The organism is Enterobacter cloacae complex sp. S2, assembly GCF_015159675.1.
GTDB classification, from domain to species: domain Bacteria; phylum Pseudomonadota; class Gammaproteobacteria; order Enterobacterales; family Enterobacteriaceae; genus Enterobacter; species Enterobacter intestinihominis.
Window position 1 is genome coordinate 57672 of sequence record NZ_JADDTS010000032.1, and the last position, 55705, is coordinate 113376.

The 55705-nt window shown below is 56.2% G+C and carries 58 protein-coding genes and 1 pseudogene (2 of these 59 only partly in view); 36 read left to right on the forward strand and 23 right to left on the reverse strand.

All coding sequences use genetic code 11. The annotated features are described in order from the left end of the window. Both moeB and moeA read right to left on the reverse strand, forming a co-directional pair. Positions 1-167, reverse strand: the 5' end (the start) of a protein-coding gene (gene moeB, locus IPZ49_RS14870) for a molybdopterin-synthase adenylyltransferase MoeB (protein ID WP_038415730.1). Its footprint begins 586 nt before the window's first position; 167 of the gene's 753 nt are visible here — the first part of the coding sequence; its start codon is at positions 165-167; the stop codon falls past the left edge of the window. A gap of 1 nt (position 168) precedes the next feature. Then, positions 169-1401: a molybdopterin molybdotransferase MoeA gene (gene moeA, locus IPZ49_RS14875; protein WP_058646145.1), complete on the reverse strand. Its 1233-nt coding sequence runs from the start codon at positions 1399-1401 to the stop codon at positions 169-171. A gap of 189 nt (positions 1402-1590) precedes the next feature. Between moeA and iaaA the strand changes: the two genes are divergently transcribed. Genes iaaA through gsiD form a run of 5 tightly spaced genes read left to right on the forward strand, consistent with a single transcriptional unit; the run spans position 1591 to position 7813 of the window. Beyond that, the gene (gene iaaA, locus IPZ49_RS14880; RefSeq protein WP_063146183.1) at positions 1591-2529 is read left to right on the forward strand and encodes a beta-aspartyl-peptidase; all 939 of its coding nucleotides are present in this window, start codon (positions 1591-1593) and stop codon (positions 2527-2529) included. A gap of 11 nt (positions 2530-2540) precedes the next feature. Beyond that, complete coding sequence (gene gsiA, locus IPZ49_RS14885; protein ID WP_063146182.1) at positions 2541-4412, forward strand: glutathione ABC transporter ATP-binding protein GsiA; 1872 nt, start codon at positions 2541-2543, stop codon at positions 4410-4412. Between the two features lie 23 nt (positions 4413-4435). Then, positions 4436-5974: a glutathione ABC transporter substrate-binding protein GsiB gene (gene gsiB / locus IPZ49_RS14890; RefSeq protein WP_063146181.1), complete on the forward strand. Its 1539-nt coding sequence runs from the start codon at positions 4436-4438 to the stop codon at positions 5972-5974. Positions 5975-5979: 5 nt separating this feature from the next. Continuing rightward, positions 5980-6900 carry a glutathione ABC transporter permease GsiC gene (gene gsiC / locus IPZ49_RS14895; RefSeq protein ID WP_006809475.1) on the forward strand — a complete coding sequence of 307 codons (921 nt, stop codon included), beginning with the start codon at positions 5980-5982 and terminating at the stop codon, positions 6898-6900. Position 6901: 1 nt separating this feature from the next. After that, positions 6902-7813: a glutathione ABC transporter permease GsiD gene (gsiD, locus tag IPZ49_RS14900; protein ID WP_045308524.1), complete on the forward strand. Its 912-nt coding sequence runs from the start codon at positions 6902-6904 to the stop codon at positions 7811-7813. A gap of 119 nt (positions 7814-7932) precedes the next feature. Here gsiD and rimO read toward each other — a convergent pair whose 3' ends face one another. Beyond that, positions 7933-9258 (reverse strand): 30S ribosomal protein S12 methylthiotransferase RimO, encoded by a 1326-nt coding sequence (gene rimO / locus IPZ49_RS14905; RefSeq protein ID WP_022647549.1) that lies wholly within the window; start codon positions 9256-9258, stop codon positions 7933-7935. 217 nt (positions 9259-9475) lie between these two features. Here rimO and bssR point away from each other — a divergent pair, with 217 nt between their 5' ends. Next, the gene (bssR, locus tag IPZ49_RS14910) at positions 9476-9859 is read left to right on the forward strand and encodes a biofilm formation regulator BssR (RefSeq protein WP_038415734.1); all 384 of its coding nucleotides are present in this window, start codon (positions 9476-9478) and stop codon (positions 9857-9859) included. Positions 9860-9965: 106 nt separating this feature from the next. Next, positions 9966-11084, forward strand: a complete 1119-nt coding sequence (locus IPZ49_RS14915; RefSeq protein ID WP_063146179.1) for a PQQ-dependent sugar dehydrogenase — start codon at positions 9966-9968, stop codon at positions 11082-11084. On the opposite strand, the gene IPZ49_RS14920 is transcribed toward IPZ49_RS14915, so the two are convergent. Continuing rightward, a complete protein-coding gene (locus IPZ49_RS14920; RefSeq protein ID WP_063146178.1) occupies positions 11085-11711 on the reverse strand; it encodes a glutathione S-transferase family protein in 627 nt (208 codons plus the stop codon). It abuts the gene before it with no gap. A gap of 243 nt (positions 11712-11954) precedes the next feature. Here IPZ49_RS14920 and dacC point away from each other — a divergent pair, with 243 nt between their 5' ends. Then, positions 11955-13160, forward strand: coding sequence for a serine-type D-Ala-D-Ala carboxypeptidase (gene dacC / locus IPZ49_RS14925; protein WP_063146215.1), 1206 nt, complete (start codon positions 11955-11957; stop codon positions 13158-13160). An 86-nt stretch (positions 13161-13246) separates the two neighbouring features. Here dacC and deoR read toward each other — a convergent pair whose 3' ends face one another. From deoR to IPZ49_RS14940, 3 genes are all read right to left on the reverse strand, one after another. After that, positions 13247-14005, reverse strand: coding sequence for a DNA-binding transcriptional repressor DeoR (deoR, locus tag IPZ49_RS14930; RefSeq protein WP_022647554.1), 759 nt, complete (start codon positions 14003-14005; stop codon positions 13247-13249). Between the two features lie 67 nt (positions 14006-14072). Further along, entirely contained in the window at positions 14073-14681 is a 609-nt protein-coding gene (gene ybjG, locus IPZ49_RS14935; protein WP_063146177.1) for an undecaprenyl-diphosphate phosphatase, read from the reverse strand. Positions 14682-14688: 7 nt separating this feature from the next. Further along, positions 14689-15417 (reverse strand): phosphatase PAP2 family protein, encoded by a 729-nt coding sequence (locus tag IPZ49_RS14940; protein ID WP_032624581.1) that lies wholly within the window; start codon positions 15415-15417, stop codon positions 14689-14691. Between the two features lie 167 nt (positions 15418-15584). On the opposite strand from IPZ49_RS14940, the gene IPZ49_RS14945 reads away from it, so the two are divergent. After that, the gene (locus tag IPZ49_RS14945) at positions 15585-16817 is read left to right on the forward strand and encodes an MFS transporter (RefSeq protein WP_045621923.1); all 1233 of its coding nucleotides are present in this window, start codon (positions 15585-15587) and stop codon (positions 16815-16817) included. Positions 16818-17341: 524 nt separating this feature from the next. On the opposite strand, the gene IPZ49_RS14950 is transcribed toward IPZ49_RS14945, so the two are convergent. After that, positions 17342-18154 (reverse strand): Cof-type HAD-IIB family hydrolase, encoded by an 813-nt coding sequence (locus tag IPZ49_RS14950; protein ID WP_022647558.1) that lies wholly within the window; start codon positions 18152-18154, stop codon positions 17342-17344. Next, entirely contained in the window at positions 18144-19358 is a 1215-nt protein-coding gene (locus IPZ49_RS14955; RefSeq protein WP_023299676.1) for an MFS transporter, read from the reverse strand. Before IPZ49_RS14955 ends, IPZ49_RS14950 begins: the two co-directional genes overlap by 11 nt. A gap of 82 nt (positions 19359-19440) precedes the next feature. Here IPZ49_RS14955 and IPZ49_RS14960 point away from each other — a divergent pair, with 82 nt between their 5' ends. Then, positions 19441-19992, forward strand: coding sequence for a TetR/AcrR family transcriptional regulator (locus IPZ49_RS14960; protein ID WP_032624580.1), 552 nt, complete (start codon positions 19441-19443; stop codon positions 19990-19992). Between the two features lie 27 nt (positions 19993-20019). On the opposite strand, the gene arsC is transcribed toward IPZ49_RS14960, so the two are convergent. The 4 genes and pseudogenes from arsC to IPZ49_RS14980 all read right to left on the reverse strand — a co-directional run. Further along, on the reverse strand, positions 20020-20445 hold the full coding sequence (gene arsC / locus IPZ49_RS14965) for a glutaredoxin-dependent arsenate reductase (protein ID WP_063146176.1): 426 nt from the start codon (positions 20443-20445) through the stop codon (positions 20020-20022). A 12-nt stretch (positions 20446-20457) separates the two neighbouring features. Further along, complete coding sequence (locus IPZ49_RS14970; protein ID WP_023299679.1) at positions 20458-21747, reverse strand: arsenic transporter; 1290 nt, start codon at positions 21745-21747, stop codon at positions 20458-20460. A gap of 40 nt (positions 21748-21787) precedes the next feature. Beyond that, positions 21788-22108 (reverse strand): metalloregulator ArsR/SmtB family transcription factor, encoded by a 321-nt coding sequence (locus IPZ49_RS14975; RefSeq protein ID WP_022650686.1) that lies wholly within the window; start codon positions 22106-22108, stop codon positions 21788-21790. 406 nt (positions 22109-22514) lie between these two features. Beyond that, positions 22515-22816, reverse strand: a pseudogene (locus IPZ49_RS14980) (tlde1 domain-containing protein); the annotation flags it as partial. 197 nt (positions 22817-23013) lie between these two features. Here IPZ49_RS14980 and IPZ49_RS14985 point away from each other — a divergent pair. Beyond that, the gene (locus IPZ49_RS14985; RefSeq protein WP_046618550.1) at positions 23014-23658 is read left to right on the forward strand and encodes a hypothetical protein; all 645 of its coding nucleotides are present in this window, start codon (positions 23014-23016) and stop codon (positions 23656-23658) included. A gap of 421 nt (positions 23659-24079) precedes the next feature. On the opposite strand, the gene IPZ49_RS14990 is transcribed toward IPZ49_RS14985, so the two are convergent. Then, positions 24080-25765 (reverse strand): aspartate:alanine antiporter, encoded by a 1686-nt coding sequence (locus IPZ49_RS14990; protein WP_001024855.1) that lies wholly within the window; start codon positions 25763-25765, stop codon positions 24080-24082. 274 nt (positions 25766-26039) lie between these two features. Between IPZ49_RS14990 and IPZ49_RS14995 the strand changes: the two genes are divergently transcribed. After that, positions 26040-26414 (forward strand): inner membrane protein YbjM, encoded by a 375-nt coding sequence (locus IPZ49_RS14995; protein ID WP_023299682.1) that lies wholly within the window; start codon positions 26040-26042, stop codon positions 26412-26414. A 30-nt stretch (positions 26415-26444) separates the two neighbouring features. On the opposite strand, the gene IPZ49_RS15000 is transcribed toward IPZ49_RS14995, so the two are convergent. Then, a complete protein-coding gene (locus IPZ49_RS15000) occupies positions 26445-26714 on the reverse strand; it encodes a GrxA family glutaredoxin (RefSeq protein ID WP_014169305.1) in 270 nt (89 codons plus the stop codon). A gap of 185 nt (positions 26715-26899) precedes the next feature. Between IPZ49_RS15000 and nfsA the strand changes: the two genes are divergently transcribed. From nfsA to IPZ49_RS15055, 11 genes are all read left to right on the forward strand, one after another. Further along, positions 26900-27622 carry a nitroreductase NfsA gene (gene nfsA / locus IPZ49_RS15005; protein ID WP_023299683.1) on the forward strand — a complete coding sequence of 241 codons (723 nt, stop codon included), beginning with the start codon at positions 26900-26902 and terminating at the stop codon, positions 27620-27622. Positions 27623-27686: 64 nt separating this feature from the next. Continuing rightward, positions 27687-28589 carry a 30S ribosomal protein S6--L-glutamate ligase gene (gene rimK, locus IPZ49_RS15010; RefSeq protein ID WP_032621711.1) on the forward strand — a complete coding sequence of 301 codons (903 nt, stop codon included), beginning with the start codon at positions 27687-27689 and terminating at the stop codon, positions 28587-28589. A gap of 63 nt (positions 28590-28652) precedes the next feature. Next, a complete protein-coding gene (locus IPZ49_RS15015) occupies positions 28653-29129 on the forward strand; it encodes a YbjN domain-containing protein (RefSeq protein ID WP_022647571.1) in 477 nt (158 codons plus the stop codon). A 350-nt stretch (positions 29130-29479) separates the two neighbouring features. After that, positions 29480-30592, forward strand: a complete 1113-nt coding sequence (gene potF / locus IPZ49_RS15020) for a spermidine/putrescine ABC transporter substrate-binding protein PotF (protein ID WP_063146175.1) — start codon at positions 29480-29482, stop codon at positions 30590-30592. A 143-nt stretch (positions 30593-30735) separates the two neighbouring features. Beyond that, on the forward strand, positions 30736-31869 hold the full coding sequence (gene potG, locus IPZ49_RS15025; protein WP_017693732.1) for a putrescine ABC transporter ATP-binding subunit PotG: 1134 nt from the start codon (positions 30736-30738) through the stop codon (positions 31867-31869). A gap of 9 nt (positions 31870-31878) precedes the next feature. Continuing rightward, complete coding sequence (potH, locus tag IPZ49_RS15030; RefSeq protein WP_022647573.1) at positions 31879-32832, forward strand: putrescine ABC transporter permease PotH; 954 nt, start codon at positions 31879-31881, stop codon at positions 32830-32832. After that, positions 32829-33674, forward strand: a complete 846-nt coding sequence (gene potI / locus IPZ49_RS15035; RefSeq protein ID WP_063146174.1) for a putrescine ABC transporter permease PotI — start codon at positions 32829-32831, stop codon at positions 33672-33674. The genes potH and potI overlap by 4 nt, the downstream gene beginning before the upstream one ends. 42 nt (positions 33675-33716) lie before the next feature. Continuing rightward, positions 33717-34214, forward strand: coding sequence for a YbjO family protein (locus IPZ49_RS15040; protein ID WP_087878582.1), 498 nt, complete (start codon positions 33717-33719; stop codon positions 34212-34214). Between the two features lie 40 nt (positions 34215-34254). Then, positions 34255-35382 carry a 23S rRNA (uracil(747)-C(5))-methyltransferase RlmC gene (gene rlmC, locus IPZ49_RS15045; RefSeq protein ID WP_046618486.1) on the forward strand — a complete coding sequence of 376 codons (1128 nt, stop codon included), beginning with the start codon at positions 34255-34257 and terminating at the stop codon, positions 35380-35382. A 72-nt stretch (positions 35383-35454) separates the two neighbouring features. Further along, on the forward strand, positions 35455-36162 hold the full coding sequence (locus IPZ49_RS15050; protein WP_023299686.1) for a response regulator transcription factor: 708 nt from the start codon (positions 35455-35457) through the stop codon (positions 36160-36162). Continuing rightward, complete coding sequence (locus tag IPZ49_RS15055; protein ID WP_023299687.1) at positions 36146-37615, forward strand: sensor histidine kinase KdpD; 1470 nt, start codon at positions 36146-36148, stop codon at positions 37613-37615. The genes IPZ49_RS15050 and IPZ49_RS15055 overlap by 17 nt, the downstream gene beginning before the upstream one ends. 75 nt (positions 37616-37690) lie before the next feature. Here IPZ49_RS15055 and artJ read toward each other — a convergent pair whose 3' ends face one another. The 6 genes from artJ to IPZ49_RS15085 all read right to left on the reverse strand — a co-directional run bounded on the left by artJ (position 37691) and on the right by IPZ49_RS15085 (position 42210). Continuing rightward, the gene (artJ, locus tag IPZ49_RS15060; protein ID WP_015571008.1) at positions 37691-38422 is read right to left on the reverse strand and encodes an arginine ABC transporter substrate-binding protein ArtJ; all 732 of its coding nucleotides are present in this window, start codon (positions 38420-38422) and stop codon (positions 37691-37693) included. 173 nt (positions 38423-38595) lie between these two features. After that, positions 38596-39264 carry an arginine ABC transporter permease ArtM gene (artM, locus tag IPZ49_RS15065; protein WP_022647579.1) on the reverse strand — a complete coding sequence of 223 codons (669 nt, stop codon included), beginning with the start codon at positions 39262-39264 and terminating at the stop codon, positions 38596-38598. Then, positions 39264-39980: an arginine ABC transporter permease ArtQ gene (gene artQ, locus IPZ49_RS15070; protein WP_003858367.1), complete on the reverse strand. Its 717-nt coding sequence runs from the start codon at positions 39978-39980 to the stop codon at positions 39264-39266. Before artQ ends, artM begins: the two co-directional genes overlap by 1 nt. Positions 39981-39986: 6 nt before the next feature. Beyond that, positions 39987-40718: an arginine ABC transporter substrate-binding protein ArtI gene (artI, locus tag IPZ49_RS15075; protein WP_006174322.1), complete on the reverse strand. Its 732-nt coding sequence runs from the start codon at positions 40716-40718 to the stop codon at positions 39987-39989. Between the two features lie 18 nt (positions 40719-40736). Beyond that, positions 40737-41465: an arginine ABC transporter ATP-binding protein ArtP gene (gene artP / locus IPZ49_RS15080; RefSeq protein WP_006809439.1), complete on the reverse strand. Its 729-nt coding sequence runs from the start codon at positions 41463-41465 to the stop codon at positions 40737-40739. A gap of 226 nt (positions 41466-41691) precedes the next feature. Continuing rightward, on the reverse strand, positions 41692-42210 hold the full coding sequence (locus IPZ49_RS15085; RefSeq protein WP_022647580.1) for a lipoprotein: 519 nt from the start codon (positions 42208-42210) through the stop codon (positions 41692-41694). Between the two features lie 97 nt (positions 42211-42307). Between IPZ49_RS15085 and IPZ49_RS15090 the strand changes: the two genes are divergently transcribed. The 3 genes from IPZ49_RS15090 to IPZ49_RS15100 all read left to right on the forward strand — a co-directional run bounded on the left by IPZ49_RS15090 (position 42308) and on the right by IPZ49_RS15100 (position 44343). Then, positions 42308-42631 (forward strand): heavy metal-binding domain-containing protein, encoded by a 324-nt coding sequence (locus IPZ49_RS15090; protein WP_003858361.1) that lies wholly within the window; start codon positions 42308-42310, stop codon positions 42629-42631. After that, entirely contained in the window at positions 42628-43458 is an 831-nt protein-coding gene (locus IPZ49_RS15095) for an N-acetylmuramoyl-L-alanine amidase (protein ID WP_063146173.1), read from the forward strand. The genes IPZ49_RS15090 and IPZ49_RS15095 overlap by 4 nt, the downstream gene beginning before the upstream one ends. 261 nt (positions 43459-43719) lie before the next feature. Further along, positions 43720-44343: a helix-turn-helix domain-containing protein gene (locus tag IPZ49_RS15100; RefSeq protein ID WP_022647582.1), complete on the forward strand. Its 624-nt coding sequence runs from the start codon at positions 43720-43722 to the stop codon at positions 44341-44343. 3 nt (positions 44344-44346) lie between these two features. On the opposite strand, the gene IPZ49_RS15105 is transcribed toward IPZ49_RS15100, so the two are convergent. Both IPZ49_RS15105 and IPZ49_RS15110 read right to left on the reverse strand, forming a co-directional pair. Then, entirely contained in the window at positions 44347-44979 is a 633-nt protein-coding gene (locus tag IPZ49_RS15105; RefSeq protein WP_045623349.1) for a hypothetical protein, read from the reverse strand. Next, complete coding sequence (locus IPZ49_RS15110; protein ID WP_063146172.1) at positions 44979-46541, reverse strand: ExeA family protein; 1563 nt, start codon at positions 46539-46541, stop codon at positions 44979-44981. The genes IPZ49_RS15105 and IPZ49_RS15110 overlap by 1 nt, the downstream gene beginning before the upstream one ends. A gap of 300 nt (positions 46542-46841) precedes the next feature. Here IPZ49_RS15110 and gspC point away from each other — a divergent pair, with 300 nt between their 5' ends. The 10 genes in view from gspC to gspL are tightly spaced (at most 15 nt apart) and all read left to right on the forward strand, a layout consistent with a single transcriptional unit that may run on beyond the window. Continuing rightward, positions 46842-47573 carry a type II secretion system protein GspC gene (gspC, locus tag IPZ49_RS15115; protein WP_063146171.1) on the forward strand — a complete coding sequence of 244 codons (732 nt, stop codon included), beginning with the start codon at positions 46842-46844 and terminating at the stop codon, positions 47571-47573. Positions 47574-47586: 13 nt separating this feature from the next. Then, complete coding sequence (gspD, locus tag IPZ49_RS15120; protein WP_063146170.1) at positions 47587-49509, forward strand: type II secretion system secretin GspD; 1923 nt, start codon at positions 47587-47589, stop codon at positions 49507-49509. Positions 49510-49523: 14 nt separating this feature from the next. Further along, a complete protein-coding gene (gene gspE, locus IPZ49_RS15125; protein WP_063146169.1) occupies positions 49524-51002 on the forward strand; it encodes a type II secretion system ATPase GspE in 1479 nt (492 codons plus the stop codon). Next, the gene (gene gspF, locus IPZ49_RS15130; RefSeq protein ID WP_032624561.1) at positions 51002-52210 is read left to right on the forward strand and encodes a type II secretion system inner membrane protein GspF; all 1209 of its coding nucleotides are present in this window, start codon (positions 51002-51004) and stop codon (positions 52208-52210) included. The genes gspE and gspF overlap by 1 nt, the downstream gene beginning before the upstream one ends. A gap of 3 nt (positions 52211-52213) precedes the next feature. Further along, a complete protein-coding gene (gene gspG / locus IPZ49_RS15135; RefSeq protein ID WP_023299696.1) occupies positions 52214-52663 on the forward strand; it encodes a type II secretion system major pseudopilin GspG in 450 nt (149 codons plus the stop codon). Continuing rightward, a complete protein-coding gene (gspH, locus tag IPZ49_RS15140; RefSeq protein ID WP_023299697.1) occupies positions 52663-53148 on the forward strand; it encodes a type II secretion system minor pseudopilin GspH in 486 nt (161 codons plus the stop codon). The genes gspG and gspH overlap by 1 nt, the downstream gene beginning before the upstream one ends. Next, positions 53141-53521 carry a type II secretion system minor pseudopilin GspI gene (gene gspI, locus IPZ49_RS15145; RefSeq protein WP_045308510.1) on the forward strand — a complete coding sequence of 127 codons (381 nt, stop codon included), beginning with the start codon at positions 53141-53143 and terminating at the stop codon, positions 53519-53521. The genes gspH and gspI overlap by 8 nt, the downstream gene beginning before the upstream one ends. Next, positions 53518-54171, forward strand: a complete 654-nt coding sequence (gene gspJ, locus IPZ49_RS15150) for a type II secretion system minor pseudopilin GspJ (protein WP_058646189.1) — start codon at positions 53518-53520, stop codon at positions 54169-54171. The genes gspI and gspJ overlap by 4 nt, the downstream gene beginning before the upstream one ends. Further along, positions 54168-55178 (forward strand): type II secretion system minor pseudopilin GspK, encoded by a 1011-nt coding sequence (gene gspK, locus IPZ49_RS15155; protein WP_063146167.1) that lies wholly within the window; start codon positions 54168-54170, stop codon positions 55176-55178. The genes gspJ and gspK overlap by 4 nt, the downstream gene beginning before the upstream one ends. Positions 55179-55193: 15 nt before the next feature. Next, on the forward strand, positions 55194-55705 hold the 5' end (the start) of the coding sequence (gspL, locus tag IPZ49_RS15160) for a type II secretion system protein GspL (RefSeq protein ID WP_063146166.1). The gene runs 622 nt beyond the window's last position; only the first 512 of its 1134 coding nucleotides appear in the window; the start codon lies at positions 55194-55196; the stop codon falls past the right edge of the window.

Below are 55705 nucleotides of genomic sequence, written 5' to 3' on the forward strand. Positions count from 1 at the left end.
ACGCCCGCCGCAGCCAGGTATTGCGCCGCCGCGCAGCCCAGCCCGCCAAGGCCGACAACCAGCACGCTGGCCGCCTTGAGCGCTTCCTGACCCTCGAAATCAAACCCGCGCAGCACGATCTGGCGGTTGTAGCGCATCATCTCCGGGTCGCTCAGTTCCACCGTCATGTCAGCCTCCGAACAGGTGGTTAAAGCGTTCCACTTCAACCCATTCGCCCGCCTCAACGTGGCCGCGATCGCGCTCCAGCACGATAAAGCAGTTACCCTGGCTGAAGGAGCTAAAGATGTGCGAACCCTGATGCCCGGTGGTGCTCACCTCCAGCTCGCCATCGGCGTTGCGCGCCAGAATGCCGCGCTGGAAATCGAGACGGCCCGGAGATTTTTTGAGGCGCGTTGCCGCCCGCACGCGCACACGTTCCGGCAGCGGGTCGGCATTGTTGCCTGAGAGCTTCGCCAGCAGCGGGATCACCAGCTGGTAGAAGGTCAGCGCGGCAGAGACAGGGTTACCCGGCAGGCCACAGAACCAGCTGTGCGGAAGTTTGCCAAACGCGAACGGTTTGCCCGGTTTAATCGCCAGCTTCCAGAAGGCGATTTCACCCAGCTCTTCAAGCAGGGTTTTGGTGTAATCCGCTTCGCCAACCGAAACGCCGCCGGAGCTGAGCACCACGTCGGCAGAGGCGTCCGCGTCGATAAACGCCGTGCGCAGTTTCTCCGGATCGTCAGGAATGATGCCGAGGTTAATCACCTCGCAGCCCAGTTGCTCAAGCATCAGGTGCACCGCCAGACGGTTGGTGTCGTAAATCTGCCCCTCGTTCAGCGGCTGACCCGGAAGCTGTAGCTCGTCTCCCGTGGAGAACACCGCCACGCGTACCTTGCGGACAACGTCAATCTCCGCGATGCCAAGCGATGCCAGCACCGGCAGTTCGGCGACCGTCAGTTTTTGCCCGGCGGCAAAGACCGTTGCGCCGAGGGTAATGTCTTCCCCGATGTGGCGGATATTCTGTCCCGCTTTGACGCTGGCGGTAAAACGCACGCCGTCGTCCGTTAGTTCGGTCTCTTCCTGCATCACCACGGCTTCACAGCCCTTTGGCACCGGCGCGCCGGTCATAATGCGCACGCAGGTGCCCGCTGGCCACTCACCGTTGAACGGCTGCCCGGCAAAGGCTTTACCTGCCACCGGCAGCGGCTGACCCGTTTGCAAATCCGCCAGACGTACGGCATAGCCGTCCATCGCCGCGTTATCGAACCCCGGCACGTTCAGCGGCGAGACGATATCGCGCGCGGCAATACGGCCAAAACAGCGCACAAGCGGCAGCGTCTCAACGTCGTGCAGGGGAGTAATACGATCAAGCATCTGCGAGAGTGCCGTCTCAAGCGGCATCAGTCCGGCGGTAAAATCCATGGTGGGCTCCTGCGGAGTAACAACGAAAGCGCTCATTATGGCAGAAAAGTGCGGCTAACTGTATGACCCGATGGGTGTAAGCTTTACATCACAGTTGCGTCTTTCTATATTCAAAAATCATCTGAAGATTCGTCGACGATAATGATATTTATAGAAAAAGCAGCCAGCCAGGCTGATGGGTGATGCGAAATGAGTAAAGCGGTTATCGCAATTCATGGCGGTGCCGGGGCAATCACCCGTGCACAGCTCAGTCCCGAGCAGGAGAAGCGTTATATTGATGCGCTGAACGCCATTGTGGAAACAGGCCAGCGCATGCTGGAAGCGGGCAAAAGCGCGCTGGACGTGGTGACCGAAGCGGTGCGCCTGCTGGAGGAGTGTCCGCTGTTTAATGCCGGTATTGGCTCGGTCTTTACGCGCGATGAAACGCATGAACTGGATGCCTGCGTGATGGACGGTATCACCCTGAAAGCGGGGGCGGTGGCGGGCGTCAGCCGACTGCGCAATCCCGTGCTGGCCGCGCGTCTGGTGATGGATCAAAGCCCGCATGTGCTGCTGACCGGGGCGGGGGCGGAGAAATTTGCCGTCGAGCACGGGATGGATACGGTCTCGCCCGATCTTTTTTCCACCGAGGAGCGTTACCGGCAGTTGCTGGAGGCCCGTACAGCGGGGATGACGCAGCTGGACCATGCCGCGCCGCTCGATGAACGCAGCAAAATGGGCACGGTAGGCGCGGTGGCGCTGGATAAAGCCGGTAACCTCGCCGCCGCGACGTCGACAGGCGGTATGACCAACAAGCTTCCCGGACGCGTCGGCGACAGTCCGCTGCCGGGGGCCGGGTGTTACGCTAATAACGCCACGGCGGCTGTGTCATGCACCGGAACCGGCGAAGTGTTTATCCGCGCGCTGGCGGCCTACGACATTACCGCGCTAATGGATTACGGCGGATTAAGCTTGAGTGAGGCCTGCGAGCGGGTAGTGATGGAGAAACTGCCGGCGCTGGGCGGGATTGGCGGCTTAATTGCGGTGGATCGGGAGGGCAACGTGGCTCTGCCGTTCAACAGTGAAGGGATGTACCGGGCGTGGGGGTATGCCGGCGATGCGCCCAGCACAGGCATTTATCGTGAATAAGGGGGCATTGCGTGCCGCACCGTGAAGAGCTGGACAGCTGCGAAGTGCTGGCTGTCCACCAACTGAATATTGCGTTTCAGGAAGAGCGGCAGTTCATCCCCGCAGTACAGAATTTATCGTTTTCGCTCAGGCGCGGCGAGACGCTGGCGATTGTTGGCGAATCAGGTTCCGGTAAATCCGTTACCGCGCTGGCGCTGATGCGTCTGCTTGAGCAGACGGGCGGGCAGGTCACCAGCGAGCGGATGCTGTTGCGCCGTCGCAACCGTCAGGTTATCGATCTCAACGAGCTGAGCGCGTCCCGGATGCAGGGGGTGCGCGGGGCAGATATTGCGATGATTTTTCAGGAGCCGATGACCTCCCTGAACCCGGTCTTCCCGGTGGGCGAGCAGATTGCCGAATCTATCCGCCTGCATCAGGGACTGAGCGGTGATGAGGCGCTCAACGAAGCTAAACGGATGCTGGAGCTGGTACGTATCCCTGAGGCGCACGCGATTTTGTCCCGCTATCCGCATCAGCTTTCCGGTGGCATGCGCCAGCGGGTGATGATTGCGATGGCGCTGTCGTGCCGTCCGGCGGTGCTCATTGCGGACGAACCCACCACGGCGCTGGATGTCACCATTCAGGCCCAGATCCTGCAACTGATTAAGGTGTTGCAGCAGGAGATGGAGATGGGGGTGATATTCATCACCCACGATATGGGGGTGGTGGCGGATATTGCCGATCGGGTGCTGGTTATGCATCAGGGCAATGCCGTGGAAACCGGCTCGGTGGAGCAGGTCTTTCATACGCCGGTGCATCCTTATACTAAAGCGCTGCTGGCGGCGGTCCCGCGTCTGGGGGCCATGAATGGCAGTGATTTTCCGCGCCGTTTTCCGCTGTTCTCTCAGACCGAACAGGGCCAGCAGGAAGACGAAACCGAGCAGAACACGGTGGTTTCCGGCAGGCCGATCCTTGAAGTGCGTGAACTGGTGACCCGTTTCCCGCTGCGCAGCGGGATCCTTAACCGCGTGAAGCGCGAAGTGCATGCGGTTGAATACGTCAGTTTTGATCTCTGGCCGGGCGAAACGCTGGCGCTGGTGGGGGAGTCCGGCTGCGGTAAATCCACCACCGGGCGGGCGCTGCTCAGGCTGGTTGAGTCGCAGGAGGGGAGCATCACCTTCAACGGTGAGCGCATCGATACACTCCCCAATGGTAAATTGCAGGCGGTGCGCCGGGATATTCAGTTTATTTTTCAGGATCCTTATGCGTCGCTCGATCCGCGCCATACGGTGGGGTACTCGATTATGGAGCCGCTGCGGGTGCACAACCTGCTCGACGGTGAAGCCGCGCAGCGCCGCGTCGCGTGGCTGCTGGAGCGCGTGGGCCTGAAACCGGAGCATGCCTGGCGTTATCCGCACGAATTTTCTGGCGGTCAGCGACAGCGTATCTGCATAGCCCGGGCATTGGCCCTGAATCCGAAAGTGGTGATTGCGGATGAGTCCGTGTCAGCGCTGGATGTCTCCATCCGCGCGCAAATCATCAATCTCCTGCTCGATTTACAGCGGGATTTGGGCATTGCGTTTCTGTTTATCTCTCACGATATGGCGGTGGTTGAGCGGATCAGCCATCGCGTGGCGGTGATGTACATGGGGCAAATTGTTGAAATTGGCCCCCGTCGGGCGGTATTTGAAAACCCGCAGCATCCGTACACCCGCAAGCTGATGGCCGCCGTACCGGTTGCCGATCCTGAGCATCGTCACGCCCAGCGCGTGCTGTTGCAGGACGAAATGCCGAGCAATATTCGTAAACGGGGCGAAACCCTGGAGCGCGTGGCGCTGCGTGAGGTGGGTCCCGGTCATTTTGTCGCACCACCGCGTCAGGGCAATGCATTCTCGCGGTTATAACTTACAACAGTCAGGAGAACACAATGGTTCCTTTTGTTGCTCGTAAATGGCTGCTGGCCGCGAGCGTGACGGCTGCGCTGGCCGCCGCCCCCGCGTTCGCAGCGAAAGACGTGGTGGTGGCTGTGGGGTCTAACTTCACGACGCTGGATCCGTATGACGCTAACGACACCCTTTCTCAGGCGGTGGCAAAATCCTTCTACCAGGGGCTGTTCGGCCTGGACCGCGAGATGAAGCTGAAAAACGTGCTGGCGGAAGGCTATACCGTGTCGGACGACGGGCTGGTCTATACCGTTAAGCTCCGTACCGGCGTGAAGTTCCAGGACGGCACCGACTTCAACGCCGAGGCGGTTAAGGTCAACCTGGACCGAGCCAGCAATCCGGAAAACGGTCTTAAGCGCTACAACCTGTATAAAAATATCGCCCAAACCGAGGTGGTTGATCCGGCGACGGTGAAGATCACCCTCAAAGAGCCGTTCTCGGCGTTTATCAATATCCTGGCGCATCCCGCGACGGTGATGATTTCCCCTGCGGCGTTGAAGAAATACGGCAAAGAGATTGGCTTCCACCCGGTGGGGACCGGACCGTACGAACTGCTTACCTGGAACCAGACCGATTATGTGAAGGTAAAGAAATTCGCCGGATACTGGCAGCCGGGGCTGCCGAAGCTGGATACCCTCACCTGGCGGCCGGTCGTGGACAACAATACCCGCGCCGCGATGCTGCAAACCGGCGAAGCGCAGTTTGCCTTCCCGATCCCCTACGAACAGGCAGCGCTGCTGGCGAAAAACAGCAAGCTGGAGCTGGTGGCCAGCCCGTCGATTATGCAGCGCTACATCAGCATGAACGTCACGCAGAAACCGTTTGATAACCCGAAGGTGCGCGAAGCCATCAACTACGCCATTAACCGCCAGGCACTGGTGAAGGTGGCCTTTGCCGGCTACGCCACCCCGGCGACGGGCGTGATGCCGCCAACCATTGAGTACGCGCAGAGCTATCAGCCGTGGCCGTACGATCCGGCGAAAGCGCGGGAACTGCTGAAAGAGGCGGGCTATCCGAACGGCTTTAGCACCACGCTGTGGTCGTCGCATAACCACAGTACCGCGCAGAAGGTGCTGCAATTTACCCAGCAGCAGCTGGCGCAGGTGGGCATTAAAGCCAGGGTCACGGCGATGGATGCCGGACAGCGCGCGGCGGAAGTGGAAGGCAAAGGACAGAAAGAGAGCGGCGTGCGGATGTTCTACACCGGCTGGACGGCTTCAACCGGTGAAGCGGACTGGTCCCTGTCGCCGCTGTTTGCTTCCCAGAACTGGCCGCCAACGCTGTTCAATACCGCGTTCTACAGTAATCCGCAGGTGGATAAGGATCTGGCCGATGCCCTGAAAACCACCAAACCGGAAGAGAAAGCGCGCCTGTACAAAGAGGCGCAGGACATTATCTGGAAAGAGTCGCCGTGGGTGCCGCTGGTGGTGGAAAAACTGGTCTCAGCCCACAATAAAGCGCTGACCGGTTTTTACATCATGCCGGATACGGGCTTTAGCTTTGACGACGCGGATCTAAAATAAAACTCATGCTGAATTATGTGTGTAAACGCCTGCTGGGGCTTATCCCGACGCTGCTGATTGTGGCCGTGCTGGTGTTTTTGTTTGTCCACATGCTGCCCGGCGATCCGGCGCGTTTGATTGCCGGACCGGAAGCGGATGCCACGGTTATAGAACTGGTGCGTAAACAGCTCGGTCTTGACCAGCCGCTGTATCGGCAATTTCTGCGCTACATTGGCAATGTCCTTCAGGGCGATTTCGGCATCTCGATGGTGTCGCGTCGTCCGGTGTCGGAGGAGATTGCCAGCCGCTTTATGCCCACCTTCTGGTTAACGATTGCCAGTATGAGCTGGGCGGTTGTGTTTGGCCTGGGCGCGGGGATTGTCGCCGCCGTCTGGCGCAACCGCTGGCCGGATAAGCTCGGTATGGCGCTGGCGGTCACCGGTATCTCTTTCCCGGCGTTTGCGCTGGGTATGCTGCTGATGCAGATTTTCTCCGTCGAGCTGGGCTGGTTGCCCACCGTCGGGGCCGACACCTGGAAGCACTACATTCTGCCCTCTATGACGCTTGGCGCAGCCGTTGCGGCAGTGATGGCCCGCTTCACCCGCGCCTCCTTTGTCGACGTGCTGAGCGAAGATTACATTCGCACCGCGCGGGCAAAAGGGGTGAGTGAGAAATGGGTCATTCTGAAGCATGGTTTTCGTAATGCGATGATCCCGGTGGTCACGATGATGGGGCTACAGTTCGGCTTCCTGCTGGGCGGCTCTATCGTGGTTGAGAAGGTCTTTAACTGGCCGGGGCTGGGGCGCCTGCTGGTCGACTCGGTCGATATGCGTGACTACCCGGTTATTCAGGCTGAAGTTCTGCTTTTCTCGCTGGAGTTTATTCTTATCAACTTAGTGGTGGATGTGCTGTACGCCGCCATTAACCCGGCCATCAGGTATAAGTAAGATGCGATTACTGAACTGGCGTCGCCAGGCCATTTTAAACGCTATGCCGGGGATCAGGCCGGACCATATTCGCACCCCGTGGGTTGAGTTCTGGCGTCGATTCCGTCGTCAGCCCGTCGCTATGGTCGCCGGGTTGTTTGTGTTACTGCTGATCCTGGTGGCGATTATCGCCCCCTGGATAGCCCCGTTTGATGCGGAAAATTACTTCGATTACGACCGGCTGAACGATGGACCGTCGATGATGCACTGGTTTGGCGTGGACTCGCTCGGGCGCGATATTTTCAGCCGCGTGCTGGTAGGGGCGCAGATCTCGCTGGCGGCCGGGGTCTTTGCTGTGCTGATGGGCGCAGCAATTGGCACCGTGCTGGGGCTGGTGGCCGGGTATTACGAAGGCTGGTGGGACCGCATCATCATGCGTATCTGCGACGTGCTGTTTGCCTTTCCCGGTATTCTGCTGGCGATTGCCGTGGTGGCGGTGATGGGCAGCGGCATGGCGAACGTCATCATCGCCGTGGCGGTATTCACGATTCCCGCTTTCGCGCGCCTGGTACGTGGCAACACGCTGGTGCTGAAGCAGCAGACCTTTATCGAGTCGGCCCGCAGCATGGGAGCCAGCGATACCACAATCCTGTTCAGCCATATTCTGCCGGGAACGGTCTCGTCTATCGTGGTCTATTTCACCATGCGCATAGGCGTGTCGATTATCTCGGCGGCCAGCCTGTCGTTTCTGGGGTTAGGCGCACAGCCGCCGACGCCGGAGTGGGGCGCGATGCTGAACGAGGCGCGGGCGGATATGGTGATCGCCCCGCACGTGGCGATCTTCCCGAGCCTGGCGATTTTCCTGACCGTGCTGGCGTTTAACCTGCTGGGGGATGGGCTGCGCGACGCGCTGGATCCGAGGATTAAGGGGTAGGTTTTTGCAGGAACTTACCCCTCACCCTAACCCTCTCCCCTGAGGGGAGAGGGGACTGCTCGGTGCGGTCTGTTCCCCCTCGCCACTTTGGGGAGAGGGCCGGGGTGAGGGGTTAAAGATTAAACCCGGCTGCCCCACAAATCATACTCGTCGGCGTTTTCAACCTTCACGCGAATAATATCGCCCGGCTTGACGTTGGTTTCCCCGTTCAGGTACACCGCGCCGTCGATTTCAGGCGCATCCGCCATGCTGCGGCCAATCGCGCCTTCTTCGTCCACTTCGTCGATAATGACCAGAATTTCGCGGCCCACTTTCTCCTGCAAGCGTTCAGCAGAGATCTGCTGTTGCAGCTGCATAAAGCGGTTCCAGCGTTCCTCTTTGACCTCTTCCGGTACCTGGTCCGCCAGCTCGTTGGCCGTTGCGCCTTCAACCGGGCTGTACTTGAAGCAGCCCACGCGATCCAGACGCGCTTCTTTCAGGAAGTCGAGCAGCATCTGGAAATCTTCTTCGGTTTCACCCGGGAAGCCAACGATGAAGGTGGAGCGCAGGGTCAGATCCGGGCAGATCTCGCGCCACTGCTTGATGCGCGCCAGCTGGCGGTCAACGGATCCAGGACGCTTCATCAGCTTCAGAATGCGCGGGCTGGCGTGCTGTAACGGGATATCCAGATACGGCAGTATTTTGCCTTCCGCCATCAACGGAATCACGTCGTCAACGTGCGGGTAAGGGTAGACGTAGTGCAGACGCGTCCAGATCCCGAGCTTAGCAAGCTGCTCGCACAGGCCAACCATGCTGGTTTTTACCGGCTCGCCGTTATGGAAGCCGGAGCGGTGTTTGACGTCCACGCCGTAGGCGGAGGTGTCCTGGGAGATGACCAGTAACTCCTTCACGCCCGCGTCGGCCAGGCGTTTGGCTTCTGCCAGCACCTCGCCAATCGGACGGCTCACCAAATCGCCACGCATCGACGGGATGATGCAGAAGGTGCAGCGATGGTTGCAGCCTTCGGAAATTTTCAGGTAAGCATAGTGGCGCGGCGTCAGCTTCACGCCCTGTTCCGGCACCAGGCTCAGGAACGGGTTGTGCTTTGGCTTTGGTACGTAGTGATGAACATGTTCCAGCACCTGCTCGTAGCTGTGCGGGCCGGTGATCTCCAGTACCTTCGGGTGCACTTCGCGGATCTGATCCACCTTCGCGCCCAGGCAGCCGGTGACAATCACTTTGCCATTTTCCGTCAGGGCTTCACCAATGGCTTCCAGTGACTCCTGGACCGCGCTGTCGATGAACCCACAGGTGTTGACGATCACCATGTCGGCGTTGTCGTAGCTTGGCACCACGTCATAGCCTTCAGTGCGAAGTTCAGTCAGGATGCGTTCGGAATCCACCAGGTTCTTCGGGCAGCCCAGGGAGACAAAGCCGATTTTCGGCGGGTGCGTAACATTGCTCATAGGTTAAAAATTCATCAATTATGGAGTTATCAGGGCGGGATTTTACAGCGTATCGCGGGGGATTTATACACTCTTGATGGCGCAGTTGAGGCGGGCAATCGTTGTAACATTGTAAAGAATGTTAATCAGTTATCGTTTATTGATCTCAGGCATCACATTGTACAAAAAATGACCTTATTATTAATAGGGTAACATGGCTGACAGAGGAGGAAATAGCATGTCCGTTGACAGACTGAAACGCGATCTGCTTAACAAGCTTATCAACGCCCGAATCGACCTGGCTGCATATCTGCAACTCCGCAAGGCGAAAGGGTATATGTCAGTCAGCGAAAGCGAAAATCTGCGTGAAAATTTCTTTGAACTTTGCAATTTCATGCGTGAAAAAGCACCCATCCTGAAAGCGCACTGCGCTGAAAACGAATTAGTGGCGCTGCGCCGCGCCGCCGAGGTGCTTTCCATCGCAGGGGTCTGTTTGATGAACGGACGTCACGACTGCCCGAATTTTATTGCCGTTAACGCGGAGAAGCTTGAAAACTGCCTGACCACGCTCGCGCTTTGCATCATGTGTCTGAACAAGCCGGAAACGCTTGCCCGACACTGAACCTGGGGGAGGCAACTCCCCCTTTTGATTAAGCTTTTGTAAAAGTGTTAACGCACCCGGGAACAGTGGCTAATCTTTAAGCCATATGCCGATAAAGGAGTGCGTTATGCCTCGATCCTCGCTGCTTTTCCTCCCTGTACTGTTATTCCCGCTTTCGCTGCTTGCGGCGCCCGAGACGGTTAAGATCGACGTGCTACAGACAAAACTGGATCACCCCTGGTCGCTGGCGTTTCTGCCTGATAATAAGGGGCTGCTGATCACGCTAAAAGACGGGCAGCTTAAGCACTGGCAGGCAGGGAAAGGGCTCTCCGATCCGATTGTCGGCGTGCCGAAGGTCTGGGCGAGCGGCCAGGGCGGATTGCTGGACGTGGTGCTGGCCCCGGATTTTGAACAATCACGGCGGATCTGGCTCAGCTTCGCCGAGGCGGGTGATGATGGAAAAGCGGGCACCGCGGTGGGCTACGGGCGGTTGAGCGATGACCTCTCGCGCATTGAGGGCTTCCAGGTGGTGTTCCGACAGATGCCGAAGCTCTCTACTGGCAACCACTTTGGCGGACGGCTGGTGTTCGACGGCAAAGGCCATCTCTTTATTGGCTTAGGTGAAAACAACCAGCGCCCGACGGCGCAGGATCTGGATAAGCTTCAGGGCAAGGTGGTGCGCCTGACGGAGGACGGGAAAGTGCCGCCGGATAACCCGTTTGTGAACACCGCCGGTGCACGGCCTGAAATCTGGTCTTACGGCATTCGCAACCCGCAGGGGATGGCGATGAACCCGTGGAGCGACGCGCTGTGGCTTAATGAACACGGCCCTCGCGGCGGGGATGAGATCAACATTCCTGAAAAAGGCAAAAACTACGGCTGGCCGATGGCGACACACGGGATCAACTACAGCGGCCTGAAAATCCCGGAAGCGAAAGGCGAGCACGTTGAGGGCACTGAAAAACCGCTGTTTGTCTGGAAAGTGTCGCCCGCCGTCAGCGGCATGGCGTTCTACAACAGCGACGTCTTCCCGCAGTGGAAAAACAAGCTGTTTATCGGCGCGCTGAAGGAGAAAGACGTCATCGTGCTGAGCGTGAAGGGCAATACCGTGACGGAGGACGGGCGCATTCTTGGGGATAAAGATCAGCGAATTCGCGATGTGCGCGTCGGGCCGGATGGTTATCTGTACGTGCTGACCGACGAGACGGACGGGCAGCTTTGGAAAGTCAGCCCGTCCGGGTCGTAATCAGGTCACCGGGATCATCACCACGTTGCGATACGCCGGGCGCTCGCTGAGCTGCTGGATCCAGCGCTGAAGGTGAGGGCGCGGGGTCCAGCTGAGACCCATGTTAGTGAGGTTCCAGACGAAAGGGGCGACGGCGATATCGCCCACGCCGAACGTGTCGCCGGAGAACCAGGTATGCTTCGCCAGTTCGTCGTTCATCATCACAAACAACGACTCGCACGCGTCCTGGGCGGCATGAATGGCGGGATAATCACGATCGGCTTCCGGCGTACGGATAAGCCCCATCAGGATCACGCGGTGCGTTGGGGAAAGCGTCTGGTTTGCCCAGTCCATCCATTTTTCGCCCTGCGCGCGCTGGGCTGGATTTTCTACCCACAGCCGACCCTGGCCGTACTGCGCGGCGAGGTATCGCACGATGGTGTTAGACTCCCACAGCGTGGCGTCTGTCTCGTCATCGCGCAGTAGCGGCACCAGTCCGTTTGGGTTCATCGCCAGGTAGTCCGCGTCTTTATTCACGCCAAACTCCAGGCCTGCCATAACCTGCTTGAACGGTAAATCCAGCTCTTCCAGCGTCCAGAGCACTTTTTTCACGTTGGTCGAATTGTTCCTGCCCCACAGCGTAATCATATTTACTCCCGATGAGATGTGAATCCGAGTCAGCTTTTCGCCATGGTGAGATAAACCTAACAATTACGCAACAGATGCTAAAAAAAACACCGCAATCAAAGCGTATCTGAATGTTATTGCATAAACTTTAAAAACTTTACCTGGAACAGGTTTCTTTGAAGGCTGTAGTGCGCTATTACTCATCGCTTCTTGCGACACGGTGATTGTGACGTGATTTTTAGAATGGACACTCGGGTGGCATTTATGACGCAAAAAACTTCCTCTCTGCGCAGCCTGGCGGCAGGCTCGGCGCTGCTTTTCCTTTTTGCCCCAACGCTCCATGCGGCGGAACAGACAGCGCCCGAAGCGCCGCCTGTTGATGCGCGCGCCTGGATCCTGATGGATTACGCCAGCGGGAAAGTGCTGGCGGAAGGTAACGCCGACGAAAAACTCGACCCGGCGAGCCTGACGAAAATTATGACCAGCTATGTGGTCGGCCAGGCGTTGAAAGCGGGCAAGATCAAGCTGAATGACATGGTCACCGTTGGGAAAGATGCCTGGGCGACCGGTAATCCGGCGCTGCGCGGCTCGTCCGTGATGTTCCTGAAGCCTGGCGACCAGGTCTCCGTGTCCGATCTGAATAAAGGGGTCATTATTCAGTCGGGAAATGATGCCTGTATTGCGCTGGCCGATTACGTCGCGGGCAGTCAGGACTCATTTATTGGGCTGATGAATGGCTACGCGAAAAAACTGGGTCTGACCAATACCACTTTTAAAACTGTTCACGGCCTGGATGCGCCGGGTCAGTTCAGTACCGCGCGCGATATGGCGTTGCTGGGCAAAGCGCTGATCCATGACGTGCCGGATGAGTACGCTATCCATAAAGAGAAAGAATTTACCTTCAACAATATCCGCCAGCCTAACCGTAACCGTCTACTGTGGAGTAGTAACGTTAACGTGGACGGCATGAAAACTGGTACAACTGCCGGGGCCGGATACAACCTGGTGGCTTCTGCGACGCAGGGCGATATGCGCCTGATCTCAGTGGTGCTGGGAACGAAAACCGACCGAATTCGTTTTAACGAATCCGAAAAACTGCTGACCTGGGGTTTCCGCTTCTTTGAAACCGTCACGCCGATTAAGCCGGACGCCACCTTCGTCAGCCAGCGTGTCTGGTTTGGTGATAAAAGTGAAGTGAACCTGGGAGCAGGTGAAGCGGGTTCCGTCACCATTCCACGCGGTCAGCTGAAAAACCTGAAAGCCAGCTATACCCTGACCGAGCCACAGCTCACCGCACCGTTGAAAAAAGGTCAGGTGGTCGGGACGATAGATTTCCAGCTTAACGGCAAATCTATTGAGCAGCGTCCGATGGTGGTAATGGAAGCGGTGGAAGAGGGCGGCTTCTTCAGCCGGATGTGGGACTTTGTGTTAATGAAATTCCACGGCTGGTTTGGCAGCTGGTTCAGCTAAGTTTTTGCCGGGTGGCGGCTTCGCCTTACCCGGCCTGTAACGGCTCGAACGTAGGCCGGGTAAGCGCAGCGCCACCCGGCATAACCTCAATACATCAACTTCACCTGCTGCGCTTTCGCGTATGCCACCAGCTCGTCATCCGGGCGGCAATCACTGACGATGGCGTCAAAGCGCGACAGTTCTCCCATCCTTGCCGGACGGACCTTGCCAAATTTACTGTGATCAACCACCAGCACATGCTGCTGCGCGGCGTTGAGCGCCCACTGTTTCACCGGTAACTCTTCAAGATTAAAACAGGTTGCCCCCTGTTTCACATTCACGCCCGCCGCAGAGTAAAAGGCGATATCAGGGCATACATTGCTCAGCGTGTCCTGAATATTCAGCGGCTTGAAGATGGCGTTGCTGGCATGAAACTCGCCGCCACACAAAATCACCCGGCATGCTGGTTTCTCCTGCAAAGCCAGGAAGGTATTTAGCGAATAACAGACGGCGGTAAAGGGAACGGTGCTGTCGATGGCCTCGATGATCCACGGGGTTGTCGTACCGCAGTCAAAAAACAGCGTTTGATGCGGCTGCACCAGCGAGGCGGCGAGCCGCGCGGCTTTGCGCTTCTCTTCCACCAGGCGTGTTTTTTGATCGCTTAACAGATAATGGCTGGCGCTACGCGGCTCCAGAACAATATACCCGCCAAGCAGCACAACGGGGGCGCTGTCGCTGTTCAGATCGCGACGAATGGTCATTTCAGACACGCCAAGCAGGGAAGCGGCTTCCTTAAGATGCAGCTTATCGCTGCGCTTCAGCGCCTGAAGCAGCTGAGCAATGCGGTCATCGCGACGTGTTTCCATAGATCCTCGGGCTAAAAAAGTGAGCCCCCGCAGGGCGGGGGCTCAAGTGTAACCTGACGGACCGGGGTTAGTCACGTATCCAGCCTTTGCGGATCGGAAGGGCAAACAGAACGCGATAGGCCTGTGATAATCCACGATAAAGCGCCGGGCCAAAGAGGCTCCACAGGATGGCTGCGCTGACGCAGCCCATCAGCCCCACCAGGAAACCGCCGACCATATCCAGCGGCCAGTGCACCCCCAGGTAGACGCGGGACCAGGCGATGGCGACTGCCACGCCCATCAGCACTACGCCGGACCACAGGCGATGCCAGAACAGGAAGGCCAGCGCAAAGGTGAAGATCACCGTGCCGTGATCGCTCGGGAACGAGTCATCCGGCGCATGGTGCAGGAAGTTGTAGCCGACGCGATCGACAAACGGACGATCGTGCGGGAAGGCGTGACCCAGCACGTAGCTTGCCAGCACGCTCACGCCAATTGCCATTGCCATTTTGATCACCAGATGGCGCTGGGCGATGACCTGTGTACGAGGTCCCCATAACCAGAGGATCACCGCCAGCGCCGGTACAATGCTAATCAGATCTTTCGCAATGAAGGTGGCGAGATCGATCATCCATTCCGGTGACGACGGCGTGGCGTTGAGCAGGTAAAACAGTTCGTAGTTCAGATTTTCTAACATAATCTCGTTACTCTTTAGCAAACCGGGCGGAAACCAGCCCGTAAACCAGCACCTGGGAAAACCAGACCCACCACCCGGCCCACAGGTTGTGAGAGAAAAAATGCGCGCCGCGCATGACCTGCCCGAAGCCCATCACCAGCCCCATAACAACGCCTGACGCGACAAAGGACCATGCCAGGCGCGGACGTTCACGCCAGAAGGCAAAAAACAGCCCCATCACCATAAACCCGCTGGAGGCGTGGCCGCCGGGAAAGCAGCGTCCCGGTCCGCTGTCTGCCGGAACGGCGCTGAACAGGGGATACGAAACGGACCTGCCGCCATATTCCACCAGATCCCACGGACAGCTGTGGTGGCTTATGCTTTTCAGCACCCCTACTACCAGCGCACCCAGCCCCATCAGAAGCGCGGCCGTTACCAGTCGGGCATTGCGTTTGTAAGCGCCGTAAATCAGCGATGCGGCAGCGATAACAATGGTCACATATTTCGCCAGCCGATGGTTCAGCAGATCCAGCAGCGGGTTTTGCTGTAGCGGAAAATGATGCGTCGCTGCGTCATACCAGAAACCGGTTATCCATCGGTCAAGCGATTCATCGCGCGAAAGCCAGGTAAAAAGCACCGCAAGGGCAATAAGTACGAAAAGTTGATAACCATAAAAGCGGGCAGGCAAACGGTAAAGACGTTTTGTCTTATTTGTCGGTAACTTAGATAATTCTGAAGGGCTGACGGCGTGTGTCATAGTTTCGGTCAATAACGTGAAATAGCACTATCATAGGGAGGGCAACTTAAGGAAACCTTAAACAACAACGATAAGTGCGTTATTTCTGTTTTTTCACGTTAATTTGCTATCTCAGACAGCGGCAATTCATTACACTCATCGCGATTTTTTCATACTAAAGAGATTGCATGATAAACCGTTCTTCTTCCGGTAATCGTCTGGGTCGTCAGGCGTTACTTTTTCCTCTGTGTCTGGTGCTTTACGAATTCTCTACCTACATCGGCAACGACATGATCCAGCCCGGCATGCTGGCTGTGGTTGAGCAGTACAACGCAGGTATTGAGTGGGTACCGACATCCATGACCGCCTATCTGGCGGGCGGCATGTTTTTACAGTGGCTGTTAGGGCCGCTGTCGGATCGTATTGGCCGCCGTCCGGTGATGCTGACGGGCGTAGTGTGGTTTATCGTCACCTGTCTCGCCACGCTGCTGGCGCAGAGTATTGAGCAGTTCACGCTGCTGCGTTTCCTTCAGGGCGTGAGCCTGTGCTTTATTGGCGCCGTGGGCTATGCCGCTATTCAGGAGTCGTTTGAGGAGGCGGTGTGTATCAAAATTACCGCGCTGATGGCAAACGTGGCGCTGATTGCACCGCTTCTTGGGCCGCTGGTGGGAGCCGCATGGGTTCACGTCGCGCCGTGGGAGGGGATGTTCGTCCTCTTTGCCGCGCTTGCGGCTATCTCTTTCTTTGGCCTGCACCGTGCGATGCCGGAAACCGCCACCCGCCTGGGCGAAAAGCTCTCGCTTAAAGAGCTGGGGCGGGATTATAAGGCAGTGCTGAAAAACGGTCGTTTTGTCGCGGGCGCGCTGGCGACGGGCTTTGTCAGCCTGCCACTGCTGGCGTGGATTGCCCAGTCGCCGGTCATTATCATCAGCGGCGAACAGCTTAGCAGCTATGAGTATGGCCTGTTACAGGTGCCGATTTTTGGCGCGCTGATTATCGGTAACCTGGTGCTGGCGCGTCTGACGTCACGCCGTACCGTGCGTTCGCTGATTATTTTGGGCGGCTGGCCCATAGCGGCAGGGCTGATTATCGCGGCGGTGGCGACCGTAGCCTCGTCTCATGCGTACCTGTGGATGACGGCGGGGCTGAGTGTTTACGCGTTTGGTATCGGCGTGGCGAATGCTGGCCTGGTGCGCCTGACGCTGTTCGCCAGTGAAATGAGTAAAGGCACGGTGTCTGCCGCGATGGGGATGCTGCAAATGCTGATTTTCACCGTCGGTATTGAGGTGAGCAAACATGCCTATGCTTTCGGCGGTAACGGGCTGTTCAGCCTGTTCAACCTCGCAAACGGTGTGCTGTGGGTAGGGCTGATGGTGGTGTTCCTGAAGGACAAACGCGTCGGAAATGCCCTGCAACCGTAATCCTTATTCCCTCTCCCCGCTGGGCGAGCTCGGGACAGTTCCCTCTCCCTGTGGGCTGAGGGATCCCCAGTAATTTGAAAGCAAAAGCGATAACGTTGCCTCAGAATAACTGAGGGCTTTCAGCGATGCCTCGGTCCGGCTGTAAATCGCTGAGGCGTTTCCTGTAGGCCGGGGCGAGGCGCAGGGATGCGCCGAGAGGGCGGGCTTTACAGGGATGTTACCTCCGCCCGTCCCCGATAAGCCGGAAGGAATAAGCCGAAGGCACCGCGAAGCGGCGATTTTCCGCCGGAAGCCCGGGTCGCCAGGGTGGTGGCGACTGAGCCACCCTGGCACGTTCACCGGTCATGTCGTGGCAGAGTAGCAAGGAACATAAAGTGAACGGAATGACCACCAGAGCCGTATGTTCCCCCTCACCCCAGCCCTCTCCCTCAAGGGAGAGGGGGCCATCTGTGCAGGCATTATTTTGTGGGGGACCCTCAGCCCTGTGGGAGAGGGTTAGGGTGAAGGCACCAGAGCGCACGGAATCAATTAAACGGCGCCTTCCCCTCCAGCACCATATCAATCACGTCCAGCACCCCTTCGTCATTATTGTTCGGCGCTTCATAGCGGGCCACAGCTTTTATATGCGGTCTGGCGTTGGCCATCGCGAAGCCAAACCCAGCCTGGCGCAGCATCTCCACGTCGTTACCGCTGTCGCCAAAGGCCACCACTTCACTGTCCTCAATGCCCCAGCGCGCTTGCAGGATCCGCAGGCCGTTAGCTTTGTGCACGCCAGGGATTATCAGGTCGATACTGCCGTGACCCGTGGTCACCGGCACCATGATGTCGCCAAGCTTCTCATGCAGCAGCGCCTGAATGCGCGGTATTTCGTCGTCAGAGACGTTAAGCCCGAACTTGAAGAAAATATCGTTGAGGTTGTCAAAGCTGCTGACGCTTTCAAGGCGGTGATAGTATTTCGCCGCAATCTCTTTGAAGAGGTCGTTATACGTTTTCAGCGTGTAGGCACTGTTTTTTCCGCAGGCAATTATCTCAATGCCGGGCACGTCGTTTAACAGGGTGGCGACGGTCAGAAAATGCTCTTTCGACAGTTCGCCGTTAAACACGTCTTCGCCCGCATCCACCACCCAGCCGCCGTTTTCGGCGACGAAGGCGATTTCATGGGCGATCTCGGGGAAAAATGAGATCAGCTGGTAGTACTGGTTTCCGCTGGCGACCACAAAACGGATGCCTTGCGCTTTCATGCGCGCGTACTGCGCCAGAAAACGCGCGCGATTATAGGTTTTCGCATCGCTCAGGAAGGAGCCATCCATGTCGACTGCAATCAGTTTAACGCTCATATCCCTTCTCCATTGTCGTTTGTTCTGCTTCCGGTTTTGCCACCGCACGCGCCACCAGGGCGGCAATAATCACTAACCCTAACACCACCAGCATGGCGCTGCGCAACCCGTAGTGCTCACCGAGGAATCCAAGCAACGGTGGCCCCACCAGGAAGGCAAGGTAGCCCGTGGTCGCCACAACGCTCACGCGCGTCGGCGCATCGGGGCCGGTATCGCTGGCAGCGGAAATGGTCAGCGGGAAGCCAAGGGAGGCGCCCAGCCCCCACAGGATCACCGACACACCGGCAATCCAGTCCACATCCACAAAGATGATCATCGCGATGCCCAGCCCACCCAGCAGGGCGCTGGCACGGACGACCGCCACGCGGCTGTAACGGTCGATAAACCAGCCGCCGGTAAAGCGTCCGACGGTCATGCCGAGCGTAAATCCAGCGTAGATCAGCGAGCCGGAGGTGGGGCTAAATCCGTGCCCGTCCACCATCAGCAACGGTAGCCAGTCGTTGGCGGAGCCTTCAGCAAATGCCATCGCCAGCACCACCACGCCAATCAGCATTAGCTGGAAATCACGATAGAAGGGCAACCCTTTTGCCGCAGACTTCTGTTCGTCCGAGGCGTGTTGTCCTGTGCCTGCGGGAATAGCCCTGATGCCGGTGAGGATCGGGATAATACAGACCAGCGCCGCCAGCAAAATGTGCACATTGGCCGCAATGCCCAGCGCCGTCAGCGCCATCCCCACGCCCGCGCCCGCCAGCGTGCCGAGACTGTAAAAGCCATGCATCATGGGCAGCACCGTTTTGTTCATCGCCTGTTCGACGGCGGCCCCCTCAACGTTAATGGCCACTTCAGCCGCACCAAAGCTGCCGCCAAATACCATCAGCCCAAGGGCAAACATCAGCGGCGAGGCGAACCACAGCGCCACGCTCAAAGCGAACATTCCCACCACGGCGCAGCACATGGTGGTACGGATCACCGCGCGCGTGCCAAAGCGCTTCACCAGCCAGGCCGAGCAGAGGATGCCGCTCATCGAGCCAATCGACAGGCCAAACAGCACGATCCCCATCTCCGCCGTCGAGACGGATAGCGTATCGCGGATTGCCGGGGTGCGCGTTGCCCAGGAAGCCATCAGCAGCCCGGGGATGAAGAAGAACATAAACAGCGCCCACATGCGCAGATGCAGGGCTTTGCGAGGAGAAGTTAGCGTCATTGGGATCAGCACCAGAAGTACAACAATAGCGACAACACTAGCAACTTTGTGTACATTTGTACATAAACCGGATGAGGATTTTATGAGCAGACCACCAAACGACCCTAACCGCCGCGAGAAGATACTCCAGGCGACGTTGGACACCATTGCTGAGCACGGTATTCATGCCGTCACGCATCGCAAAATTGCCACCTGTGCAGGCGTACCGCTGGGGTCGATGACCTACTATTTCGACGGGATGGAGTCGCTTCTGGAGGAGGCGTTCACGTGGTTTACGCAGCAGATGTCTCAGCAGTACCGGGATTTCTTCGCGGGGGTGACCGGGCGGGAGAGGGCGTGCGAGGCCATTACCACGCTGATCCACAGTTCAGCCGTGACCACGCCACACAATATGGCGCTGATGTATCAGCTGTACGCTTTTATGCACCGCAGCGCCGCGCTGAAAACGGTGATGCAGGACTGGATGAAGATGAGCCAGACTACGCTTGAGCAGTGGTTTGATCCGGCCACCGCCCGTGCGCTGGATGCGTTTATCGAGGGGATGACGCTGCATTTTGTAACCGACCGGTCGCCGTTAACCCGGGAGGAGATCCGGGCGATAGTGGGACGGATTGCAGGCGAGGATACCGTCTGATAGCGCTCGCCCCGGCCACGCCTGATGTCAGGAGATTTTTTTCCCGCTGGCGTCAACGACGACTTCGCCATCTTCCTTCGTAAATGCCCCTTTTTGCGCGTCCGGAAGGATGTCGAGAACGACTTCAGAAGGGCGGCACAGACGTGTACCCAGCGGCGTCACCACAATCGGACGGTTAATCAGAATGGGGTATAGCAGCATGAAATCAATAAGCTGGTCATCGGTGAAATTTCCCCCGGCAAGGCCCAGTTGCTCGTAAGGCTCGACGTTTTTGCGCAGCAGATCGCACACGGGAATCCCCATGTCTGCAATCAGCCTGGTCAGTTCATCACGCGACGATGGGTTCTCAAGATAGAGAATAATTTCGGGTTCCGTACCGCTGTTGCGGATCATCTCCAGCGTATTGCGCGACGTGCCGCAGGCCGGGTTGTGGTAGATAGTGATGTTGCTCATATCCGTTACTCATTACAGTGTGAAGGAGAGACGTAGCGCCAGCGCGGCGAGCGTCACAAACAGAACTGGCAGCGTCATTATGATGCCCGTCCTGAAATAGTAGCCCCAGGTAATGGTCATGTTTTTCTGTGCCAGCACATGAAGCCATAGCAGGGTAGCCAGGCTACCGATGGGGGTGATTTTCGGCCCCAGATCGCAGCCAATCACGTTCGCGTAAATCATCGCCTCCTTAATCAAGCCTGTTGCCGCACTACCCTCAATGGAGAGCGCGCCGATCAATACCGTTGGCATATTGTTCATTATGGATGACAGAAAGGCGGTGATAAATCCGGTTCCCAGCGTAGTGGCCCAGAGTCCATGTCCGGCTAAGCGATCAAGAACGCCTGAAAGAGACTCCGTCAGCCCGGCATTACGCAGGCCATACACCACCAGATACATCCCCAGCGAAAAGATAACGATCTGCCAGGGTGCGCCGCGCAGCACTTTCCCGGTGTTGATGGCGTGCCCGCGTTTCGCAACGGCAAATAAAATCAGCGCGCCAGTTGTTGCGATAGCGCTGACCGGGATACCCAGAGGTTCAAGCACAAAGAAACCGACGAGCAGTAGCAGCAGCACGATCCAGCCCGTTCTGAACGTCGGCAGGTCATGAATGGCCCGTGCGGGCTCGCGGAGTTTTGCCAGGTCATATTCCGGCGGTATTTCCTTGCGGAAGAACAGATGCAGCATTACCAGCGTCGCGGCAATTGCGGCGATATCAACCGGGATCATCACCGAGGCGTATTCGCTAAAGCCCAGCTTAAAGAAGTCCGCTGAGACGATGTTGACCAGGTTGGAGACAATCAGCGGCAGGCTGGCGGTATCGGCAATAAATCCCGCCGCCATCACGAACGCCAGCGTGGCCTGCTTGCTGAACCCCAGCGCCAGCAGCATGGCGATAACGATAGGCGTCAGGATCAATGCCGCGCCGTCATTGGCGAACAGCGCCGCCACGGCCGCACCCAGCAGCACGATCCAGGTAAACAGCAACCGCCCGCGACCGTTTCCCCAGCGAGCAACGTGCAGCGCCGCCCACTCGAAAAAACCGGACTCATCCAGCAGCAAACTGATAACGATTACCGCGATAAACGTGGCCGTCGCATTCCAGACGATGTTCCAGACCACCGGAATATCGTTAACGTGGATCACACCGCTCGCCAGCGCCAGCGCGGCGCCAATGGTGGCACTCCAGCCGATACTGAGCCCTTTGGGCTGCCAGATAACCAGTACCAGCGTAAACAGAAAAATAGCCCCTGCCAGAAACATCTTTTACTCCGTTATATCTGTTTTTGTGAATGTGTTGTGGTCAGCACGAGCCCGGGAGGCGGTTTTTCAGCTTCATACGTGTCTCTTCTCGCAGGCAGTTCCAGCTGTTATCGATAACGGTTGCCGCCCACGCGGGCATGTTGGGAGAGAGACGGTAGTAGATCCATTTACCCTCACGACGATCGATGACCAGTCCGGCCTCACGCAGTAAGGCCATATGGCGGGAGACTTTCGGCTGCGGCTCGTTGGTAGCGGAGCAGAGATCGCAGACGCACAGCTCGCCCGCCTCACGCAGAAGCATGACGATGGAGAGCCGCGTTTCGTCGGAGAGGGTTTTGAAGAGCTGAACGGGGTGAAGCATCTGGCGATCCTGCGTGGTTTTTATCATATACATTAAATCATATATGTTTGTGGCGAGTGAGGGAAGGGCAATAAGGGCAAATAAATGTCCTCAGTGAAGTACCATTACGTTGAGCCGTCGTCTTTGAGCCACAGACAGGGCGGGATTAGAAGATTAATGATTCCTGGTTTTGTTGAATATCTTCAATGTTATGAGACAGACGATCGTTGCAGATGTTAACAGAATCAAAATATCAATATTTGTATATGTTTCGTACATTGTCTCCGCATTAATATCACCATAGATGAAGCCGCAAATAGCAGTCGCAACGTCGTGGTTAATATAAGCTGTTGAAGGACCCAGCGTGCGTCCTAGCAGAAAGCTAATTAACGCAAACCAGACGGCCTTAAGTAGTCTTGAGCCCCATTTACAGGCAAGGGTAGTGATATCCACCGTCAATAACCTCAATACAGCCGCGAGCCATATGTGAACGCATACATGGAACCTGAATAAGCTCTGTGTTCATAAGAGCGTTACGGATTAATGCTAATCGGAGTTATGGGCGATTGATATACACCCTTCTGACACTGTACCGGGATGGAGTCTGAACAGCCCGCGATAGACGTGATCAATCCATGTTCCATCGTCGATTCCCCAGTCATCCTTATATAAAGCAAACCACTCATCACGGCCAAATTCCGCACCGGATCTTATTTTGTTCCATTGGTTAAGATAAAAAATAATTTTATGTGAGATTTGGAGGATCGTTTGGGTTTCTTGTTTTAACGGCGCAACCGGGCGACAGGGCAGAGCTGGCACGGTACAAGGGGAATTTAAGGATTTCTGGGAAACTGAAAAATTACGTCTGGAAGCGCCCGTGAGCTTTGGTTATTCTTTGTTCGGGTTCAGAACAATACGTATGAGATATGGATATTAAACAGGTTGCATTAGGGATTCTCGATGGGATCTCCTCCATACCGAACACAGCTTACATGGGCGTTGTAAGAAGCTGGGAGGGAAGCGGGCTTGCCGGGGATAGCGCTAAACAAAGAAACCAGGCTGAGACGGAGCGTTTTTTCTATATGCTCAAGAGCCTGGGTAATGCTGAGTCACCATTACGCAGACTGATAACTATCGTTTTCACGTCGTTCTATCAGAAACTCAATGATGATGGTAAAGAGGCCGTAAACAATAAATTGGGTTACGGAGCCGGGAGCGTTGGTGGGCGAGCAGCAGGGCAAATAGCTTTGGCACAGACAACCGCAAGTCTGATGTTGAATCGTCTGGCGATTGATCAGGCGTACAAGCATTTTATTCGGTTCAGCGCTTCAGCAGCGTTAAACGTCGTGATGTTTCAGGGAATCATTGAAGAATCAGCCAGAGCGTCAAGACGGATGAAAGCCAAATATCCCTCTACATACGCCAGGGTGTCAAAAGAGAGTCTGGATATGGTCTACTTTCTCGTTGAACAGCAGTTAGAGCCTTACCTGGTGTTCATTGAAGGACACCCTATTGATTGCAAAGGAATACAGAATGAAATTTGTAAAATCGTTAATGTCCCACGCAATTGAGGGAACTATCACCTTTCTGGCTGTGTTTTTTGCTATGGGGTCATTCTTCTGGTTTGAAAGTACATGGATGAAATTCACCGGGTGTTTTGGGGCGTTGATAGTTGGCTATGTGCTTTCATACGGAGCCGCAAAAATTAGAGGCGGGTGAGCTTTATCGCTCGATTTTGTCGAATCAAACCTGACATACAAAAAATCCGTCGCATAATGTCGCCAATAACCCGAAACTATGCAATTGATTGAATTTAAAAGCTATTTTTTAGGGAAACAAAAAACCCATCAACCTTGAACCAAAAATGGCGGGGTTGATGGGCTCCACAAATTGGGGACATCAAAGAAAAGCAGTGGCACTAGTTATGACTGCACCCTGCGTAAAAAGTTCTGCGCGTAACGAAAATTTTTCAGCCACACGCAATCTTGAGATTTATCCGAGTCCTGGCCAGATAATGATGATCAGCGTACCTGCCAGCGTCAGCAGCACGTTTGCGATGGCGTAGGTGCCTGCATAGCCCAGCGCCGGGATGTTGCTGCGCGCGGTGTCGCTGATGATCTCCATTGCCGGTGCGCAGGTGCGCGCGCCCATCATCGCGCCGAAGAGCAGGGCGCGGTTCATGCGGAGCACGTAGGCGCCGAACAGGAAGCAGATGACTACCGGTACCAGGCTGACGATAAGTCCGGAAACCAACATTTGCCAGCCGACCGCACCCAGGCCATTGCCAATGCCGCTCCCGGCGCTTAAGCCGACACCCGCCATAAAGACCATCAGACCGAACTCTTTCACCATGTTCAGCGCTCCCTGAGGGATGTAGCCGAAGGTGGGATGGTTCGCTCGCAGGAAGCCCAGCATGATCCCGGCGAACAGCAGACCGGCAGCGTTACCGATGCCGAAGCTAAAGTTACTGAACTGGAAGGTGATCATTCCGATCATCAGGCCAACAATGAAGAAGGCGCAGAAGGCTAACAGGTCCGTCACCTGACTGTGAATCGAGATAAAGCCGATACGGTCGGCAACGGTTTTAACACGTCGGGCATCGCCGCTGACCTGCAACACATCGCCTTTATTAAGCACCACGTTATCGTCGATAGGCATTTCAATCTGGCTGCGGATCACGCGGTTGAGGAAACAGCCGTGGTCGGTCAGCTTCAACTGCGCCAGACGGCGGCCCACGGCGTTGTGGTTCTTCACCACAATCTCTTCGGTGACGATACGCATGTCCAGCAGGTCGCGGTCGAACACTTCTTTCCCGTTGCGGAAGCTCGGATCGAGACGCGCGTGGGCGTCCGGGTAGCCAACCAGAGCGATGTCATCGCCCATCTGGAGCACCGCGTCACCGTCCGGGTTTGCCAGAATGCCGTTACGACGGATACGTTCGATGTAGCAGCCGGTCTGACGGTAGATCCCCAGCTCGCGCAGGTTTTTCCCGTCGGTCCAGGCAACCAGCTCTGGCCCGACGCGGTAGGCGCGGATCACCGGCAGGTATACTTTACGTTTGGAGTCCGTATCCAGACCACGCTCTCGGGCAATGGTCTGGGCGCTGGTCTGGAGATCCTGGTGCTGAAGTTTTGGCAGATAGCGCGCGCCCACAATCAGGCTCACCAGACCAATCAGATAGGTCAGGGCATAGCCCAGGCTCAGGTTATCCAGCGCGGCGGAAAGCTGCGTGCCTGCCATGCCAGAATGACGAAGCGTATCCCCCGCGCCAACAAGCACCGGCGTGGAGGTCATTGAGCCTGCCAGCATGCCGGCCGTTAAGCCGATGTCCCAGCCAAACAGTTTGCCCAGCCCTAACGCAATCAGCAGGGCGCTGCCGACCATCACCAGCGCCAGCATCAGATAATTTTTGCCGTCTCGGAAGAAAATGGAAAAAAAGTTCGGACCGGCTTCCACGCCAACGCAGAAAATAAACAGCATGAAACCTAAGTTAAGCGCGTCCGTGTTAATACTGAAATGTTGCTGACCTAATAACAGGGAGACGACTAAAACGCCAATGGAATTACCAAGTTGAACTGAACCCAGGCGCAATTTACCCAGACAAAGGCCCAGTGCCAGTACCACAAATAATAACAGGATGTAATTCCCATTTAACAAGTCTGCGACGTTTATATTCACGGAGGCTAACTTCTTGTTTACCAGTAAGTTGTTGAATGAAAGGACTATTTGGGCTACTGTTTTCAGAGTCAGGGAATCACTTTGCACCTCCCTGCTTCCTGATAAATACCCTAAACACTAGCAGGCGGTTAGTTTAATCGTAATAGCTACCGACAGCCACCTATTATCGCACGACTTGTGTGCGTGCTTTGGCAAGGATTGCCGCAATGCTTTATCTGACTGGGCGTCCACCGGACGATTTTTGTATTTGATAGAGATAAGTCAGGAGGATAGTTTGAACTTTAAACGAAACTGGGTTGGCGTAATCAGCTGCTTTTTGCTGTTTACGGTCGTTTGCATGTCGCTTGCTTTTAATGTGAAGGGCGCCTTCAGAGCGTCCGGTCATCCCGAGCTGGGCCTGTTGTTCTTCATCCTGCCGGGGGTAGTGGCCAGTTTTCTCTCGCGCAAAGGCGAGGTGGTAATGCCGCTGCTGGGGGCCATCCTTGCGGCGCCCCTCTGCCTGCTTCTGATGCGCGTGCTGTTTCTCTCGTCGAGAAGCGTCTGGCAGGAAGTGGCGTGGCTACTAAGTGGCGTTTTCTGGTGTGCGCTGGGGGCGCTCTGTTTCTTATTTATGCGCAGCCTGCTGCAACAGCGGAAGCATCATAAATAAAAACGCCCTCAGGGTGAGGGCGTCTTAGCATTACTGAGCGGCAAACAGGCCCAGGTGCTCTTTGGCGTACGCTTCGAAATCGGTGCAGCCGCCGATGTGTTTCTGATCGAGGAAGATTTGCGGCACGGTTTCAACCGGTTTACCCACGGTTTTTTCCAGATCGGCTTTGCTGATGCCTTCCGCGTGGATATCCACGTAACGGAAGTTGAAATCATCACGTTCTTCAGTCAGTTTCTCAGCCAGCTCTTTCGCGCGCACACAGTAAGGGCATCCTGGACGACCAAAAATTACTGCAAACATTTCTCTCTCCTCAAAAAACAAGCCTGACGGCGAATAATCCCTATAGTGCACGATAACCTGCCGTCATGGAAAGAAGGTTTCACCTGTCACTTTGATACAGTCAGGCTATGTTTCGCCAATTACATCAGGTGGATCATTGCCTATACTGGCTGCCATACGTTTTACGCAATACAAAGAGAGACAAAATGACGCCAACCATTGACCTGCTTCGTTCCCACCGTTCCATTCGCCATTTCACCGATGAGCCGATCACCCAGGCGCAGCGGGACGCGATCATCGACAGCGCAAGAGGCACCTCCAGCTCCAGCTTTTTGCAGTGCAGCTCCATTATCCGCATCACCGATCCGGCGATGCGTGAGCAGCTGGTAACGCTGACGGGCGGACAAAAGCACGTTGCCCAGGCGGCTGAGTTCTGGGTGTTCTGCGCCGATTTTAACCGTCACCTGCAAATCTGTCCTGAGGCGGAGCTGGGGCTGGCGGAACAGCTGCTACTGGGCGTGGTGGATACGGCATTGATGGCGCAAAACGCGTTCACGGCGGCGGAATCGCTGGGGCTTGGCGGCGTCTATATCGGCGGGCTGCGTAATAACATCGAAAGCGTGACGCAACTGCTGAAGCTGCCGAAACACGTGTTGCCGCTGTTTGGTCTGTGCCTCGGCTGGCCGGCGGATAACCCGGATCTGAAGCCGCGTATTCCTGCTGCGATGCTGGTGCATGAAAACCACTACCAGCCGGTCGATCAGGACGTTCTGCATCAATACGATGAAGAGCTGGCGAACTACTATCTGACGCGCGACAGCAACAACCGCCGCGATACCTGGAGCGACCATATTCGTCGCACCATCATTAAAGAAAACCGCCCGTTCATTCTTGATTACCTGCACAAACAGGGCTGGGCAACGCGATAGTCCCTTCCTCCTGCGCCTCGTGTATGATAGGCAGGCTTTTCCCATGTCTTTAGAGAGGTGCAGGGTGAAAATTGCCATATTGTCCCGGGATGGAACGCTCTATTCATGTAAACGCCTGCGAGAAGCGGCGGCGAAACGCGGACATCAGGTTGAGATCCTCGATCCGATGTCCTGCTATATGAACATCGACCCTGCGGCGTCGTCGATTCATTACAAAGGCCGCAAACTCCCGCATTTTGATGCGGTAATTCCCCGCATTGGCTCCCAGATCACCTATTACGGCACGGCCGCGCTGCGCCAGTTTGAAATGCTGGGAAGCTATCCGCTCAATGAGTCCGTGGCGATCTCACGCGCCCGCGATAAGCTGCGCTCGCTGCAACTGCTGGCGCGCCAGGGGATCGATTTGCCCGTCACCGGGATTGCTCACTCCCCGGACGACACCAGCGATTTAATCGACATGGTGGGTGGTGCGCCGTTGGTCATTAAGCTGGTGGAAGGCACGCAGGGTATTGGGGTGGTACTGGCGGAGACGCGTCAGGCGGCGGAAAGCGTGATTGACGCCTTTCGCGGTCTGAATGCCCATATTCTGGTGCAGGAGTATATTAAAGAGGCCAAAGGGTGCGACATCCGCTGCTTTGTGGTGGGCGATGAAGTGGTGGCCGCCATAGAGCGGCAGGCGAAAGAGGGCGACTTCCGCTCTAACCTGCACCGCGGCGGTATCGCGCGGGTGGCCCTTATCAGCGAGCGCGAGCGCGAGATTGCGGTGAAAGCGGCGCAGACGCTGGGCCTGGATGTGGCGGGGGTCGATCTGCTGCGTGCCGACCGCGGGCCGCTGGTGATGGAAGTTAACGCCTCGCCGGGGCTGGAAGGGGTGGAAAAAACCACAGGCGTCGATATTGCAGGTAAAATGATCGCATGGATTGAACGCCATGCGACGCCGGGATTTTGCCTGAAAACGGGCGGTTAAATGGATCGGCGCGCACTTTTTGCGTAAGCTGGACAACGTTTTTATTTAAGAGGCTGCACAGCGATGGATTTACAGGTCGTACCTACACTGGATACGTTACGTCAATGGCTCGATGATGCCGGTATTACTTTTTTCGAATGCGACTCCTGCCAGGCGCTGCATCTGCCTCACATGCAAAATTTCGATGGTATTTTTGATGCCAAAATCGATCTGATTAACGACGTGATCCTGTTCTCGGCGCTGGCTGAAGTGAAGCCTTCAGCGCTGCTTGCACTGGCATCCGATCTGTCAGCGATTAACGCCAGTTCTTTGACGGTGAAAGCGTTTCTCGACATACAGGATGATAATCTGCCGAAGCTGGTGGTTTGCCAGTCTTTATTCTCCGGCGCGGGGCTCTCCTTCAAACAGTTCGCCTGGTTTATGCGCCTGAGCGAAGAGCAAATTTCCATGGTAATGATGGAAGCCAACGCACATCACCTGCTGTATAGCGCGGAAGATGATGCCGAGAATAATGATGCATCTTCCAATTTTCTCCACTAAGCCTGTCTGACTTTTGCGCAGTCGCTACCAGAGCGGCTGCATAACACCGCTTTTTCTGCTGCTTTTAACCTTTCTTTAAAGAATTTTTCACCTCCTCTCAGGCCGTTTCGGCTTATCACGTAGACATAATCTGCATAAAAAATTGATAAAAGGCGTTTTTTCGTCTGGGCTATAGCCGGAGACACGGGCTACAGTTATTCTTGCGGTGCTTAAAAAAGCGAGCGGAACCTGCCGGGAAGAGGGGTGTATTTTATTTCGGGCAGAGCGACAAACTATGCATGAATATTGCATATCTTCAGGCTGCACAGTTTTGGTTCGTTTGTTAACGAGCTTTCAGAAGGAATAACAATATGATCGCCTTGAATAAAAAATGGTTATCGGGTCTGGTTGCGGGTGCTCTGATGGCCGTCTCTGCCGGCACGCTCGCTGCGGAACAAAAAACGCTGCACGTCTATAACTGGTCTGACTATATTGCGCCGGACACCGTCGCGAATTTTGAAAAAGAGACCGGCATTAAGGTTGTCTACGACGTATTCGATTCCAACGAAGTACTGGAAGGCAAACTGATGGCGGGCAGTACCGGTTTCGACCTGGTGGTGCCCTCTGCAAGCTTCCTGGAGCGTCAGCTGACCGCCGGTGTCTTCCAGCCGCTGGACAAGAACAAGTTATCGAACTGGAAAAACCTCGATCCGGAAGTGCTGAAGCTGGTGGCGAAGCATGATCCGGACAACAAATACGCCATGCCTTACCTGTGGGCGACCACCGGTATTGGCTTTAACGTGGATAAAGTCAAAGCGGCGCTGGGCCCGGACGTCAAGCTGGACAGCTGGGACGTGGTGCTGAAGCCGGAAAACCTCGAGAAGCTGAAAAGCTGCGGCGTCTCTTTCCTCGATGCGCCGGAAGAGATTTTCGCCACCGTGCTTAACTATCTCGGCAAAGATCCAAACAGCAGCAAGGCCGACGACTACACCGGTCCGGCGACCGACCTGCTATTGAAGCTGCGTCCGAATATTCGCTACTTCCACTCCTCTCAGTACATCAACGACCTGGCTAACGGGGATATCTGCGTGGCCATCGGCTGGGCGGGTGACGTCTGGCAGGCAGCGAACCGTGCGAAAGAGGCGAAAAACGGCGTGAATGTTTCCTACTTCATTCCGAAGGAGGGGGCGCTGGCGTTCTTCGACGTCTTCGCGATGCCGGCTGATGCGAAAAACAAAGAGGAAGCGTATCAGTTCCTCAACTACCTGATGCGTCCGGAAGTGATTGCCCACATCAGCGACCACGTCTACTACGCCAACGGTAACAAGGCCTCCGTGCCGCTGGTGAGCGAAGAAATCCGCAATAATCCGGCGATCTACCCGCCAGCCGATGTGTTTGCCAAGCTCTTCACCCTGAAAGTGCAGGAATCGAAAATTGACCGTGTGCGTACCCGCGCGTGGACCAAGGTGAAAAGCGGTAAGTAACGGCGTTTGATATCGTTGCCCGGTGGCGCTGTCGCTTACCGGGCCGACAAATCCCGTAGGCCGGGCAAGCGTTAGCGCCGCCCGGCGATGCGCACCCTGACGGTGCGTTTGCACCAGTGTTGATCTATGCCGGAGAGCACCCCGTGAATGACGCGATCCCCCGCCCGCAGGCGAAAGTCCGTAAAGCGCTGACCCCGCTTCTTGAAATTCGTAACCTCACCAAATCCTTCGACGGCCAGCATGCCGTGGACGATGTCAGCCTGACGATCTACAAAGGTGAAATATTTGCTTTGCTCGGCGCATCCGGCTGCGGTAAATCGACCCTGCTGCGTATGCTGGCCGGGTTTGAACAACCTACCGCCGGGCAGATCGTGCTGGATGGGGTAGACCTCTCCAGCGTGCCGCCGTACCAGCGGCCCATTAACATGATGTTCCAGTCCTATGCCCTGTTCCCGCACATGACCGTCGAGCAGAACATCGCCTTCGGCCTGAAGCAGGACAAACTGCCGAAAGCCGAAATCACCGCGCGCGTGGCGGAGATGCTGAGCCTGGTGCACATGCAGGAGTTCGCGAAGCGTAAGCCGCATCAGCTTTCCGGCGGCCAGCGTCAGCGCGTGGCGCTGGCAAGAAGTCTGGCCAAACGGCCGAAATTACTCCTGCTCGACGAGCCGATGGGCGCGCTGGATAAAAAGCTGCGCGACCGGATGCAGCTGGAAGTGGTGGATATCCTTGAGCGCGTAGGGGTGACCTGCGTGATGGTGACGCACGACCAGGAAGAGGCGATGACCATGGCCGGGCGCATTGCGATCATGAATCGCGGTAAGTTCGTGCAGATAGGCGAGCCGGAGGAGATTTACGAACACCCGACAACCCGCTACAGCGCGGAGTTCATCGGCTCGGTAAACGTCTTCGAAGGGCTGTTGAAGGAACGCCAGGACGACGGTCTGGTGATTGAATCGCCGGGGCTGGTGCACCCGCTTAAGGTTGATTCTGATAATTCCGTGGTGGACAACGTGCCGGTTTACGTTGCCCTGCGCCCGGAAAAAATCATGCTTTGCGATGAGCCGCCCGCCGATGGCTATAACTTTGCCGTGGGCGAAGTGGTACACATCGCCTATCTCGGCGATCTGTCGATTTACCATGTCCGCCTGAAAAGCGGCCAGATGCTCAGCGCCCAGTTACAGAACGAACACCGGTATCGCAAGGGACAGCCAACCTGGGGCGACGAAGTGAGCCTGTGCTGGGATGCGGACAGTTGCGTAGTCCTGACGGTATAAGGAGCGGTCATGAGCACACTTGAACCTCCAGCCCGCGTCAAAAAACCGGGCGGTTTCTCGCACTGGCTGGCGCGCGTGCAGATGGCGCATGGCCGCAAGCTGGTCATCGCCATGCCCTATATCTGGCTGATCCTGCTGTTTCTGCTGCCGTTCCTGATCGTCTTTAAGATCAGCCTGGCGGAGATGGCGCGGGCGATCCCGCCGTATACCGATCTGTGGGAGTGGGCCGACGGGCAACTGACGCTGACCTTAAACCTTGGGAATTTCCTGCAACTGACTGAGGATCCGCTCTATTTCGAAGCCTATTTACAGTCGTTACAGGTTGCGGCGATCTCAACGATCTGCTGCTTGTTGATGGGCTACCCGCTGGCGTGGGCAGTGGCGCACAGCAAGCCGTCGACGCGAAATATTTTACTGCTGTTGGTCATTTTACCGTCGTGGACATCTTTCCTGATCCGCGTGTACGCGTGGATGGGGATCCTGAAGAATAACGGCATACTGAATAACTTCCTGCTGTGGCTTGGGGTGATCGACCAGCCGCTGACGATCCTGCATACCAACCTTGCGGTGTATATCGGGATTGTCTATGCCTATCTGCCGTTTATGGTGCTGCCAATCTATACGGCGCTGACGCGAATCGATTACTCGCTGGTGGAAGCCTCGCTGGATCTCGGCGCACGCCCGTTGAAGACGTTCTTCAGCGTCATTGTGCCGCTCACAAAAGGCGGGATCATCGCCGGATCGATGCTGGTGTTTATCCCGGCGGTCGGGGAGTTTGTGATCCCCGAACTGCTCGGCGGCCCGGACAGCATCATGATTGGCCGCGTGCTGTGGCAGGAGTTCTTCAATAACCGCGACTGGCCGGTGGCCTCGGCGGTGGCGATTGTCATGTTACTGCTGCTGATCGTGCCGATCATGTGGTTCCACAAACATCAGCAGAAACAGATGGGAGACCACGGATGAACAACTTACCGGTAGTACGCTCCCCGTGGCGAATTCTGATCCTGATTATCGGCTTTACCTTCCTGTACGCGCCGATGCTGATGCTGGTGATCTACTCGTTCAACAGCTCTAAGCTGGTCACCGTCTGGGCGGGCTGGTCGACGCGCTGGTACAGCGAGCTGTTCCACGATGATGCGATGATGAGTGCGGTGGGGCTGAGCCTGACCATTGCGGCGCTGGCGGCGACGATGGCCTGCGTGCTGGGCACTATTGCCGCGCTGGTGATGGTGCGCTTCGGCCGTTTTCGCGGAGCAAATGGTTTTGCGTTTATGATCACCGCCCCGCTGGTCATGCCGGACGTCATCACCGGTCTGTCGCTGCTCCTGCTGTTTGTCGCGCTGGCGCACGCCATCGGCTGGCCAGCGGATCGCGGGATGCTCACCATCTGGCTGGCGCACGTCACCTTCTGTACGGCGTATGTGGCGGTGGTCATCTCCTCGCGGCTGCGCGAGTTGGATCGCTCAATTGAAGAGGCGGCGATGGATCTCGGCGCCACGCCGGTGAAGGTCTTTTTCATCATTACGCTTCCGATGATTATGCCGGCGGTGATCTCCGGCTGGCTGCTGGCGTTCACGCTCTCGCTCGACGATCTGGTTATCGCCAGCTTTGTGTCGGGGCCGGGCGCGACGACGCTGCCGATGCTGGTCTTCTCCAGCGTGCGCATGGGGGTGAATCCGGAGATTAATGCCCTGGCCTCCATCATCCTCGGCGTGGTCGGAATTGTCGGATTTATCGCCTGGTATTTGATGGCGCGCGCGGAAAAGCAGCGCGTGCGCGATATCCAGCGTGCAAGACGCGGCTGAAGGAATTATTATTTCCAGTGATGTGCCGCGTATGACGCGGCACTGTTTTTCAGGGAAGTAAAAACATTGGGATTCTTGCAAAAAACACGTCATTCGCACGCCCGTCCGAACGTCCCTGCGCTGGTGCAGGTGGCGGCGCTCGCCATTATTATGATCCGCTGCCTGGATGTGCTGATGATTATGAACACGCTGGGCCCGCGAGGCATGGGGGAGTTCATTCACCGCAGCGCGCAGACGTGGAATCTGACGCTGGTGTTTCTCAGCAGCCTGATGCTGGTGTTTATTGAGATCTACTGTGCGTTCTCGCTGGTAAAGGGGCGCAACTGGGCGCGCTGGGTATATTTTCTTACGCAGATCACCGCCGCCAGCTATCTGTGGGCCGCCTCGCTGGGCTATGGCTATCCGGAGCTATTCAGCATTCCCGGCGGCTCCCGCCGCGAGATTTTCCATTCCTTAGTGATGCAAAAATTGCCGGACATGCTGGTGCTCTGCCTGCTCTATGTTCCCGCCTCCAGTCGGCGGTTCTTCCGCCTGCAATAATGTGTATAATCGCAGCCCTCGTGATTCTTAAGGTTTTCATATGCAGTGCGCACTCTATGACGCCGGACGCTGCCGCTCCTGTCAGTGGATAGAACAGCCGGTCCCTCAACAACTCACCGCCAAAATGGCCGACCTGCAACAGCTGCTGGCAGCACACGCGGTGGGCGAGTGGTGCGCACCCGTCAGCGGGCCGGAGCAGGGCTTTCGTAATAAAGCCAAAATGGTGGTCAGCGGCAGCGTCGAAAAGCCGCTGCTGGGCATGCTGCACCGTGACGGCACGCCCGTCGATCTCACCGGCTGTCCGCTGTATCCCGCCTCGTTTGAGCCGGTGTTTACCGCCCTGAAACCCTTTATCGCCCGCGCGGGGTTAACGCCCTATAACGTTGCCCGCAGGCGCGGCGAGCTTAAGTACCTTCTGCTGACCGAAAGCCAAATCGACGGCGGGATGATGCTGCGCTTTGTGCTGCGTTCGGAAACCAAACTGGAGCAGCTTCGCGCGGTGTTGCCGTGGCTGCAGGAACAGCTTCCGCAGCTCAAGGTCATTACCGCTAATATTCAGCCGGTGCATATGGCGATCATGGAAGGAGAGAAAGAGATTTTCTTCACCGAACAGCATGCGCTGGCGGAGAATTTCAACGGCGTGCCGCTGTGGATCCGTCCGCAAAGCTTCTTCCAGACTAACCCCACCGTCGCCAGCGCGCTGTACGCGACCGCGCGCGACTGGGTGCGTGCGTTACAGGTTCATCACATGTGGGATCTGTTCTGCGGCGTCGGCGGCTTTGGCCTGCACTGTGCCACGCCAGACATGCAGCTCACCGGGATTGAAATTTCTGCGGAGGCCATCGCCTGCGCGAAACAGTCCGCCGCGGAGCTGGGGCTGACGAATCTGCACTTCCAGGCGCTGGACTCGACCCGGTTCGCCACCGGCCAGGGCAACGTGCCGGAGCTGGTGCTGGTGAACCCGCCGCGCCGGGGTATCGGCCAGGCGCTCTGCGACTACCTGAGCCAGATGGCGCCGGAGTACATCGTCTACTCCAGCTGTAACGCGCAGACCATGGTGAAGGATATCGCCAGCCTGCCGGGCTACCGCATTGCGCGCGTTCAGCTCTTTGATATGTTCCCGCACACTGCGCATTACGAAGTGCTGACGTTGCTCGTGAAATCTTAAACAAAATGTGAACTCTTCCCCCGCTCGAAATCAGGTAAGCTTACGCCATAACAAATGATTGAAGGCTTACCCATGAAGCAGATCCTGCTGGTAGAAGACGACCACGATATCGCTGCACTCCTGCGTCTTAACCTGGAAGATGAAGGCTACGCCATTACCCACGAGCCGGACGGGGGAAAGGCGTTACCGCTTCTGGAAAAACAGCCGTGGGACGCGGTGATCCTCGATCTGATGCTGCCGAATGTTGATGGTCTGGAGATTTGCCGCCGTATCCGCCAGATGACCCGCTACCTGCCCATTATCATCATTAGCGCCCGCAGCAGTGAAACTGACCGTATTACCGGCCTGGAAACCGGGGCGGATGATTATCTGGCAAAACCTTTCTCGGTGCAGGAGCTGATTGCCCGCATTAAGGCGCTGTTCCGCCGACAGCAGGCGATGGGCCAGGCGCAGACGGACGGCATTATTCAGGCGCACGGTCTGACTATCGATCCGCTGGCGCGCACCGTGCGTCTTAATGGTCAACACGTCGATCTCACCCCGCGTGAATTTGAACTGCTCTATTTTTTTGCCCGCCATCCCGGAGAGGTCTTTTCACGGCTGGCATTGCTGGAGCAGGTGTGGGGGTATCAGCACGAAGGCTACGAACACACCGTCAACACCCATATTAACCGCCTGCGCATCAAAATAGAGAAAGATGCCGCCGAGCCGGAGATCGTTCGCACCGTCTGGGGCAAAGGCTACAAATTTGCGGAGCAGAATCATGATGCGTCGCTTTAGCCTGAGCCAGCGCCTGACGCTGCTGTTTACGGTGTTACTGTTGCTCTGCGCCACCGTCGCCTGTGCGGTGCAGCTCTACGTTAGCATGCAGTACGGCAATGCGATGGTGCAGCGTCTCTCCGGCGGGCTGGCGCAGCAGATTGCGCAGCGGGAAGCGATTCTGGATACGCAGGGCAGGGTGGATCGCAGCGCCTTAAAGCCGCTGTTCGACCGGCTGATGACCTTTAATCCGAGCGTCGAGCTGTATGTTGTCTCGCCTGATGGCGATATCCTGGCCGATGCCGCCCCGCCGGGGCACATTCAGCGGCAAAAAATTGACCTCGCGCCGATACAGAATTTCCTGAGCGGGACGGTGATGCCGGTGTTTGGCGACGATCCCCGAAGCCAGAATAAGAAAGTCTTCAGCGCCACCCCGCTGCGGCAGGACGGTGAGCTGAAGGGGTATCTGTACATTATTTTGCAGGGGGAGGAGTCCAACGCGCTGGCGGAGATGGCCTGGCACAAAGCGCTCTGGAGTACGGCGCTGTGGTCGATGCTGCTGGTGGCGCTGTTTGGTCTGCTGGCCGGGTTGCTGCTCTGGTACTGGGTGACGCGCCCGGTTAAACAGCTCACGCTGGACGTGGCCGGGCTGGAGCAGGACAGCATCAGCGCGATTAAGCAGCTGGCGGCCCAGCCGCTCGAGCCTGCCGGCCAGGATGAAGTGGCGATCCTGCGCAATACCTTTATCGAGCTGGCGCGCAAAATCACCTCTCAGTGGGATCGGCTGGCCGACAGCGACCGCCAGCGCCGGGAGTTTATCGCCAACATTTCGCACGACTTACGCACCCCGTTGACGTCGCTGCTGGGTTATCTGGAAACGCTGTCGCTGAAATCCGCCACGCTGTCGCCGCAGGAGCATCAGCAGTACCTCGCTACCGCGCTGCGTCAGGGGCAAAAGGTACGCCATCTGTCGCAGCAGCTGTTCGAGCTGGCGCGTCTTGAGCACGGCGGCATCAAGCCCCAGCGCGAGCGTTTTGCCATGGCTGAACTGATTTCCGACGTGGCGCAGAAGTTTGAACTTACCGCCCGCACGCGCGAGGTGAACCTGCGTATTGATGTGCCGGGGCGATTGCCGCTGGTGAACGCCGACGTGTCGATGATCGAGCGCGTGGTCACTAATCTTCTGGATAACGCCATCCGTCATACGCCGAGCGGCGGAGAAATTCGTCTGGCGGTCTGGCAGGAGAATGAACGACTTCAGGTCGAAGTGGCAGACAATGGTACGGGCGTAGATGCCTCGCTGCGCGACGATTTGTTCCAGCGACCGTCAGCGTTAAATCCTCAGGCGTCGCGGGAGAACCGTGGGGGATTAGGGCTGTTAATCGTGAAGAGAATGCTGGAGCTGCACGGTGGCGGGATCAGGCTGATGGAGTCCGTGAGCGGGGCGCGGTTCAGGTTCTTTGTGCCGCTATGAGAAATTGCCGGGTGGCGCTGCGCTTTCCCGGCCTACAGACCACCCCCGTAGGCCAGACCACCCGGCAAAAAGAGATTACTGCGGGAACCACTGCTCGCTGATTTTCTGGTATGTGCCGTCAGCTTTGATCGCTTTCAGCGCGCCGTTCAGTTTTTCCAGCAGGGCTTTGTTATCCGGACGTACCGCGATGCCGAGGCCGGTACCAAAGTATTGCGGATCGGTCACTTTCTCCGTCGCTGTACCCAGCTGCGGATTGGTTTTCAGCCACTCATTCACGACCGCGGTGTCGCCAAATACGCCATCGATACGGCCATTTTTCAGGTCGATAATTGCGTTCTGGTAGCTGTCATAGGCCACGGTTTTCACTTCAGGATGCTTGTCCTGGAGATATTTCTGGTGCGTGGTGCCGTTTTCCATGCCGATGCGCTTGCCTTTCAGTTCGTCGAAAGACTTATAAGCTCCTTTCTTCGCAATCACTACCGCAGAGTTCGCGTAGTACGGGTCGGTAAACGCGACCTGCTTGCTGCGCTCAGGGGTGATATCCATGCCGGAGATCACCGCATCGTATTTTTTAAATTTCAGGGACGGGATCAGGCTGTCAAACGCGTGGTTAGTAAAGGTGCAGTCGGCCTGCATCTGCTTGCACAGCGCTTTCGCCAGGTCAATGTCAAAGCCGACAATCTGGTTGCTGGCATCCAGCGATTCAAACGGCGGATAGGTGGCAGAAACGCCAAAATTGATTTTATCTGCGGCGGATGCGCCTGCGGCGAAGGTTGCGAGTAATGCGGCCAGAACTAACTTTTTCATTGTAATGCTCCCGTCTGTCTTATTTATGCGCCGTGTCTGCGGCCTGGATATACAATGCCATCTACTGAATTTATATGCAATAAAAATGATTAAATATTACCTTTGTTGCAAAAAAAAGCGGATAACCCATCAGGTTACCCGCTCAATGAATACCGTTTTATGCATTGGCGTGATTAATTCCTGCGCTCAAACGCCAGCGCCTTACGCTCGATAAGACGCATCATCAGCGTCAGCAGACCGTTGACCACCAGATAGACCAGACCCGCCGCACCGAACACCATCACGTCGTAGGTACGTCCGTACAGCAGCTGCCCGTGGCCCATCACTTCCATCAGGGTGATGGTGTAGGCCAGAGAGGTGCTTTTGAACACCAGAACGACTTCATTGGAATAGGAAGAGAGCGCACGCTTAAAGGCGTATGGCAGCAGGATCGCCAGCGTGTCCTTCTTGCTCATGCCCAGCGCACCGCAGGACTGCCATTGGCCTTCCGGGATCGCGCGGATCGCGCCGTAAAACAGCTGCGTGGTATAGGCCGCGCTGTTCAGTGAGAGAGCTATCAGGGCGCAGAGCCATGGCTCAGAGAGCAAATGCCAGATAACCGGATATTCCTGTAACGACGGGAACTGCCCTGGACCGTAGTAAATCAGGAAGATCTGCACCAGCAGCGGCGTACCGGTAAAGAGCGTAATGTAGCCACGGACAATCCACACCAGCACCGGCGTTTTCAGCGTCAGGACGATGGTGAAGAACAGCGCCAGGATCAGCGCTACGATGATAGACGCAACGGTCAGCGTCAGGCTGGTGTGCAGCCCTTTCATCAGTTCGGGTAAATAATCCAGCATCAGCCTGGTCTCCGTTCAAAACGCGTTGCGCGCAGATCAATACGCTTCAGAACGTACTGGCTCAGCAACGTGATCACCAGGTAGATAGCCGCCGCGACGATGTACCAGGTAAATGGCTCCTGCGTACGGGTGGCGATACTTTTGGTTTGCAGCATCAAATCGTTCACGCTGATCAGGCTCACCAGCGCGGTATCTTTCAGCAGTACCAGCCACTGGTTGCCCAGCCCTGGCAGGGCATGACGCCACATCTGCGGCATCACCAGGCGGAAGAAGATCGCCGCTTTCGACAGGCCCAGCGCCTGACCGGATTCCCACTGTCCCTGCGGTACCGCTTTCAGCGCGCCGCGCAGCGTTTGTGACGCATAGGCCGAATAGAGCAGGGAGAGCGCAATTACGCCGCACAGGAACGGGCTGACGTCGAAGTTCTCAATCTGCATTTGCACCGGGATCTGCGCAAAGCCGAGATTAATCGTAAAGCCGTCCGACAGCGTTAACAGCAGCTGTGAGGAGCCGAAATAGATAAACAGGACCACCAGAATTTCCGGCAGTCCACGCAGCACAGTCACCAGCGCTGAACCGAGCCATGCGACAGGGCGCCACTTAACGGACTCCCACACCGCAAAGAACATCGCCAGTACGAGGCCGATAATCAGTGCACAAACGGCAAGGCCGACGGTCATCCCGGCGGCGCTTGCTAAAGGAAAAATTTCATTCATCAGGAATTACTTCTGGAACCATTTTTTGTAGATGGTTTCGTAGGTGCCGTCTTTCTTCACTTTTTCCAGCGCAGCGTTGAATTTCTGCTGCAGCTCGGTGTTGCCCTGACGTACGGCAATACCCAGACCTGTACCGAAGTAGTCTTTATCTGTCACCTTGTCACCCACGGCGGCCAGCTTGTCGTTCGCTTTCAGCCATTCAGTCACGACAGCAGTGTCCCCGAACACCGCATCGATACGGCCGTTTTGCAGGTCCAGCTTCGCATTCTGGTAGCTGTCATACGGCACGGTGGTGATTTCCGGGTGCTTATCCATGATGAATTTCTGGTGCGTGGTGCCGTTCTGCACGCCGACTTTCTTGCCTTTCAGCAGGTCAACGGAGGCGTATTTACCTTTCTGACCAATGAACAGCGCCGAGTTGTCGTAGTAAGGGGTGGTGAACAGAACCTGCTTTTCACGCTCCGGAGTGATGTCCATACCGGCCATCACGGCGTCGATACGGCGGAACTTCAGGCTGGGGATCAGGCTGTCGAACGCCTGGTTGCTGAAGGTACAGGTCGCGTCGATCTCTTTACACAGGGCATTTGCCAGGTCCACGTCGAAGCCAACAATCTTGTTGTTCGCATCAATGGATTCAAACGGAGGGTAGGACGCTTCAGTGGCGAAACGGATGGTCTGGGCTGCGGTAGCGGAAAGGCTGACGCTAGCAAGCAGCGCGGCAATCAATACTTTTTTCATTATAATTTCCCTAACACATCAGTGTGATAAGTAGTTTTTGAAGGCATCGGTTTGCGGGTTGGTGAAGCAGCTCGCATCACCTTGCTCAACGATATACCCGTTTTCCATGTAGACCACGCGGCTGGCGGTTTTGCGCGCCACTTCCACCTCGTGGGTCACGATGACCTGGGTAATGTTGGTTTCCGCCAGTTCACGAATGATACTCACGATCTGGGCAGTAATTTCCGGGTCCAGCGCTGCGGTTGGTTCGTCGAACAGCAGCACCGCTGGCTCCATCATCAGCGCACGGGCGATTGCCACACGCTGTTGCTGACCACCAGAGAGATGCAGAGGATAACGGTCGCTGTACGGTTTCAGACGCAGACGTTCCAGCAGCTTTTCAGCTCGCGCCATCGCCTGGTCTTTGCTTAAGCCAAGCACGCGGCACGGGGCTTCAATCAGGTTTTGCACCACCGTCAGATGCGGCCAGAGATTATATTGCTGGAAAACCATGCCCACGTTTTGACGCAGTTCACGAATCGCTTTATCAGAAGGGGTTTTCGCGAAGTCAAAATGGTTACCGGCGATGGCCAGCGTTCCCGAACGGGGCATTTCAAGCAGATTTAAAACACGCAGAAGGGAGCTTTTTCCCGCGCCGCTTGGGCCGAGCAAAACCAGCGTTTCGCCCTCCGGGCAGCTCAGCGTAATGTCGAACAGCGCCTGGTGTGCGCCGTAGAAGCAGTTAATGCCGTTTAGTTTAATACTCATCGGGGCAGTCTTTACTCATCCAGGCAATCTATAGCAATTGAGGCCGCAGATAGTACCGTTGACAGAATAGTTATGCAATATTTCTGCGTTAAAAGTTAAATATAACCCGTGTTTCCTCTTAAACATAGCACAAAATAGCGACGGGAAAGGGGGGCGAGAATAAATGTCGGCATTCCGCATGAAATGCCGGACATTTTACGGGGTTAACGTTTATTTAACGTATGCGTTAGCGGTTCTCAATCGACTGGCGAAGGGTGCCCGCCGGAGCATGAACGCTGCCGCCAATGTAGCGCACATCATCTATTGCCCAGCACTGGCCTTCACGGATCATCAGCACCTCATCCTGCCAGGTTTGCGTCCCCTGGGTTAGCTTCACGCGCAGAGGAATATTCCGTGCGTCGGTATTCGGAATGGTGGACGCGCTGGCGACGTCGGCGCTGTCCGGCAGCGTGGCGCGGCTGGAGAACGGATCGGATGAAAGCAGCGCGTTTTGCTGCGGATCGCGCGAGGCGTCATTAAGCAGTTTCGCCAGATTATCGCTCAGGTACGGGCGCAGGGCGGTGAGGTCATTACCGCGATGCTGAATGCGATAATCATAGAACTGTTGCGCCACGGCGTCCGGGCCGCCCTCAATGCAGGGGCCGCTGCGGGAACCGATATCCTTAAAGGCTGGCGTGACCGGCGTAGTGCAGGCGCTGAGCACCAGCGCGCAGGGCACTAAAAGCGTTAAAGCAGAGTAGCGCATGTTGATTTCCTTATTTATTAACTATCCTTTCAATCATAGCGTAACGAACCGATAATGCAGTTGCTAACGCATTGAACGCTAAAGACGGAGAGGAAGTATGCAATTTTCAACAACACCAACCCTGGAAGGTCAACCCATTACCGAGTACTGCGGCGTGGTCACCGGTGAGGCGATTCTGGGCGCCAACATCTTCCGGGACTTCTTTGCCGGCATTCGGGATATCGTCGGCGGGCGCTCCGGTGCCTACGAGAAAGAACTGCGTAAAGCGCGTGACATTGCGTTTAAGGAGCTGGGCGAGCAGGCCAAAGCGTTGGGCGCGGATGCGGTGGTGGGCATTGATATCGACTACGAAACGGTCGGGAAAGATGCCAGCATGCTGATGGTGAGCGTAAGCGGCACGGCGGTGAAAACCCGTCGATGAAGCGTTCGCTCTCAACCCTCCTGCTGGCATTGTTGCTGGCAGGATGCGCCTCGGAAGAGGGCGTTGTTGATAAAGGCGCGTACGAACTTGATACGCGCCATCAGGCGCAGGCGGCCTACCCGCGCATAAAGGTGCTGGTGATCCATTACACCGCCGATGATTTCGACACCTCGCTTGCGACCTTGACCGATAAAAACGTCAGCTCTCACTATCTCATCCCCGCAAAGCCCCCAGCTCCGCAGGGCAAACCGCGTATCTGGCAGCTGGTGCCGGAGAGCGAGTTGGCCTGGCATGCAGGTATTAGCTTTTGGCGTGGGACCAACCGCATAAATGATACCTCCGTCGGCATTGAGCTGGAAAACCGCGGCTGGCGGAAAACCGATGGCGTGAAAATCTTTACCCCCTTCGAACCGGGGCAAATTGCGGCGCTGATCCCGCTTGCCAGAGACATCATCGCCCGCTACGACATTAAACCGCAGAACGTTGTGGCCCATTCGGATATCGCCCCGCAGCGTAAAGACGACCCTGGCCCGCTGTTTCCGTGGCGCGAGCTGGCGCAGCAGGGCATCGGAGCCTGGCCCGAACCGGCGCGGGTAAATTTTTATATCAACGGGCGACCGCATTATCAGCAGGTTGATACCGCAGCACTGCTCGATCTGCTGGCGCGCTACGGTTACGAGGTGCCAGAAAACAGCACGCCTGCACAGCAAAAACGCATCATCATGGTGTTCCAGATGCATTTCCGTCCGCAGTTATGGAATGGCGTAGCGGATGTTGAAACCATGGCGATTGCCGAAGCACTTTTAGAGAAATACGGGCAGGGGTAAACCTTTGACTTACCCCCAAATGAGTATATTTCCGCAAGTTTCTATTAGATTAATCCTAAGTACAATCTCATTTCATTTTTAGTTAATTGACTTAAAATTATTCGGATTTAAGATGGACACATAGCACGCTAAGCAATTTAGCGAATAAAAAACTTTACTCTTTTCTTTATTCTTGAGTTTTTCATCAGGAAAATATTTATGGTTCGGTATGAATGCCGTTGCCATGTTTTTTTAAAATCACATCTTAAAACGGGTATAACAATGTTAAGCATCTATGGAAAAAAATTACGTCCGCAACATGAAATGGAAAAGATTATTTCTGCAACCTCATGCGTTGAAGAAAGAACGTTAAAAAAATGGCAGAAGATTTCCACTGCTGATTCCGGTTTAATTCATATTATTGTCAGCGGCGAAGTCGAATTTCGACGTGACTCTGACGAACTGTGCTTGTTCACCGTTACCGGGCAATGCATTTTCGGCCTGTCGTCGATGTATTACAACGCCACCCATATGTACGGCCTTGTTCGGTCGAATACGGTTGTTCGCTCGATCAAGAAAGAGGTCTTCGCCCAGCTGATGACCGAGAAAAACCTGTGGCCTGAACTGACAAAAGTGCTTTCCTGGTACATATGCCTGATGAGCAAGCGCGATGATATTCTGGTCGCTCGCAGCGCATATTCTGTTGTTCGCGAATTTTTATATGAGATCAACGACCTGATTGTACAGCATCAGCGTGATATTAACGTTTATGATTACATTCAGGAATACACTAACCTGGCACGTAGCACCATTATTAAAATCCTCTCCGATCTGAAAAAAGGTCAATATATTGTGGTGGAAAAAGGTCGACTGCTTAACCTCACCGCACTGCCTGAAAAATATTAATGCCTACTCCCGCCGGTCTCCTTTATCACTGAAAGGGGAACGGCTGTTTTCACTGTTTTTAACACTTGCTTGTGAATTATCCTGCGTTTCGTCAACCGGCGGTGCGGGAATTTTTCCTTGAGAATAATCCTGCTCCTGCTCTTTTAATGCCTGTTTAAATAATTCCGTTAATGATGACTCTTCACTGCTCGTGCTGGCGGGGGCGGTATCGTGCTCATGCGCCTCAGTTCCGGGTAGGGTATCCCGCGAGGGGTCTTGCGGCACCGCGCCGTCGGGCGCCTGCTGCCAGTCGGCATCATCACTGATGATCGGCAGATCCTGCATCGGTGGAACATCAACAGGCACTGGCGCAGCTTTAGGCTGCGGATGCGGGAACGGTTTACTCACGTACACGTAGTGCATCTCCGAAAGCTGGGTTTCCGGTTTGGCAACGCTGGCGTTGACCGGTTCAGGCGCCGGGTGGCGCATGTTCCAGTAGACATGCATATACAGGCCGACAACCAGCATGGCGCAAAGGCCGACCATCCATAATGCTGTTTTGCCGAAAACGTTTTTCAGGCTGGGGAGGCGGTACGAAAACCAGACCGCTTCCCCGGTTGTATAGCTGCGCTGGGCCGCAAGGCAGATGGTCGACATTAGGCTTTCTTCTCCTGCATTTTTGCGTCCGGGGTAGTGCGGGTGGCCTGAATCAGTACGCTCGGCGTGCTGTTGGTTACGCGCATCAGCTGCATCAGCGTTTCTTCACCGGGGATGCCATCCACGTGCAGATGCATTTTTTGCTGAAACTCACGGGTGCGTTTCATCATCTCAGCGGTCCAGATCCGGGCGTGCGTTTCGGGCTGGTTCAGCGTCAGGCTTAACTGCTGATCGAGCCAGGCCATGTCTTTGCTGTCGCTGGCCGCGCCGATCGCGTCTTTTCCTTCCGGTGTCAGGCGGTGCAACTGGGTGAAGTTGCCGGTCGCATGCCGGTTAAACCAGCTGCGGCTCACCTGCCAGGTCCGGTTATTCATTAACAGGTCAATTGATGTATCTCCGACCCTGGCGACCACCGCATAGTTAAGGTGACCGCTGGTTTTCAGTTCACTGACCCACGGATACCCTTCCTGCGCCAGCGTCTCCGGCGACGCGTTCCCCTGTTTACACATCAGGTTCACTTTAGCGGCGTTCTGGCACAGCGCATCTTCGGCCGAGGCGTCATATCCCCACATCAGATAGAGCTGGTGCATCGCATCCGGCTGATTAACCATTTCATTGTCGATAACCGGCACCACGGGCGCCTCCGTTTTTCGCGTCGGCTGTTTCCAGCTGACGGGGACCGGCAGCTGGATGGGAAGGTGCCCGCTGATGGACGAGGTTAAATACCAGCCGCAGGCGGCAAACAGCACCGATGCGAACAGCCCCACGGTTGCCAGACGCTTACCGTGTTTTTTCGCGGGCAGGATCTCTCCCGCCGCCAGGCGTAAATGACGCGGGCTGACCTGCGACGCGCGTTCCGTCCAGGCAGCGAGCATTGACAGGTGCGCCAGTTCGTTAAGTTTGCTGATGTTGCCTTTGGTCAACGTGTGCATTTTGCGCACGCGGGCCGGCGTTAACGGCGAATTTTCACAGCCGTGTTCTTCGCATTGCGCCTGCACATAGCCCAGGAATTCGCGGCAGGTCAGGGGGCGCAGGACATGACGAGTGTGTGTATATTCGCGCAGTTCAGGTTGCTTAAGCAGGATTTCCTGATCCGCAGTGCCCGTCAGCACCACGGAGAGCCGGAAGTTCAGCTCCTGGGCTCGCGTGAGCAGCGTACCCAGGACTTCACGGCAGCTCTCTTTCATGGCTTCGGCGTGTGAAATCACCAGCACTCTGGTTTTCGCTTTTCCCTCGTGCCACTGGCGCAGGATGGCATCCACCGCCTGCAGGCGATTCTTGCTCTCTTTCGTTACCGGATTGAGCTTGTACAGCAGGCTACTGGCACTCAGTTTGGGAAACGCATTGATAACAAGGACGTTACTGTGGCGGGTTTTTAGCGCATCGCTGAAGTGACCCAGAAGCGGGGCGTCGTCGCAAAAGAGCCCGATAATTCCCGCCTGCTGGGTTTTCTCTTTCAACAGGTTGAACACATCCTGATGATAAGGCACCAGAAAATCCCCGGATAAACGGGCGATCGATCTGAATGGCGGATTTTTAAAATTAAAGTGGCTCTGATACATAACGACTTACCGTCTCTGATTAGGAATAGCAACAGCATCAGAAAGTAAGGTAACGCCCCTGAACGGTCAATTTGCAAACAGGGTAAAAATATCCTGCTGGCAGCGTCTAACATTTGGATTTTATACGGTCAATATTTTTCTTTATGAAAGTTAGCGGCGAAGTCAGTGGTCGCATTTGCACCAGCTTATTACTATTTTCATCCATATTGGCGCAGTATGACGCTGCTTATTTTTGCTTTGCTATAGGCCGGATAAAAAATGAGGTTCTCATTTCTTTCACGGTGGATAACGCCTTGTATTATGTTTGTGCTGCTGATCTTTTGCGGCCAGCAAGGGTATCTCACCTTTAAAGATTATAAAAAAGTTATGAATAAGTTGGCTAATGCCGATCAACAGCCGCTGAAAAAAACGCGCGAAGAGAAATCCTTTTCGCTTTTTACGGCAGCCGTGCGTCAGGAAATCTTACCGGGTGCGGTGAAAGCCCCGCTGGCAGCTGAAATCGAAGGTATTGTGAACAGCGATGACGCCTGGCTCTCCTTTGCTGTCATCAAAACGCCAGGCGGTCAGAGAAGCTACCGTGAGGGTGAACCTCTCTCTGGATTTAACGACGCATTTATTCAGGAAATAAACAAAGATAATGTGGTGGTTAATTATGAAGGTACTACGCAGGTTCTGGCATTAAATAAACCGGACTATTTTAAGGGTGGCGTGGATAGCGGCCCGGTAACGAAATCGACAAAAGATGTTGGCGCAGAGAGTGTGCATCTTGATGATTATCTGGTGTTAAAACCCATAATTGAAAAGGGCCGACTGGAAGGCTACAGGATAAACCCAAGGAATGCCTCCGCCTTTTACAGCCAGTCAGGTCTGGAAAAAGGCGATGTGGCGGTTCAGGTCGACTCTGTCGATATGACCGATGAAGCAAAAGCGAAAAGCATTATTGCCAACTGGTCAAAAATGAAAGAAGCGGAGGTCATCGTACGACGTCACGCTCACCTTGAAAATATTCGGATTAATGTTCTAAACAATTAAAAAGTGTGCAGACATGAAAAAAATTCCCTGGGCGTGCGTGGCGCTGACCGCATTGTCGTTATATTCCAGTTCGCTGCTTGCAGCTAACTTTAGCGCGAGTTTTAAAAATACTGATATTCGCGAGTTTATCGATACGGTAGGCCGCAATCTCAATAAAACCATTCTGGTCGATCCGTCCGTCCAGGGAACCGTCTCGGTCCGAACCTACAACGTGCTGACAGAAGATGAGTACTATCAATTCTTTCTGAGCGTGCTGGATCTCTACGGCCTGTCGGTGATCCCGATGGACAACGGCATGGTCAAAGTGGTGCGCTCAAGCGTGGCGCGTACCGCCGGTGCGCCGCTGGCAGACAGCAAAAATCCGGGCAAAGGTGACGAGATCATCACCCGCGTGGTGCGCATGGAAAACGTGCCTGTTCGTGAGCTGGCCCCGCTGCTGCGTCAGCTCAACGATGCCACCGGTATCGGGAACGTGGTCCACTTTGAGCCGTCCAACGTCCTGCTGTTAACCGGTAAAGCCTCGGTGGTGAACCGGCTGGTGGATCTGGTGCAGCGCGTCGATAAAGACGGCATCCAGCGTCGCGAAATCATCCCGCTGCGCTTTGCGTCCGCCAAAGAACTCTCGGAGATGTTGAATAACCTCAACAATGAAGAACAGAAAGGGCAGAACGCGCCGCAGCTGGCGACTAAAGTCGTCGCGGATGACGAAACCAACAGCCTGGTGATCAGAGGCGCGGAAGATGCGCGGGCGCGCACCCGTTCCCTTATTCATCAGCTGGATCGTGAGCAGAATAACGAGGGCAATACCCGCGTCTTCTACCTCAAGTATGCCAGCGCCACCAAAGTGGTGCCGGTTCTCACCGGGATTGGTGAGCAGCTGAATGACAAGCCGGGTGCGGCCAAAGCGAAATCCGCGAGCGCCTCAACCGATCTGAATATTACCGCCGACGAGTCAACCAACTCCCTGGTGATCACCGCACAGCCTAACGTGATGAACTCCCTCGAGAAAGTGATCGACAAGCTGGATATTCGCCGTCCGCAGGTGCTGGTGGAAGCGATCATTGCCGAAGTGCAGGACGGTAACGGCCTGGATCTTGGCGTGCAGTGGACCAGCAAGCACGGCGGGGTGCAGTTTGGCTCCACCGGCCTGCCAATCAGCCAGATTAAAAATGGCACCATGAAAGGGGCAAGTTTCACTGGCCTTGCGACCGGTTTCTTTAACGGTGACTTCGGTGCGCTGGTGACCGCGCTTTCCACCGACGGCAAAAATGACATCCTCTCAACGCCAAGCGTGGTCACGCTGGATAACAAAGAAGCGTCGTTCAACGTCGGTCAGGATGTGCCGGTGCTTTCCGGTTCGCAAACCACCAGCGGCGACAACGTCTTTAACTCGGTTGAGCGTAAAACCGTAGGGACCAAGCTGAAGATTGTGCCGCAGATTAACGATGGCGACATGATCCATCTGAAGATTGAGCAGGAAGTGTCGAGTGTCGACAACAGCGCGACGGAAGACTCCAGCCTCGGCCCAACCTTCAACACGCGCACGATTAATAACGAAGTGATGGTCCACAGTGGTCAGACGGTGGTGCTCGGCGGTCTGATGGAAAATGTGACCAAACAGTCCGTGTCCAAAGTGCCCCTGCTCGGCGATATCCCGCTGGTCGGTCAGCTGTTCCGCTACACCTCGCAGGATACTTCCAAACGCAACCTGATGGTGTTTATTCATACCACCGTCCTGCGTGACGACGACAACTACAGCGCGGCCTCGAAAGAGAAATATGACCAGATCCGGGTGCGCCAGATGCAGCGAGTGGAGGAGAAAAAGCTCGGTATTGTTGAGCCGACTGACAACGCCGTCCTGCCCGCGTTTCCCTCTGCAAGCACTGGCGCCGCACCGGTGAAAACCAGCGCCACGCGCAATCCGTTTAAAGAATAGCGCGGAGGGGTAACGTGGACGAACTGAGTAAAACACTGTGTAGCAGCAGCTACGCAAAAGATAACGGCGTTCTGTTTTACAACAATGATGTCTATATCCGGGACGACACTCCTGCGCATGCTCTGCTGGAGGTGCGCCGGGTGCTGGGCCGTGCTTTCATCCCCGTCACTGTGACGCCGGAAGCGTTTGACGAGATGCTGGCCAAAATCTGGCAGCAGAGCAGCGGCGTGTCGCAGCAACTGGTGGACGACATGGACGCGGATATCGATCTGATGGCCTTAACCGAGGAGATCCCGGATAACGAAGATCTGCTCGATAACGACGAAAACTCACCGGTGATCCGCCTGATCAACGCCATTCTCGGCGAGGCGGTGAAGGACGGCGCGTCGGATATTCATATCGAAACCTTCGAGCGCACGCTGAGCATCCGCTTTCGTGTTGACGGCGTGCTGCGCCCGGTGTTGCAACCGGCGCGTAAGCTCGCGCCGCTGCTGGTGTCGCGTATTAAGGTGATGTCGAAACTCGACATCGCCGAGAAACGTCTTCCCCAGGATGGACGTATCTCCCTGCGCATCGGCCGCAAGGCCATCGATGTGCGTGTGTCGACCATTCCGTCCCAGTACGGCGAGCGCGTGGTCATGCGCCTGCTCGATAAAAGCAATCTCAAGCCCGACATCAACAAGCTTGGGCTGATTGATGAAGAGCTGGAGAAGCTGAAAGGGCTGATTGACCGCCCGCACGGGATCATCCTCGTTACCGGCCCGACGGGTTCCGGTAAAAGTACCACGCTGTACGCCATTCTTTCGGCGCTGAACGGTCACGAGCGCAACATTCTGACCGTGGAAGACCCGATCGAATACGAGCTGGAAGGCGTGGGGCAGACGCAGGTTAACCCGCGCGTGGACATGACCTTTGCCCGCGGGCTGCGCGCGATTCTGCGTCAGGACCCGGACGTGGTGATGATCGGGGAAATTCGCGACGGTGAGACCGCCCAGATCGCGGTGCAGGCGTCGCTGACCGGTCACCTGGTGATGTCGACGCTGCACACCAACAGTGCCGCTGGGGCGATAACCCGTCTGCGGGATATGGGGCTGGAGTCGTTTTTAATCGGTTCATCGCTGCTCGGTGTCATTGCCCAGCGTCTGGTGCGTCGGCTGTGTACGCACTGCCGGACCACCAGTCCGCTGGATGCCAATGAAAAAGCGTTGTTCAGCTTTATGGACGCGCCACCAAAAGCGATTTATCGCGCGGTGGGGTGTGAACACTGCCGTCAGAGCGGCTATCAGGGCCGCGCCGGTATTCATGAGTTTCTGGTGGTGGACAGTACCATGCGCCGCGCCATCCATGAAGATAAGGACGAAATGTCCATCGAAACGCAGCTCTTTAAGCAGGCCTACAGCCTGCGTGAAAACGGGCTGCTGAAGGTGATCGGCGGCTTGACGTCTCTGGAAGAAGTCATGCGCGTCTCCGCCGAGCGTGGGGGGGATGCGTAATGGCTTTCTACGCCTGGACGGCGACGAGTGCCGCGGGAAAAACCCAGCGCGGGACGTTACAGGCCGAGGGGCAGAAGCAGGTTCGCCAGTGGCTTCGCGAGCAAAAGCTGATGCCCGTGAGCATCACCGAAACCCGCGAAACGGCGACAGGCGGGAAAGCGAAAACCGGGGCGAAGCTCTCTACCCCGGTGCTGTCGATGTTTACCCGTCAGCTTTCGACGCTGGTGAACGCCGCGCTGCCGCTGGAAAGTGCGCTGAAGGCGATCTCTAAGCAGACGGAAGATAAAAAGCTGGCGGCGATGGTGATGGAGATCCGCGAGAAGGTGGTCGAGGGGCATACGCTGTTCGACGCCTTTAGCCAGTTTCCACGCACCTTCGACAAACTCTACTGCACGCTGGTGATGGCCGGTGAGAAGACCGGCCATCTGGGCGACGTGCTGGAGAAGCTGGCGGAGTACAACGAGCAGCGTCAGAAGATGAAAAGCAAGCTGACGCAGGCGATGGTCTACCCGATTACCCTCACCGTGGTCGCTATCGCGGTGATCGGCATTCTGCTGGTGGCGGTGGTGCCGCAGGTGATTGAGCAGTTTACCCACATGAAACAGCAACTGCCGATCACCACCCGGACGCTGATTGCGGTAAGTGATTTCCTGCAAGCCTGGGGTATCTATATTGTCGGCAGCCTGGCGGGGGCGTTCGTCGGCTTCAAAACCTGGGTGCGAAACGTGAAAAACCGTTTTCGCTGGCACAGCTGGCTGGTGAACGGCTCGCCGATTAAAAAGCTGGTGTGCGCCATCAACAGCGCCCGCTATATCCGTACCCTGAGCATTTTGCAGGCCAGCAGCGTGCCGCTGCTGGAGGGAATGTATATCGCGATGGACGGTATTGAAAATCTCTATGCCCGTCAGGTGCTTGAGCAGGCCGCCGATACCGTACGTCAGGGGGCGTCGCTGTATGCGGCGCTGGAACAGGCGAAATTATTCCCGCCAACCATGCTGTATATGATTGCCTCCGGTGAAGAGAGCGGGGAATTAGGTAATTTAATGGATCGCGCGGCAGAAAATCAGGAATCGGCATTACAGCATCGAATTACATTAACGCTGTCGGTATTTGAACCGGCGCTGGTGGTATCCATGGCGACGATTGTTTTATTCATCGTTCTTTCAATATTACAACCGCTTCTGCAACTTAATAATATGGTAGGTTAAATCATGGCTCTAAAACGTAAAAACCTGGCTCGCCAGGCGGGCTTCACATTGCTCGAATTAATGGTGGTGATTGTTATTCTTGGCGTTCTGGCGAGTATGGTAGTGCCAAACTTAATGGGTAATAAAGAAAAAGCGGATACGCAAAAGGCGACCAGCGATATTGTCGCGCTCGAAGGCTCGCTGGATATGTATAAGCTGGACAACCACCGCTACCCGACCACAGAGCAGGGTTTGCAGGCGCTGGTGACGAAGCCGGAAATCGCACCAATCCCGAACGGCTATCGCGCGGATGGCTATATTCGCCGCCTGCCGCAGGATCCATGGGGCAGCGATTATATTCTGGTCAGCCCAGGTGAACACGGTGCGGTGGACATTTTCTCTGCGGGTCCGGACGGCGAAGCGAATACTGCCGATGACATTACCAACTGGTCTCTGGATAAGAACGAGAAGTAATGAAAAATCAACGCGGCTTTACGTTGCTGGAAATTATTCTGGCGCTGGTGATATTTGCCAGCTGCGCCATGATGGTGGTGTCCACCATTCCTTCGCGCAGCGGCGCGGATATATTTGGCCAGCAATTAAAAGCGCTCGTTGATTATGGTTCAGACCGTGCGGTGATGGACGGAAATATTGTCGGGCTGGTGATCGCCACTGATAAATATCAGCTGGTGACGATCGCGGATAAAAATGGCGAGCGTCACTGGGTGCCATTATCTGCCGGACGTATTACCACCAAAGGTGATTTTCCGGAAGAGATGCACGTGTCGCTCTCGCCGCAGCGCCTGGCCGCGACGGTGGCGTCCGAGCCACAGGTGATCTTTTTACCGGACGGTGAAATCAGCCGCTTTACGCTGACGCTGCAAAGTTACGACAAACAGCACCATTTCCGCGTGGTGTCGCAGGGTGCGGCGCCGGTATCGGTAGAAAACGATGGCTAACGACAACACAAAGCAAAAGGGGATGACGCTGCTGGAGGTGATGGTCGCGCTGGTGATTTTCTCCACCGCCGCGCTGGCGCTAATGAACTCGGTCTCCCTGAACGTGCGTTTTACCCATGGCTTGGCCGATACCTTGCAGGCCAGTTGGGTGGCGGAAAATCAGCTGGCGGAAGCGCAACTCACCAAAACCGACTTCCCGGATGCTGAGCAGCAGGGGACGGAAATCATGGGCGGGCGCAGCTGGAACTGGCGTAAGCAGCGGGTGAAAACCGCCGACAACGGCTGGGCGAACTCCATTCGCGTCTATGCGGAAGGCGATGAGAGCCAGCCGGTTGTTTCCCTGCACATCATTCCGCCGGGAGAGAGCAAGTGAAGAAAACGCGACGCCAGCGCGGATTTACCCTGCTGGAGATCATGATTGCGCTGACTATTTTCGCGGTAATCAGCACCCTGGCCTGGCAAATTCTGGACGGCGCGATGCGTACCAGCTCGGCCACCGATGCCAGCGCCGCTAAGCTCAACCAGCTTCAGCGCGGCTGGAGTCTGATGGAGCGCGATTTTTTCCAGCTACAGGCGCGAGCGCCGCGTAATGAGCCAGATCTGTTCCGTCAGGAGGGCGATGCCCTTGAACTGACCACCCTGAATGGCGTGAGCGGAACGGTCCAGCTGGAGCGCGTACGCTGGCGGCTGGAAGAGGGGCGTTTGTACCGCGACGTCTGGCCGGTCATTGACGGCCCGGTGGACGTTAAGCCTGACGAAGTGCCGATTGTCAGCGGCGTAAAAGCATTGCAGTGGCGGTTTTATCGTCAGGGCTGGCAGACAGCCTGGCACGACGCCGCCCATCTGCCGGACGGCGTGGAGGTCACGTTGACGATGGAAAACGGGGATACCTGGCGCTGGGTGTTCACCACGCCGGGGGATATGCCGGAGGTGGCCGCTGCCGCAGCCCCAGAGAAAGCCGCCGACGCGCCTGCGACGACTCCGGACGCAGCCCCTGCGCCTTCGCCGGAGACCAGACCATGAACCGAATCCGTCAACAAAAGGGCGTCGCCCTGCTGGTGGTGCTGATTTTGCTGGTGATGATGTCGGCGCTGGCCGCCAAAATCAGCCAGCAGTTCTGCCGTAATTTGCAGAAAACGCATTATCAGATAAGCCAGCAGCAGCTGCGCTGGGCGATGCAGGCCCAGGAAAAAGTGGTGAAGGACAGGTTACAGACCGATGCCAGCGGCGAGAGCAAGCCGCTGGCGCTGGATGGCGACTGGCATCAGCCGCTGGAGACGCAGGGAGAAGACTACACGGTCGTGAGCCAGGTGGAAGACGCTCAGGACTGCTTTAACGTCAATAACCTGTTGACCGCCGACGTCGCGCCCCAGGGGCAAAGCGCTCCCGCGGTGGCGGAAAAACCGCGTAAAGAGCGGATTGTTGAACAACTCCTGACGGAAAGCGGGCTCAGTCCGGGCACGGCGGAGGCGGTCTATTTCCAGCTGGTGGATTATCTCGATGGTGACAGCACCACGGCGAAAGAGGGTGCCGAAAGCGATGCGTGGGCTGGCGTCGTGCCCGCCCGGCAACCGGCAAACCAGATGATGCGCAGCATCGCGGAGATCAAACTGCTGCCAGCGTTCCCGGTTACGGCATATCCGAAGGTGAGCAAGCTGTTATGCGTGCTGCCGGACGCCGCCAGCAAGGTGGACGTTAACACCCTGCAACCGGAACAGGCCGCTGTGCTGGCGGCCATGTTTCCGGGAAAATTCACGCAGGATGACGCCGTTCGTCTGCTGGATACACGTCCGGAATCGGGCTGGGAAAATATGGACGCGTTCAGCAAAGCGCTGGAGCAGACCTTCCCGCAGTTAAAAGACGATCTCCCGCAGGTGGCAGATCAATTTTCTATAAACAGCCGGTACTTCCGCGTGAATTACAGCGGCAATACCGATGAATTAACGCTTCGCGTGGTCAGCCAGCTTCAGATGAATAACGAAGCCGGTGAGATCGTAACGTGGCAGCGTCGTTACCGAATGATTGAATAAGAAAAGTAGAACGTTATGAAACAGGTACTTTTTGTTCGCCCCGACAGCCGCGAGGGCGGGAAAATAATGTGCTGTGAGTCCGGCAGCGAGCGCGTCGAGGTGCTCGACAGCCTGGAGATGCTGGCCGAACACCCGCTGGCTACACGCGTTTGTCTCCTGCTGCCCGCCAGCGACATGATTTTCCGCCATTTCACGCTGCCGAAAAAGGTGGCTTCTCAGGCGATGGCCTTCTCGTGGATGGCGGAAGAGACGCTGATTGGCGACGTTGACAACCTCCACTGGACAGTGCTCTACAAAAAAGGCGCTGACGTCGACGCCGTTGCCATTGACGCCGACCGCCTGCGTGCGGCATTGACCCGCTGTCACGAGGCCGGATTAAACGTGATTCAGGCCCTGCCTGATGCCTGGCTGCTGCCCGTGGCGGCAGGGGGCAGCACGCTGGTCGCACAGGATAAAGGCTACTGGCTGCGTTTATCTCCCCACGTGGCGGGTGAAATGGAGGGAACCCTGCTGCCGCTGTTGATGCA

What these genes read in the sequence shown, in the direction of transcription:
- arsC (WP_063146176.1), bottom strand. Translation starts at nt 20,445, where the DNA reads ATGAGCAACATCACTATCTACCACAACCCGGCCTGCGGCACGTCGCGC.
- gsiD (WP_045308524.1), top strand. Translation starts at nt 6,902, where the DNA reads ATGCGATTACTGAACTGGCGTCGCCAGGCCATTTTAAACGCTATGCCG.
- IPZ49_RS14970 (WP_023299679.1), bottom strand. Translation starts at nt 21,747, where the DNA reads ATGTTTCTGGCAGGGGCTATTTTTCTGTTTACGCTGGTACTGGTTATC.
- ybjG (WP_063146177.1), bottom strand. Translation starts at nt 14,681, where the DNA reads ATGTTAGAAAATCTGAACTACGAACTGTTTTACCTGCTCAACGCCACG.
- IPZ49_RS14945 (WP_045621923.1), top strand. Translation starts at nt 15,585, where the DNA reads ATGATAAACCGTTCTTCTTCCGGTAATCGTCTGGGTCGTCAGGCGTTA.
- gspH (WP_023299697.1), top strand. Translation starts at nt 52,663, where the DNA reads ATGAAAAATCAACGCGGCTTTACGTTGCTGGAAATTATTCTGGCGCTG.
- bssR (WP_038415734.1), top strand. Translation starts at nt 9,476, where the DNA reads ATGTCCGTTGACAGACTGAAACGCGATCTGCTTAACAAGCTTATCAAC.
- artI (WP_006174322.1), bottom strand. Translation starts at nt 40,718, where the DNA reads ATGAAAAAAGTATTGATTGCCGCGCTGCTTGCTAGCGTCAGCCTTTCC.
- IPZ49_RS15050 (WP_023299686.1), top strand. Translation starts at nt 35,455, where the DNA reads ATGAAGCAGATCCTGCTGGTAGAAGACGACCACGATATCGCTGCACTC.
- potF (WP_063146175.1), top strand. Translation starts at nt 29,480, where the DNA reads ATGATCGCCTTGAATAAAAAATGGTTATCGGGTCTGGTTGCGGGTGCT.
- IPZ49_RS15095 (WP_063146173.1), top strand. Translation starts at nt 42,628, where the DNA reads ATGAAGCGTTCGCTCTCAACCCTCCTGCTGGCATTGTTGCTGGCAGGA.
- gspF (WP_032624561.1), top strand. Translation starts at nt 51,002, where the DNA reads ATGGCTTTCTACGCCTGGACGGCGACGAGTGCCGCGGGAAAAACCCAG.
- rimO (WP_022647549.1), bottom strand. Translation starts at nt 9,258, where the DNA reads ATGAGCAATGTTACGCACCCGCCGAAAATCGGCTTTGTCTCCCTGGGC.
- iaaA (WP_063146183.1), top strand. Translation starts at nt 1,591, where the DNA reads ATGAGTAAAGCGGTTATCGCAATTCATGGCGGTGCCGGGGCAATCACC.
- IPZ49_RS14920 (WP_063146178.1), bottom strand. Translation starts at nt 11,711, where the DNA reads ATGATTACGCTGTGGGGCAGGAACAATTCGACCAACGTGAAAAAAGTG.
- IPZ49_RS15085 (WP_022647580.1), bottom strand. Translation starts at nt 42,210, where the DNA reads ATGCGCTACTCTGCTTTAACGCTTTTAGTGCCCTGCGCGCTGGTGCTC.
- gsiB (WP_063146181.1), top strand. Translation starts at nt 4,436, where the DNA reads ATGGTTCCTTTTGTTGCTCGTAAATGGCTGCTGGCCGCGAGCGTGACG.
- gsiC (WP_006809475.1), top strand. Translation starts at nt 5,980, where the DNA reads ATGCTGAATTATGTGTGTAAACGCCTGCTGGGGCTTATCCCGACGCTG.
- artP (WP_006809439.1), bottom strand. Translation starts at nt 41,465, where the DNA reads ATGAGTATTAAACTAAACGGCATTAACTGCTTCTACGGCGCACACCAG.
- moeA (WP_058646145.1), bottom strand. Translation starts at nt 1,401, where the DNA reads ATGGATTTTACCGCCGGACTGATGCCGCTTGAGACGGCACTCTCGCAG.
- IPZ49_RS15100 (WP_022647582.1), top strand. Translation starts at nt 43,720, where the DNA reads ATGTTAAGCATCTATGGAAAAAAATTACGTCCGCAACATGAAATGGAA.
- gspC (WP_063146171.1), top strand. Translation starts at nt 46,842, where the DNA reads ATGTTTGTGCTGCTGATCTTTTGCGGCCAGCAAGGGTATCTCACCTTT.
- gspK (WP_063146167.1), top strand. Translation starts at nt 54,168, where the DNA reads ATGAACCGAATCCGTCAACAAAAGGGCGTCGCCCTGCTGGTGGTGCTG.
- nfsA (WP_023299683.1), top strand. Translation starts at nt 26,900, where the DNA reads ATGACGCCAACCATTGACCTGCTTCGTTCCCACCGTTCCATTCGCCAT.
- IPZ49_RS14960 (WP_032624580.1), top strand. Translation starts at nt 19,441, where the DNA reads ATGAGCAGACCACCAAACGACCCTAACCGCCGCGAGAAGATACTCCAG.
- IPZ49_RS14915 (WP_063146179.1), top strand. Translation starts at nt 9,966, where the DNA reads ATGCCTCGATCCTCGCTGCTTTTCCTCCCTGTACTGTTATTCCCGCTT.
- deoR (WP_022647554.1), bottom strand. Translation starts at nt 14,005, where the DNA reads ATGGAAACACGTCGCGATGACCGCATTGCTCAGCTGCTTCAGGCGCTG.
- IPZ49_RS14940 (WP_032624581.1), bottom strand. Translation starts at nt 15,417, where the DNA reads ATGACACACGCCGTCAGCCCTTCAGAATTATCTAAGTTACCGACAAAT.
- IPZ49_RS14975 (WP_022650686.1), bottom strand. Translation starts at nt 22,108, where the DNA reads ATGCTTCACCCCGTTCAGCTCTTCAAAACCCTCTCCGACGAAACGCGG.
- IPZ49_RS15110 (WP_063146172.1), bottom strand. Translation starts at nt 46,541, where the DNA reads ATGTATCAGAGCCACTTTAATTTTAAAAATCCGCCATTCAGATCGATC.
- IPZ49_RS15105 (WP_045623349.1), bottom strand. Translation starts at nt 44,979, where the DNA reads ATGTCGACCATCTGCCTTGCGGCCCAGCGCAGCTATACAACCGGGGAA.
- gspD (WP_063146170.1), top strand. Translation starts at nt 47,587, where the DNA reads ATGAAAAAAATTCCCTGGGCGTGCGTGGCGCTGACCGCATTGTCGTTA.
- artQ (WP_003858367.1), bottom strand. Translation starts at nt 39,980, where the DNA reads ATGAATGAAATTTTTCCTTTAGCAAGCGCCGCCGGGATGACCGTCGGC.
- rlmC (WP_046618486.1), top strand. Translation starts at nt 34,255, where the DNA reads ATGCAGTGCGCACTCTATGACGCCGGACGCTGCCGCTCCTGTCAGTGG.
- artJ (WP_015571008.1), bottom strand. Translation starts at nt 38,422, where the DNA reads ATGAAAAAGTTAGTTCTGGCCGCATTACTCGCAACCTTCGCCGCAGGC.
- IPZ49_RS15055 (WP_023299687.1), top strand. Translation starts at nt 36,146, where the DNA reads ATGATGCGTCGCTTTAGCCTGAGCCAGCGCCTGACGCTGCTGTTTACG.
- IPZ49_RS14955 (WP_023299676.1), bottom strand. Translation starts at nt 19,358, where the DNA reads ATGACGCTAACTTCTCCTCGCAAAGCCCTGCATCTGCGCATGTGGGCG.
- artM (WP_022647579.1), bottom strand. Translation starts at nt 39,264, where the DNA reads ATGCTGGATTATTTACCCGAACTGATGAAAGGGCTGCACACCAGCCTG.
- IPZ49_RS15015 (WP_022647571.1), top strand. Translation starts at nt 28,653, where the DNA reads ATGGATTTACAGGTCGTACCTACACTGGATACGTTACGTCAATGGCTC.
- IPZ49_RS14950 (WP_022647558.1), bottom strand. Translation starts at nt 18,154, where the DNA reads ATGAGCGTTAAACTGATTGCAGTCGACATGGATGGCTCCTTCCTGAGC.
- potI (WP_063146174.1), top strand. Translation starts at nt 32,829, where the DNA reads ATGAACAACTTACCGGTAGTACGCTCCCCGTGGCGAATTCTGATCCTG.
- gspI (WP_045308510.1), top strand. Translation starts at nt 53,141, where the DNA reads ATGGCTAACGACAACACAAAGCAAAAGGGGATGACGCTGCTGGAGGTG.
- gspG (WP_023299696.1), top strand. Translation starts at nt 52,214, where the DNA reads ATGGCTCTAAAACGTAAAAACCTGGCTCGCCAGGCGGGCTTCACATTG.
- IPZ49_RS15090 (WP_003858361.1), top strand. Translation starts at nt 42,308, where the DNA reads ATGCAATTTTCAACAACACCAACCCTGGAAGGTCAACCCATTACCGAG.
- dacC (WP_063146215.1), top strand. Translation starts at nt 11,955, where the DNA reads ATGACGCAAAAAACTTCCTCTCTGCGCAGCCTGGCGGCAGGCTCGGCG.
- potH (WP_022647573.1), top strand. Translation starts at nt 31,879, where the DNA reads ATGAGCACACTTGAACCTCCAGCCCGCGTCAAAAAACCGGGCGGTTTC.
- IPZ49_RS15000 (WP_014169305.1), bottom strand. Translation starts at nt 26,714, where the DNA reads ATGTTTGCAGTAATTTTTGGTCGTCCAGGATGCCCTTACTGTGTGCGC.
- IPZ49_RS14985 (WP_046618550.1), top strand. Translation starts at nt 23,014, where the DNA reads ATGGATATTAAACAGGTTGCATTAGGGATTCTCGATGGGATCTCCTCC.